This is a genomic window from Thermococcus waiotapuensis (assembly GCF_055384795.1).
Genome location: NZ_AP042429.1, coordinates 1,479,031 through 1,533,928, shown reverse-complemented (window position 1 = coordinate 1,533,928; position 54,898 = coordinate 1,479,031). Strand labels below are relative to the sequence as shown.

At 53.1% G+C, this 54,898-nt stretch carries 60 protein-coding genes and 4 tRNA genes (2 of these 64 running past the window's edge); 35 read left to right on the top strand and 29 right to left on the bottom strand.

Translation table 11 applies throughout. From position 1 onward, the window contains the following. The 7 genes from ACZ47M_RS08455 to ACZ47M_RS08425 form a co-directional block, all read right to left on the bottom strand. Positions 1-271 carry the beginning of an NAD+ synthase gene (locus ACZ47M_RS08455; protein WP_315341910.1) on the bottom strand. It extends 494 nt beyond the left edge of the window, so the window shows 271 of its 765 coding nt (coding positions 1-271); the start codon lies at positions 269-271; the stop codon falls past the left edge of the window. A gap of 1 nt (position 272) precedes the next feature. Beyond that, the gene (locus ACZ47M_RS08450; protein WP_464883395.1) at positions 273-737 is read right to left on the bottom strand and encodes a hypothetical protein; all 465 of its coding nucleotides are present in this window, start codon (positions 735-737) and stop codon (positions 273-275) included. A 27-nt stretch (positions 738-764) separates the two neighbouring features. Then, positions 765-1,772, bottom strand: a complete 1,008-nt coding sequence (locus ACZ47M_RS08445) for an ABC transporter ATP-binding protein (protein WP_315341916.1) — start codon at positions 1,770-1,772, stop codon at positions 765-767. Between the two features lie 10 nt (positions 1,773-1,782). Further along, positions 1,783-2,742 carry an ABC transporter ATP-binding protein gene (locus ACZ47M_RS08440; RefSeq protein WP_315341918.1) on the bottom strand — a complete coding sequence of 320 codons (960 nt, stop codon included), beginning with the start codon at positions 2,740-2,742 and terminating at the stop codon, positions 1,783-1,785. A 10-nt stretch (positions 2,743-2,752) separates the two neighbouring features. Further along, positions 2,753-4,294, bottom strand: a complete 1,542-nt coding sequence (locus tag ACZ47M_RS08435) for an ABC transporter permease (RefSeq protein WP_315341920.1) — start codon at positions 4,292-4,294, stop codon at positions 2,753-2,755. A 10-nt stretch (positions 4,295-4,304) separates the two neighbouring features. Further along, on the bottom strand, positions 4,305-5,384 hold the full coding sequence (locus ACZ47M_RS08430) for an ABC transporter permease (protein ID WP_315341922.1): 1,080 nt from the start codon (positions 5,382-5,384) through the stop codon (positions 4,305-4,307). A gap of 128 nt (positions 5,385-5,512) precedes the next feature. After that, the gene (locus ACZ47M_RS08425; RefSeq protein WP_315341925.1) at positions 5,513-8,083 is read right to left on the bottom strand and encodes a CGP-CTERM sorting domain-containing protein; all 2,571 of its coding nucleotides are present in this window, start codon (positions 8,081-8,083) and stop codon (positions 5,513-5,515) included. A gap of 246 nt (positions 8,084-8,329) precedes the next feature. Between ACZ47M_RS08425 and ACZ47M_RS08420 the strand changes: the two genes are divergently transcribed. The 4 genes from ACZ47M_RS08420 (at position 8,330) to ACZ47M_RS08405 (ending at position 12,209) form a co-directional block, all read left to right on the top strand. Further along, complete coding sequence (locus tag ACZ47M_RS08420) at positions 8,330-9,583, top strand: dihydroorotase (RefSeq protein ID WP_315342282.1); 1,254 nt, start codon at positions 8,330-8,332, stop codon at positions 9,581-9,583. Further along, complete coding sequence (locus ACZ47M_RS08415; RefSeq protein ID WP_315341927.1) at positions 9,540-10,241, top strand: dihydroorotate dehydrogenase electron transfer subunit; 702 nt, start codon at positions 9,540-9,542, stop codon at positions 10,239-10,241. Before ACZ47M_RS08420 ends, ACZ47M_RS08415 begins: the two co-directional genes overlap by 44 nt. Positions 10,242-10,292: 51 nt before the next feature. Continuing rightward, positions 10,293-11,789, top strand: a complete 1,497-nt coding sequence (locus ACZ47M_RS08410; protein ID WP_315341930.1) for a HEAT repeat domain-containing protein — start codon at positions 10,293-10,295, stop codon at positions 11,787-11,789. Positions 11,790-11,861: 72 nt separating this feature from the next. Then, positions 11,862-12,209 (top strand): carboxymuconolactone decarboxylase family protein, encoded by a 348-nt coding sequence (locus ACZ47M_RS08405; RefSeq protein WP_010479947.1) that lies wholly within the window; start codon positions 11,862-11,864, stop codon positions 12,207-12,209. On the opposite strand, the gene ACZ47M_RS08400 is transcribed toward ACZ47M_RS08405, so the two are convergent. The 3 genes from ACZ47M_RS08400 to otg all read right to left on the bottom strand — a co-directional run bounded on the left by ACZ47M_RS08400 (position 12,210) and on the right by otg (position 14,300). Beyond that, positions 12,210-12,545, bottom strand: a complete 336-nt coding sequence (locus ACZ47M_RS08400) for a nascent polypeptide-associated complex protein (protein WP_315342285.1) — start codon at positions 12,543-12,545, stop codon at positions 12,210-12,212. A 214-nt stretch (positions 12,546-12,759) separates the two neighbouring features. Continuing rightward, positions 12,760-13,788, bottom strand: coding sequence for a tetratricopeptide repeat protein (locus ACZ47M_RS08395; RefSeq protein ID WP_315341932.1), 1,029 nt, complete (start codon positions 13,786-13,788; stop codon positions 12,760-12,762). Next, positions 13,761-14,300 carry a methylated-DNA--protein-cysteine methyltransferase gene (otg, locus tag ACZ47M_RS08390; RefSeq protein WP_315341934.1) on the bottom strand — a complete coding sequence of 180 codons (540 nt, stop codon included), beginning with the start codon at positions 14,298-14,300 and terminating at the stop codon, positions 13,761-13,763. The genes ACZ47M_RS08395 and otg overlap by 28 nt, the downstream gene beginning before the upstream one ends. Positions 14,301-14,406: 106 nt before the next feature. On the opposite strand from otg, the gene ACZ47M_RS08385 reads away from it, so the two are divergent. The 9 genes from ACZ47M_RS08385 (at position 14,407) to ACZ47M_RS08345 (ending at position 19,862) form a co-directional block, all read left to right on the top strand. Next, on the top strand, positions 14,407-14,538 hold the full coding sequence (locus ACZ47M_RS08385; protein ID WP_315341937.1) for a hypothetical protein: 132 nt from the start codon (positions 14,407-14,409) through the stop codon (positions 14,536-14,538). A 4-nt stretch (positions 14,539-14,542) separates the two neighbouring features. Further along, complete coding sequence (locus ACZ47M_RS08380; RefSeq protein WP_315341939.1) at positions 14,543-15,442, top strand: 2-dehydropantoate 2-reductase; 900 nt, start codon at positions 14,543-14,545, stop codon at positions 15,440-15,442. Positions 15,443-15,472: 30 nt separating this feature from the next. Then, complete coding sequence (locus ACZ47M_RS08375; RefSeq protein WP_315342288.1) at positions 15,473-16,120, top strand: TIGR00153 family protein; 648 nt, start codon at positions 15,473-15,475, stop codon at positions 16,118-16,120. 2 nt (positions 16,121-16,122) lie between these two features. Continuing rightward, positions 16,123-17,037 carry a hydroxyacid dehydrogenase gene (locus ACZ47M_RS08370; RefSeq protein ID WP_315342291.1) on the top strand — a complete coding sequence of 305 codons (915 nt, stop codon included), beginning with the start codon at positions 16,123-16,125 and terminating at the stop codon, positions 17,035-17,037. A gap of 203 nt (positions 17,038-17,240) precedes the next feature. Continuing rightward, positions 17,241-17,684: an AAA family ATPase gene (locus ACZ47M_RS08365; RefSeq protein WP_315341942.1), complete on the top strand. Its 444-nt coding sequence runs from the start codon at positions 17,241-17,243 to the stop codon at positions 17,682-17,684. A gap of 16 nt (positions 17,685-17,700) precedes the next feature. Continuing rightward, complete coding sequence (locus ACZ47M_RS08360; RefSeq protein WP_315341945.1) at positions 17,701-17,970, top strand: hypothetical protein; 270 nt, start codon at positions 17,701-17,703, stop codon at positions 17,968-17,970. Beyond that, complete coding sequence (locus tag ACZ47M_RS08355; protein WP_315341948.1) at positions 17,967-18,488, top strand: ATP-binding protein; 522 nt, start codon at positions 17,967-17,969, stop codon at positions 18,486-18,488. Before ACZ47M_RS08360 ends, ACZ47M_RS08355 begins: the two co-directional genes overlap by 4 nt. Before the next feature lie 13 nt (positions 18,489-18,501). Next, complete coding sequence (locus ACZ47M_RS08350; RefSeq protein ID WP_315341951.1) at positions 18,502-19,356, top strand: fumarate hydratase; 855 nt, start codon at positions 18,502-18,504, stop codon at positions 19,354-19,356. Then, positions 19,347-19,862: a FumA C-terminus/TtdB family hydratase beta subunit gene (locus ACZ47M_RS08345; protein ID WP_315341953.1), complete on the top strand. Its 516-nt coding sequence runs from the start codon at positions 19,347-19,349 to the stop codon at positions 19,860-19,862. The genes ACZ47M_RS08350 and ACZ47M_RS08345 overlap by 10 nt, the downstream gene beginning before the upstream one ends. On the opposite strand, the gene ACZ47M_RS08340 is transcribed toward ACZ47M_RS08345, so the two are convergent. Next, positions 19,853-21,136, bottom strand: a complete 1,284-nt coding sequence (locus tag ACZ47M_RS08340) for an NAD(P)-dependent malic enzyme (protein WP_315341955.1) — start codon at positions 21,134-21,136, stop codon at positions 19,853-19,855. The two genes, ACZ47M_RS08345 and ACZ47M_RS08340, sit on opposite strands and share 10 nt — an antisense overlap. A 134-nt stretch (positions 21,137-21,270) precedes the next feature. Between ACZ47M_RS08340 and ACZ47M_RS08335 the strand changes: the two genes are divergently transcribed. From ACZ47M_RS08335 to rpl12p, 13 genes are all read left to right on the top strand, one after another. Beyond that, the gene (locus tag ACZ47M_RS08335) at positions 21,271-22,893 is read left to right on the top strand and encodes a metallophosphoesterase family protein (protein WP_315341958.1); all 1,623 of its coding nucleotides are present in this window, start codon (positions 21,271-21,273) and stop codon (positions 22,891-22,893) included. Between the two features lie 89 nt (positions 22,894-22,982). Further along, positions 22,983-23,060 (top strand) — tRNA-Ala (locus ACZ47M_RS08330). A gap of 94 nt (positions 23,061-23,154) precedes the next feature. Next, positions 23,155-23,232 (top strand) — tRNA-Pro (locus tag ACZ47M_RS08325). A 115-nt stretch (positions 23,233-23,347) separates the two neighbouring features. After that, positions 23,348-24,376 (top strand): ABC transporter substrate-binding protein, encoded by a 1,029-nt coding sequence (locus tag ACZ47M_RS08320; RefSeq protein ID WP_315341960.1) that lies wholly within the window; start codon positions 23,348-23,350, stop codon positions 24,374-24,376. A gap of 68 nt (positions 24,377-24,444) precedes the next feature. Further along, on the top strand, positions 24,445-25,359 hold the full coding sequence (locus ACZ47M_RS08315; RefSeq protein ID WP_315341962.1) for a phosphate uptake regulator PhoU: 915 nt from the start codon (positions 24,445-24,447) through the stop codon (positions 25,357-25,359). Positions 25,360-25,419: 60 nt separating this feature from the next. Further along, positions 25,420-26,244 (top strand): D-aminoacyl-tRNA deacylase, encoded by an 825-nt coding sequence (locus tag ACZ47M_RS08310; RefSeq protein ID WP_315341965.1) that lies wholly within the window; start codon positions 25,420-25,422, stop codon positions 26,242-26,244. Between the two features lie 122 nt (positions 26,245-26,366). Further along, positions 26,367-27,500: a cell division protein FtsZ gene (ftsZ, locus tag ACZ47M_RS08305; protein WP_315341968.1), complete on the top strand. Its 1,134-nt coding sequence runs from the start codon at positions 26,367-26,369 to the stop codon at positions 27,498-27,500. A gap of 84 nt (positions 27,501-27,584) precedes the next feature. After that, entirely contained in the window at positions 27,585-27,782 is a 198-nt protein-coding gene (locus ACZ47M_RS08300) for a protein translocase SEC61 complex subunit gamma (RefSeq protein WP_315341971.1), read from the top strand. A gap of 12 nt (positions 27,783-27,794) precedes the next feature. Continuing rightward, a complete protein-coding gene (locus ACZ47M_RS08295; RefSeq protein WP_010479903.1) occupies positions 27,795-28,253 on the top strand; it encodes a transcription elongation factor Spt5 in 459 nt (152 codons plus the stop codon). Between the two features lie 32 nt (positions 28,254-28,285). Continuing rightward, positions 28,286-28,783, top strand: a complete 498-nt coding sequence (locus tag ACZ47M_RS08290) for a 50S ribosomal protein L11 (protein WP_315341973.1) — start codon at positions 28,286-28,288, stop codon at positions 28,781-28,783. Between the two features lie 116 nt (positions 28,784-28,899). Continuing rightward, on the top strand, positions 28,900-29,550 hold the full coding sequence (locus tag ACZ47M_RS08285) for a 50S ribosomal protein L1 (RefSeq protein ID WP_315341976.1): 651 nt from the start codon (positions 28,900-28,902) through the stop codon (positions 29,548-29,550). 5 nt (positions 29,551-29,555) lie between these two features. Continuing rightward, complete coding sequence (locus tag ACZ47M_RS08280) at positions 29,556-30,575, top strand: 50S ribosomal protein L10 (protein WP_315341979.1); 1,020 nt, start codon at positions 29,556-29,558, stop codon at positions 30,573-30,575. 69 nt (positions 30,576-30,644) lie between these two features. Beyond that, a complete protein-coding gene (gene rpl12p / locus ACZ47M_RS08275) occupies positions 30,645-30,968 on the top strand; it encodes a 50S ribosomal protein P1 (RefSeq protein ID WP_315341981.1) in 324 nt (107 codons plus the stop codon). Between the two features lie 8 nt (positions 30,969-30,976). Here the strand turns inward: rpl12p and dcd are convergent, their stop codons facing one another. Beyond that, on the bottom strand, positions 30,977-31,447 hold the full coding sequence (gene dcd, locus ACZ47M_RS08270) for a dCTP deaminase (RefSeq protein ID WP_315342293.1): 471 nt from the start codon (positions 31,445-31,447) through the stop codon (positions 30,977-30,979). Between the two features lie 47 nt (positions 31,448-31,494). Between dcd and ACZ47M_RS08265 the strand changes: the two genes are divergently transcribed. Further along, positions 31,495-31,570: transfer RNA gene (locus ACZ47M_RS08265), tRNA-Arg, on the top strand. A gap of 315 nt (positions 31,571-31,885) precedes the next feature. Here the strand turns inward: ACZ47M_RS08265 and ACZ47M_RS08260 are convergent. The 3 genes from ACZ47M_RS08260 to tpiA form a co-directional block, all read right to left on the bottom strand. Next, positions 31,886-31,962 (bottom strand) — tRNA-Val (locus ACZ47M_RS08260). A 40-nt stretch (positions 31,963-32,002) separates the two neighbouring features. After that, positions 32,003-32,797, bottom strand: a complete 795-nt coding sequence (gene dph5, locus ACZ47M_RS08255) for a diphthine synthase (protein ID WP_315342296.1) — start codon at positions 32,795-32,797, stop codon at positions 32,003-32,005. 67 nt (positions 32,798-32,864) lie between these two features. Continuing rightward, entirely contained in the window at positions 32,865-33,545 is a 681-nt protein-coding gene (gene tpiA / locus ACZ47M_RS08250; protein ID WP_315342299.1) for a triose-phosphate isomerase, read from the bottom strand. Positions 33,546-33,690: 145 nt separating this feature from the next. On the opposite strand from tpiA, the gene ACZ47M_RS08245 reads away from it, so the two are divergent. Further along, the gene (locus ACZ47M_RS08245; RefSeq protein ID WP_315341984.1) at positions 33,691-34,146 is read left to right on the top strand and encodes a hypothetical protein; all 456 of its coding nucleotides are present in this window, start codon (positions 33,691-33,693) and stop codon (positions 34,144-34,146) included. Positions 34,147-34,205: 59 nt separating this feature from the next. On the opposite strand, the gene alaS is transcribed toward ACZ47M_RS08245, so the two are convergent. The 8 genes from alaS to ACZ47M_RS08205 all read right to left on the bottom strand — a co-directional run bounded on the left by alaS (position 34,206) and on the right by ACZ47M_RS08205 (position 42,724). Next, positions 34,206-36,941: an alanine--tRNA ligase gene (gene alaS / locus ACZ47M_RS08240; protein ID WP_315341986.1), complete on the bottom strand. Its 2,736-nt coding sequence runs from the start codon at positions 36,939-36,941 to the stop codon at positions 34,206-34,208. 58 nt (positions 36,942-36,999) lie between these two features. Continuing rightward, positions 37,000-37,278 carry a hypothetical protein gene (locus ACZ47M_RS08235; protein WP_315341988.1) on the bottom strand — a complete coding sequence of 93 codons (279 nt, stop codon included), beginning with the start codon at positions 37,276-37,278 and terminating at the stop codon, positions 37,000-37,002. A 224-nt stretch (positions 37,279-37,502) separates the two neighbouring features. Further along, on the bottom strand, positions 37,503-38,810 hold the full coding sequence (gene hisS, locus ACZ47M_RS08230; protein WP_315341991.1) for a histidine--tRNA ligase: 1,308 nt from the start codon (positions 38,808-38,810) through the stop codon (positions 37,503-37,505). A gap of 29 nt (positions 38,811-38,839) precedes the next feature. Continuing rightward, positions 38,840-39,457 carry a MarC family protein gene (locus tag ACZ47M_RS08225; RefSeq protein WP_315341993.1) on the bottom strand — a complete coding sequence of 206 codons (618 nt, stop codon included), beginning with the start codon at positions 39,455-39,457 and terminating at the stop codon, positions 38,840-38,842. Between the two features lie 157 nt (positions 39,458-39,614). Next, entirely contained in the window at positions 39,615-40,766 is a 1,152-nt protein-coding gene (locus ACZ47M_RS08220) for a cation:proton antiporter (RefSeq protein ID WP_315342303.1), read from the bottom strand. Between the two features lie 31 nt (positions 40,767-40,797). Then, positions 40,798-41,349: a CBS domain-containing protein gene (locus ACZ47M_RS08215; RefSeq protein ID WP_315341995.1), complete on the bottom strand. Its 552-nt coding sequence runs from the start codon at positions 41,347-41,349 to the stop codon at positions 40,798-40,800. A 90-nt stretch (positions 41,350-41,439) separates the two neighbouring features. Further along, on the bottom strand, positions 41,440-41,937 hold the full coding sequence (locus ACZ47M_RS08210; RefSeq protein WP_315341998.1) for a hypothetical protein: 498 nt from the start codon (positions 41,935-41,937) through the stop codon (positions 41,440-41,442). Further along, the gene (locus ACZ47M_RS08205) at positions 41,891-42,724 is read right to left on the bottom strand and encodes a hypothetical protein (protein WP_315342002.1); all 834 of its coding nucleotides are present in this window, start codon (positions 42,722-42,724) and stop codon (positions 41,891-41,893) included. The genes ACZ47M_RS08210 and ACZ47M_RS08205 overlap by 47 nt, the downstream gene beginning before the upstream one ends. 182 nt (positions 42,725-42,906) lie before the next feature. Here ACZ47M_RS08205 and ACZ47M_RS08200 point away from each other — a divergent pair, with 182 nt between their 5' ends. Genes ACZ47M_RS08200 through ACZ47M_RS08180 form a run of 5 tightly spaced genes read left to right on the top strand, consistent with a single transcriptional unit; the run spans position 42,907 to position 48,115 of the window. After that, positions 42,907-44,370, top strand: coding sequence for an NAD(P)/FAD-dependent oxidoreductase (locus ACZ47M_RS08200; protein WP_315342004.1), 1,464 nt, complete (start codon positions 42,907-42,909; stop codon positions 44,368-44,370). A 41-nt stretch (positions 44,371-44,411) separates the two neighbouring features. Beyond that, the gene (locus tag ACZ47M_RS08195; RefSeq protein WP_315342007.1) at positions 44,412-45,338 is read left to right on the top strand and encodes an LEA/WHy family protein; all 927 of its coding nucleotides are present in this window, start codon (positions 44,412-44,414) and stop codon (positions 45,336-45,338) included. A gap of 35 nt (positions 45,339-45,373) precedes the next feature. Further along, entirely contained in the window at positions 45,374-45,895 is a 522-nt protein-coding gene (locus ACZ47M_RS08190) for a DUF3201 domain-containing protein (protein ID WP_315342306.1), read from the top strand. 9 nt (positions 45,896-45,904) lie between these two features. Then, complete coding sequence (locus ACZ47M_RS08185) at positions 45,905-47,056, top strand: RsmB/NOP family class I SAM-dependent RNA methyltransferase (RefSeq protein ID WP_315342010.1); 1,152 nt, start codon at positions 45,905-45,907, stop codon at positions 47,054-47,056. Between the two features lie 3 nt (positions 47,057-47,059). Next, a complete protein-coding gene (locus ACZ47M_RS08180) occupies positions 47,060-48,115 on the top strand; it encodes a lysylphosphatidylglycerol synthase transmembrane domain-containing protein (protein WP_315342012.1) in 1,056 nt (351 codons plus the stop codon). Here the strand turns inward: ACZ47M_RS08180 and ACZ47M_RS08175 are convergent. After that, positions 48,054-48,890: an NAD(+) kinase gene (locus ACZ47M_RS08175; RefSeq protein ID WP_315342015.1), complete on the bottom strand. Its 837-nt coding sequence runs from the start codon at positions 48,888-48,890 to the stop codon at positions 48,054-48,056. The genes ACZ47M_RS08180 and ACZ47M_RS08175 overlap by 62 nt on opposite strands. A 122-nt stretch (positions 48,891-49,012) precedes the next feature. Here ACZ47M_RS08175 and ACZ47M_RS08170 point away from each other — a divergent pair, with 122 nt between their 5' ends. After that, on the top strand, positions 49,013-50,329 hold the full coding sequence (locus tag ACZ47M_RS08170) for an acetate--CoA ligase family protein (RefSeq protein ID WP_315342309.1): 1,317 nt from the start codon (positions 49,013-49,015) through the stop codon (positions 50,327-50,329). Here ACZ47M_RS08170 and ACZ47M_RS08165 read toward each other — a convergent pair. The 3 genes from ACZ47M_RS08165 to ACZ47M_RS08155 are packed head-to-tail and all read right to left on the bottom strand — an operon-like array spanning position 50,318 to position 53,548. After that, on the bottom strand, positions 50,318-51,004 hold the full coding sequence (locus ACZ47M_RS08165; RefSeq protein WP_315342017.1) for a potassium channel family protein: 687 nt from the start codon (positions 51,002-51,004) through the stop codon (positions 50,318-50,320). The two genes, ACZ47M_RS08170 and ACZ47M_RS08165, sit on opposite strands and share 12 nt — an antisense overlap. Before the next feature lie 34 nt (positions 51,005-51,038). Then, positions 51,039-52,613, bottom strand: a complete 1,575-nt coding sequence (locus tag ACZ47M_RS08160; RefSeq protein WP_315342019.1) for an MMPL family transporter — start codon at positions 52,611-52,613, stop codon at positions 51,039-51,041. Continuing rightward, positions 52,613-53,548 carry a protein translocase subunit SecF gene (locus ACZ47M_RS08155; protein WP_315342021.1) on the bottom strand — a complete coding sequence of 312 codons (936 nt, stop codon included), beginning with the start codon at positions 53,546-53,548 and terminating at the stop codon, positions 52,613-52,615. The genes ACZ47M_RS08160 and ACZ47M_RS08155 overlap by 1 nt, the downstream gene beginning before the upstream one ends. A gap of 330 nt (positions 53,549-53,878) precedes the next feature. Here ACZ47M_RS08155 and speD point away from each other — a divergent pair, with 330 nt between their 5' ends. Further along, on the top strand, positions 53,879-54,298 hold the full coding sequence (gene speD / locus ACZ47M_RS08150) for an adenosylmethionine decarboxylase (RefSeq protein ID WP_315342312.1): 420 nt from the start codon (positions 53,879-53,881) through the stop codon (positions 54,296-54,298). Positions 54,299-54,300: 2 nt separating this feature from the next. On the opposite strand, the gene ACZ47M_RS08145 is transcribed toward speD, so the two are convergent. Both ACZ47M_RS08145 and ACZ47M_RS08140 read right to left on the bottom strand, forming a co-directional pair. Continuing rightward, complete coding sequence (locus tag ACZ47M_RS08145) at positions 54,301-54,804, bottom strand: hypothetical protein (protein WP_315342315.1); 504 nt, start codon at positions 54,802-54,804, stop codon at positions 54,301-54,303. A 23-nt stretch (positions 54,805-54,827) separates the two neighbouring features. Continuing rightward, positions 54,828-54,898: the 3' portion of a KaiC domain-containing protein gene (locus ACZ47M_RS08140; RefSeq protein WP_315342024.1), read on the bottom strand. 676 nt of this gene lie beyond the right edge of the window; only the last 71 of its 747 coding nucleotides appear in the window; its start codon lies off the right edge, out of view; its stop codon occupies positions 54,828-54,830.

The following is a 54,898-nucleotide window of genomic DNA, read 5'->3' as shown; positions in this document are numbered from 1 at the left end:
CGGTGGGTTTTATGTTTATCACCCTGCACTCTATTCCAAGGCTCTCACAGACGAGCCTAGCGTCTTCAACGTCGCGGTTCTCATAATAGGGCATTGTCAGGCCAAGAACCCGCTCCTTCCCGAGCGCTCTAACTGAAAGGTAGGCGACGGTGGCGCTGTCGATTCCGCCACTAATGCCGATTACAACCCCTGAAGCATTGGTCTCATTTACGCTTTTTTCAATAAAGTTAACGAGGGTTTGAAGCACCGAGTTGTAGTCAAGCCTCCTCAAGTCAATCCCTCCTCGAGTTAAGACTTGCGTAACCTGCGATTATTAAGGATGTCCCGGCAATCATAAAGATAAACCCGGGAATGGCAAGATTTGAATAGGGATAATTAATCGCCTTGGCCTTATAGGTGTAGTTCAGCTCTCCGTAAACTACCTCAATGGAAGGACGCCCCTGAAGGTTCACCGTAACGGTGGATGTTACGTTTATCTCCTGGGTCGGCACATCGTTTTCAATCACAACTACCGAGGCGTTGTTAGATGAGAGAATGAGGGTACGGTTATAGTAAAGATAGCTGTTCTCAAAGGAGAGATTTCCAAGCGTATATTTTCCTGGTCCGAGAGAATCGGAACAGGTGTACTCAACAACAGAACTATGAAGGCCAATAAGTGACATGATCAGCGCCACGAAAAGAAAAACTAAGCCAATTGTTACCGGCGTGTAAAGGAGTATCTTTTTGGCGCTCTTCATAGCAACCACCAAAATAAATAAAAAAAGTCAGAATTTGCCGACGAGGTGACACTCGACGAAGTGGTTGTGCTCGTACTCTATCAATCTGGGCTGTTCCACATCGCAGAGTCCCGTCTGGGCATAGATGCATCTCGGGTGGAAGCGGCATCCTGGGGGGATATTGACGGCACTCGGAACTTCACCCTTGATGGGGAGCTCTTTGATAACGTTTCTCCTCTCAGGCTTCGGCTCCGGAACGGCTGCCAGGAGTGCCCTGGTGTAGGGGTGGAGCGGGTTGTCGATAACGCGCTTCGCTGAACCCATCTCGACTATCCTTCCGAGGTACATGACCGCCATCCAGTCGGCGAAGTATCTGGCAGTGGACATGTCGTGCGTGATGTAAAGGTATGTGACCCCCATCTTCTCCTTCAGCTCCTTCATGAGCTCGAGGATCTCAGCACGGATTGACACATCAAGCATCGAAACCGGCTCGTCTGCAACGATGAAGGTTGGGTTCAGGATGAGGGCTCTGGCTATGGCGACACGCTGTCTCTGACCACCGGAGAGCATGTGCGGGAATCTGCTGACGTAGTCTTCAGGCGGAGTTATCTTGACCATCTCAAGGGCCTTGTATATGAGCTCCTCACGCTCTGCCCTTGTTTCACCGATGCCGTGTATGAGAAGCGGCTCCTCGAGGATGTCAAATATCCTAAAGCGTGGATTAAGTGAGGCGAAGGGATCCTGGAATATCATCTGAACTTTCCTTCTGTAGGCCAGTATCTCCTCTTTGGTTGCTATTTGAGTAACATCCTGGCCCTCAAGGTATATCTTTCCATCGGTTGGTTCAAGCAACTTGACTACCAATCTTCCGGTTGTGGACTTACCACAACCACTTTCACCCACCAGGGCAAAGACCTGCTGCTTGTAGACCTCAAAGCTCACACCGTCGACTGCGTGGACGAATCTCTGCGGTTCTCCCCTCAGGGTAGACATGAGACCCCTCTTAAGTGGGAAGTACTTCTTAAGGTTCTCAACTTTAAGTATCGGCTCGGCCATCTCCCACACCTCACAGCAGCCAGCATGCAGCGTAGTGGTCTTTATCAATTTCCTTCAGCTCGGGTTCCTGCTGGCGGCAAACGTCCATAGCGTAGGGACACCTCGGGTGGAAGCGGCATCCTTTCGGCGGGTTAATGAGGTTGGGTGGCTGTCCTGGGATGAATTCGAGCTTCTCAACGTCCTCGTGAAGCCTCGGTATGGCCGCGAGGAGCTTCTGGGTATACGGATGAGCCGGCTCATAGTAGATCTTCTCACTGTCCCCTATCTCAATGATCTTACCGGCGTACATTATAGCTAACCTATCACTTACCTCTGCGAGGATGCTGAGGTCGTGGGTGATGAAGATCATCGAGAGGTTGAGCTTCTTTTTGAGGTGCTTCAGGAGGTTAATGATCTGAGCCTGGACAACGACGTCAAGGGCAGTGGTAGGCTCGTCTGCTATGATGACGCTGGGTTCCATAAGCAGGGCCATTGCTATAACAACACGCTGCTTCATACCACCACTCAGTTCGTGGGGGTAACGATAGACTACCTCGGGATCAAGGCCGACCAGTTCAAGATACTTCTGGGCCCTGTTAAGTGCCTCTTCCCTGCTCATATCCGTATGATACATGAGGGGCTCTATCATTTGATAGCCGATGGTATAAACCGGGTTGAGGGCGTTCATTGCACCCTGGAATATCATCGATATCTTCTGCCAGCGGATTTCCTTTCTGAGGACGTCTTCCGGAAGACCTACTATCTCCCTTCCCTCAATTTTTATACTGCCATCAACGATCTTTCCTGGGGGGGTGGGCATACCCAAAAGGGTAAAGCCAAGGGAGGACTTGCCGCAGCCGCTCTCACCGGCAAGTCCCAGCACTTCACCCTTCTTGAGGTCAAAGCTGATGTCGTCAACGGCCTTAACGGTGCCCTTGTTGGTGAAGTAATACATCTTCAGATTCCTAACCTCAAGCACATTGGTTGTCATTTATACCACCTCACGAGCGCTTAAGCTTTGGATTGAGGACCGTATCGAGAGATACACCTATGAGGACGAACACGAGGCCGACGAAGGCTATTGCAAGTCCTGGTGGGATGATCTGCCACCAGTAGCCGTTTATCGTCGCGTTATTATTGTAGGCGGCGTTGAGCATCTGACCCCACGTTATCATGTTCTGACTCGTGAGTCCGAGGAAGCTGAGACCCGCCTCAGAAAGTATGGCACCGGGAACGCTCAGGGCTATGCTTGCGAAGGCATACGGGAGCAGCTGTGGGACGATGTGCCTGAAGATAACTCTACCCGTGCTCGCACCCAAGGCCCTGGCGGCTTCAATGTACGTCTGCTCCTTGATCTGAAGCGCCATGCTTCTGGCGACCTTGGTGGTGCCCATCCATCCAAAGAGCACCAGGATAATGACAAGCTGGGTCAGGTTGAGTCTACCGCCGAGGTAGAGGGAGAGCAGGATAAGCATCGGAAGTAGGGGAAGCGTCATCATGAACTCAGTGAACCTCTGAATTGCCTCATCTGCCCAGCCTCCAAGATAGGCACTGACAACTCCAATGAGGACTCCGATAAGGACTGAAGCTATAGCCACCGCAAGGCCTATGGAAAGGGCAACCCTGGTTCCCCAGAGGAGTCCAATGGCAATTGGCCTGCCATACTGGTCAGTACCCAGTAGTCCGTAGGTTCCTCCGACCACAACCACCTTGAAGTCCGAGAAGTCCACATTAACATCGCTCGGTGCAGTTATCGTAATCTTTATTTCATAATCGCCTTTGAGGGGCTCGGGGTTGTCTACAACGTCCTCAAAGGAGCGGGGGTTGCCTGAGCTGTCCATTATCTTTCCAAAGATTACCTGCATCCTTCTCTCAGCGACCAGCTTGGCTATAAGGCTGGAAATTTGGGGGTCGCTCATGGTAAGGAACTGTATGTTGCTCGGTGAGACCTCCATTCCAAGCGCGGTGACATTTAGGACGCCGTTTTCGTAGAGCCAGTAGAGGAGATAGTTGAGGGTATCCTGAAGACCAGCTATCTGGATCTGGCTCCCCGATGGGAACTGGAAACCATCGAGCAAGAGGAGAGTGTTGTTCAGATTCTTTTCAGGCGGACGGACTATCTCTACCCTTACGACTGGGTTCTCAGTGGGCACTGTAGCGTTTGACTTTAGGTCAGCGAGGACTATATCAACGGGCGGTATGTTAGTCTCCATGCGATAGTGTAATGTTATCGTATAGACGTTGTAGCCGTTTTCGGTGGTTTCACTGACTTTATACTGGCCCGGATCAAATCTGGCTGTTGGAGCCTTACTCTCACCAATGAAGTGGCTCTCCCAAGCAGGGGGGGCGTTCTTAGGATTAACTAGCCACTCAGTTCCTCCGGGCTGCCACTCTTTCGGGATGTTGGGACTGGTTATCACGGGAGCAGCCAGAGCCAGGATTACAAGGATAATGAGGGATATTAAACCAAGCATACCCGACTTCTGGTGCTTATACTCACTCCAAAACCTCTTGACGCTGTCCTTAAAGTCAACCCACCTCATTTGCACCACCTCATGAGCTAGCCGCGGCTCCAATTCTAATCCTCGGATCGAGGTACGCGTAGAGTATGTCAGCCAGAACCATTGAGAGTACTGTCAATACGGCGAACATGTAATTGAGGGCCATCATGGTTTCAATTGCAATTGGCTGCGAAAGGGCCTGCCAGTAAAGACGGCCCATTCCTGGCCAGTTGAATACTATCTCGGTTATAATGGCACCTCCAAGGGATCCAATAAGGCCGAAGATTACCATCGTGATTATTGGGGGAGCAGCCGCTTTTAGAGCGTGCCCATAAATGACCTTTCTCTCCGGAACACCCTTGGCCCTGGCAACCATGATGAAGTCTTCCTGCATGGTTCCGATCATAATGTTTCTGGTCGTCCATGCCCAGCCGCCGAAGAGGTTCAGGACTATCGTGAGTACTGGAAGAGTCATCTTCTCAAGGAGCTCCTTGGTGTTGGCCGTGAACACCTGGGAGTAAAGCGTTATGGGGAGCAACTTTAGATAGACAACGAAGAGCAGGATCATGAGCATCCCAAGCCACCACATTGGAAGGCTTGTAGTAATCATCGCCAGAACCGATATTGTCCTGTCGAGCAGGCTACCTGGTTTTTGGGCGCTTTTAACACCCAGTCCGATACCGATGAGAATTACTAGTATCTCCGCAGTCGTGAACAGGAGTATGGTCCTCAGGAGAGCAATCTTTATCTGTTCAGTAACACTGGTTGTTCCGAAGACTTTTCTGTGTGACTTCCCCCATTTGAACAGAAATGTGTTCAGCGTATAATTCCCGACTCTGGCCCAATAGGGCTTGTCAAGGCCATAATTGTGCATTAGGATTTTCTTCTGGGTTTCTATCTGCTCTTGAGATGGCTCCTGGTTGTGAGCCTTAGTGTACGCCTGAATCCACCCCTGGAGGTTGTCCTCGACTAAAGACTTGTTCTGTTCATCCGCTAGTTTAGTGAAAAGTGCAGACATCAGCAGTACTGCCAGAAACAGGACTATAACAGCGTTCACCAGCCTGTAAGCCACGTACTTCCCAAAGCTCATCCCCATTGGTATCCCTCCAAGTTTCTGTGGGAACGGAGTCAACTTTTACATGAAAGTTAAAGTTTAAATAGTTTTCCCCCTGGGAAGCACAGATGAACACGTAAGAGCATTAAAGTTTCGAAGGCCCGGACTGCACAAATTGGGCCAAGAGAAAGAGAAAAGGGAAAGGCTCACTTCCTCCTCTTGAGGAGGAGTGGGACCACTGCCAGGCCGATTATGGCCGCTGGACCGCAGATTCCTCCACCGCCCTTGCTGGTGGTTGTTGTGGTGGTAGTGGTAGTTGTCGTCGTTGTAGTAGTGGTTGGCTTGCTGGTCGTAGTTGTAGTGGTCGTTTGGGTTGTGGTGGTTGTAGTTGTTGTCATCGTAGTGGTGGTTGTGGTGGTAGTGGTTAGCTGGCTGGTCGTAGTTGTAGTGGTGGTAGGCTGAGTCGTAGTGGTTGTAGTTGTGACTGGGGCAATGGACCTGGTGGCGAGGAAGCTTCCAAGTCCCGTGATTGGGTCAGGCATTGGGACCTTAATCAAGTTCTTGTTGAGGAGGTAGAAGTTCCAGGTCTCGGCAGTGTAAATACGATGTGAGTTGAGGAGGTGGGTTCCGGTGGCCAGCTTGTAGAAGTCCCAGAACTGGTCGGTGGTCTGGATGCTGATAGTGACGTTGTTCGGGCCGGTCCACTCGTTTTTGTACAGTATAGTAGTAAGGTCGTAGCCGGTCCAGTCAAGGAGCGGCTGGAGCTTGTCCGGGGTGTTGTAGTACTTGAGAGCAAGTGCCTGAATGAACTTGTTAAGGTCTCCACCGCTCACTGTGTCAACAAGCTCCCTAACGGTCTTCGGGTTGTGGTAGGCAGCACCCATCTTCGGAGCATAGAAGTAGTCAAATTGCCAGTAGTCCCAGGCAATGCCGGTGATCGTCTGTATACTGCTGACGACCCAGCCCTCAGTGTAAACTTGCCACTGGAGAGTTGTCGGGTCACCACCGTAAACAGCTGGACTGGCCTGCTCCCTCGGCCAGCCAAGGAATTCAACCTTAAAGCCAGCCTGCTCGAGGAGCTTGGCGACGTACTTACCCTCGTCAAACCTCTGGTCTTCAACACGGCCTATAACCTTGATGGTGACGGGTTCACCGTCGAAGTACCAAATGCCGTTCTGCTGGGTAAGGGTGTGGCCCATCTGCTGGAGCTTCTGGGCAGCCTTGCTCATGGCATTGTTGATCAGGCTGAGGGCGTACTGCTGATCACCCTGCCCGGTCATTCCCAAGGCCCTGGCCACGGTGTTAATAGCCGAGGCAGCATCGACCTGACCACTGACCTCGGGGCCGAAGAGGGGAGCACCGCCACCCTGGAGGATGTTGGTCTGGATGTAGTTCCTGCTGATGAGCCAGTTCATGGCGTACCTCACACCCGGAAGGGCCAACGGGTTGAACTTGACGGTTCCGGATGAGTTGACCAGGCCCGTCTCGGGGTCACCAACGAAGTTGAGGTTAAGAGCCCACCAGACACCAATGGTCTTTATCAGGCTGACCGAGCTGCTGTACTGCTGTACAATGCTCTGAAGGTCGCTGTAGGGAGTCTCGTACCAGTAGAAGGCATACTTACCTTGGGCAACGGCCAGGAGTGCGGTCTGCTGGTTATTAGTACCGATCACGTCGATCTCATCCCAGTACGGTTCGAAGGGCATCTCGTTGCCGTTTATCTTGTCGGTGGCAAAGCCAATCCTCTCGTTGTTGGCGCGCTTGAGAACGACCGTGAGACCGCTTGGGTCATACTTTTCAAGGTAGTACGGTCCATCGCTTATGAGGAGGTTCTTGTAGTTGTCAACCCATGTGATGACGGCGTTGTAGCCTTCCTTGGCTAGGTCAACGGTTATTCCCGCCTGCTCCTTGCTGACACCCCACTTCTGGAGGTAAGTGCCGATACCACTTGCATCGCTGAGCCAGAGAGGTATCGGGTTGTTGAGAAGGTTCTGGGCCTCCTCCTTGAAGTATCCAACCTGCTCCGGGTCAATCATGTCAAGCTGATAGTCAACGCCCTGGGTGGTACTCCAGGAGAAAGTCTTGCCGTCAATTCCGTGGGCAACGACCTCACTCACCACATTGTAGGTCTGCCACGGGAAGGCAGGCTTCTCCATGAAGTTTCCAACGGCAGTGCTCCACCTATCGTAAGGCACGTAGAAGTCCTGGTAAATGGTGTACTCAATGTAGCTGTCGGTGACCTCGTTTACCTTAAGACCCCTAACAAGCTCAAGGATACTCTGGTAGTTGTTGGCCCAGGTCTCGTCATAGTACGGGTCGTTGTTACTATCCTGGTAGGCCCACTCCCAGGCCATGGCATAGTCGAAGAGATAGTCAGCCAGAGTTATCTTCTGTCCGCTGACCCATGTTCCAAGACCGCACTTCCAGGTGACGGCACTTTTAACCGTCTGGCCAGCGTATGGAGCAACCCACTTCTTCTGGGTTCCGTTCCAGATTATCGCATCGTCCGGAACCTGGACGTTGGTTTTGATGTCAACGAGCTGGCACCTGTAGTTGTGGTACTGTGCGTCCGGGCCGACAACAGTTGGATAATCGTAGAGGTACCACCAGACGCGGATAGTGTAAACGTCGGTCATTCCGCTCGGCGAGGGGTTGAAGACACCCATGAACAGGGAGTTGCTTGAAGCCAGCTGGACGATTTTAAGAACCTTGGGCTGGTTTTCCGCTGCTGCCACTGGCTTTGACACTGCAAAAACACTAAACACCATCAGACCCATTATAAACAAGCCCAAAACTTTCCTGTTCATATTCCACTTGCCCCCTTTTGTTTTTTGGCACGTCTGCCTTCTACAGGCTATGGCAGCATTAGATTATACATCCGAACCCTTTTAAGTATTACGCTCCACAGTCCGCTATCACCCTCCGGGATATATGCGGGAGCGTTAATCGACGAAAACGGGAACACATCAAGCCGAAAGAGCAAAATTTTAAAGGGGACGGCTACTAACCACGTGCGGGCTCCCATGGAAGACCTCGTTATAGAGGGCAGATTTCTGTTCGAGGGGAAGATTACTCAAGGGCAGGTAGGGATAAGGAACGGACGGATAAGTGACATCAAAAAAACGGGGCTAAAGGGGGAAAAGACCCTCGTTCTTAAGAGTGGTCAGATACTCTTGCCGGGGTTGATAGACGTCCACGTTCATCTCAGAGACTTCGAGCAGAGCAACAAAGAGACCATCGAGAGCGGAACAATGGCGGCACTGCACGGGGGAATAACGGCCGTTTTTGACATGCCGAACACAAAACCCCCCGTCATGGACGTGAAGACCTTCAAAATGAGACTCAGCCTTCTGGAAAAAAAGTCGTATTCAGATTTTGCCGTTGGATTCCTCATATCTGGAAACTGCAACGAAGCAAAAGAGGCTGGAGCAGACTTTTATAAAGCTTTCATGGGGGCCTCAACGGGGGGGATATATTCGGAAGACTTCGCAATGGATTACTCATGTTCACCCGGTGTGCTAAGCGTTCACGCAGAGGATCAGGAAGAGATAAGAAAACACCCGGAAAGGCCCCCCTCAGCTGAGATCGTGGCAGTTAAAAAGGTTATAAGCCTGGCGGAAAGCCTAAAAAAGCCTGTGAACATATGCCACGTCTCAACCAGGGAGGCTATGGAGGAGATACTATCAAAGGAACTCCCCTGGGTAAGCTTTGAGGTTACTCCACATCACCTCTTTTTGACCGAGAAAGACTACAGAAAAAACCCCCTCCTCAAGGTGTATCCCCCTCTGAGGGACGAAGAGCACCGGCGGTACCTCTGGGAAAACTTCTCAAAGATACCAATAATAGCCAGCGACCACGCACCGCACACTCTGGAAGACAAGGCCAATGGAGCGGCCGGTATCCCGGGCCTCGAAACTGAGGTTGCTTTACTCCTTGATGCAATCAACAGAGGGCTTCTCACCCTCCAGGACATCGTGGAAAAGATGAACGAGAATCCAATAAGGATATTTGGAATAAAGGGGAAAGGTTTCAAACCGGGGGCAGACGCAGATTTTATAGTTGTTGACATGAAAAGGGAGTGGATCGTCAGGGCCGACGATCTATACACCAAAGCCGGATGGACTCCCTGGGAGGGCAAGAGGCTCAGGGGAAAGGTAACAACAACCATCCTCAGGGGAAAGGTCGTTATGGAAGAGGACACCATCGTTGAAAAGCCCATGGGGGTGCGGCTTAATGTACGCCGTAACGGAGATAGTGGAGACATGGGAAGTAGCTGAGAACGTTAAGGCCTTCAGATTCAGGGGGGCGTTTGAATTCACACCCGGTCAGTTCGTGATGGTCTGGCTACCTGGAATCGGAGAGAAACCCTTCAGTTTAGCGGACAGGGATCTTATAGTGGTCAAAAAAGTAGGTCCCTTCACGTCAGAGCTTTTCAGGAGGGAAGAGGGGGAAAGACTCTGGATAAGGGGGCCGTACGGGAAAGGCTTCACGCCAGCTGGCAAAAACGTGGCCCTTATAGCCGGGGGAATTGGAATACCTCCAATGTATGCGCTCTCAAAGGTTTGGAGGGAGAAGTTTGAGAGAATCACGCTGATTTACGGGGCAAGGAGAAGTGGAGAGCTTGCCCTTTTGGATGTTGAGAACTACGTAGACGAGCTAATTGTAACGACAGACGACGGTTCAGCCGGAATAAGAGGATTCCCTACGGACGTTTTAAAGGTAAAGAAGGAGAAATTCGACCAGGTCTATGCCTGCGGGCCTGAGCCAATGCTTGAAGAGATTCTGAGGATCATGGACTACCGGAACGTTCAGGTTTCAATGGAAAGGCACATGAAGTGCGGAATCGGAGTCTGCGGCAGCTGCAACCTCGGGAAATACTTAGTGTGCAGGGACGGCCCAGTGTTCAGAGGGGAGACGCTGAGGGGTATCGTGTAAAAACCCCAAAGCTTAAATCGAGGAAGGACGTATCTTATAACTGGGAATAACATGGTCAAAGAGGAGATAATAATCGACAAAGCTGGCATTAGGGAGGATCTCTTGGGATGGCATATCAAAGAAGTCACAGATCTAGCGGCAACTTATGACCAAGCGTTCCAAATTGTGAGGGAGCTCCTCCACGACAAGAACCCCCTTGTGAGGGCCAACGCCCTCCAGGTCATCAAAGAGCTCATAAAGAAGAACTTCCTCGGCCAGGAAAAGGTATCCATGGTTCTCGATGATGTGATAGAACTGGTAAACGATAAGAACGAGAGGGCATCTCTAAAGGCCCTGGAAGTCCTCAACCTCCTTCTCGACGTCGGGGAAATAAGTGAAGAGGCCTACGAGAGGATAACCGATGCTCTGATGGAGATTATAAAACGCGGAGCACCTATACTCAGCGAATACGCCTCGGAGGGCCTCGGAAAGACTGGAGCGAAAGTTTTGAGAATAGCCAGAAAACTCATAGAGTGGCTCTTCTCGCTCATCCGCTCCTCAGAAGACAGACAGGTCCAGAGCGCTGCCATAACCGCCCTCACCGAGATGGCATACCGGACTGACGACAAAAAGGTATTCAACGAGATATTCGAGGGGATGACCGATCTCGTCGATAGTACCGACCCCTACATTCAGGAGAGGGCGCTCCTCTCGATAGAAAGAATGCTGGCCAGGGCAGAAATGCTCACACCCAAAAACAGGATGAAGGCCCTACAAAAGGTTAAGGAAGTGAAGGGTAACGTCTTGCTGGCGTCGAAGGCTAGCACAATACTGGAGAAACTCGAAAAGCTCTCTGGAACGGAAGAAGAACTCACCGAATCCGAGGTTCGGAAAATGCTTGAGATAAGTGAGTACGGGCCAGAGGACGTTGAAAAGCTCTTGAACACGGGAAAGACGGAGATAGTCGCAGAGCTTGCCAAAGTGGACCCGGTGGTTATGTCAATGATAATAGACATGCTGAGCTCAGACGATCCAACAAGGAGAATGGACGCCCTCTGGGTTGTATCCAGGTCCACGAGTAGCTTAACACCCTCTGATGCCTACAGCGTACTCCCAGTTTTAGGGGAGTTCCTCAAAAGCCACAACCCATGGGCGAGGCAGACGGCGGCCGAGACGATGGCTGAGATATACTCCCTTTATCCCGGGACGGCGCAGTTCTTCACGTCACTGCTCGACGTGCTCCTAAAATCTGGCAGAAGGGAAGACATTGAAGGGGCACTGGAGCTGATACATGCCCTCCGAAGACGTATGCCAACTCCCGAGTTCAACAGGGCGATAATGGCAATCCTCATAGAGTTACTGCAGAGAAAAGAAGCGAGGGAAGTAACTTTGAAGTTCCTGGCCAGGGAGGCCCAGGAGCTCATCAACATGGACTACGAAGCCCTTACCGCTCTAAAGGAAGCCCTTAGGGGAGTGTACGGTGACGAAGGGGGAAAATACGACAACCTGATAGCGGCGATACTAGATGTTGTTGAGGACCTGTTAAAGCTCAAATCTCAGGAGAGTTAAACCCACTGTTCTCAACCTTTTGTTCTGGAAACTCCTTTAAGCGGTCTCTCCCAACCTTAAGCGGTGACGGCAATGGAGAACGGAGACGTTGAGGTCAAACTTAAAGAGATTGAGGAGCTCCTCGAAAGACTTGGGAAGGAGCACCCCAAGGAGATATCGGCCTTCTCAAGGTTCCTCCGCGAAACCCTCGACAACAAAGCATTGACAACCAGGGAAAAGGAACTGATAGCCCTCGCCCTTGGAATAGCTGCAGGCTGTGAATGGTGCATCTATCTCCACACCCAGAAGGCCCTCGAAGCTGGAGCGAAGCCGGAGGAGCTGATAGAGGCCGGCCTGGTAGCCGTTCTCATGGCCGGTGGTCCGGCGCTGATGCACCTAATACCGCTCGTGAAGGCCATAGAGAAGTTTAAGAAGGAGTGATCACTCCCCGCTGAGCTTCAGTATTGCCTCAGCTATGTCGCCTTTCGTTTCTTTCAAAACCTTGAGCGCGGTTTCCCTGTCAGCGCCGGTCTGCTCCATGACGAGCTGAACGTCTTCTTCGGGAATCTCAAGGACTTCCCTCACTTCCTCACTTCCCGGGACAATCTGGTAGGTCTTCTCGCCCTGGACGACCATGACTGTGACTGCTGGCTCTTTGAGAACTATTTCCTTCCCTTCAAGCCTCAAAACAACCTCCTTAACGCCCTCAAGCTCCTCCATCCTTATGCCAAGCTGGCGCATGAGCTTCTTCATCTGCCTGGGGTCCATCCCCATCATCCCAACCACCTACCCTGGTTGGTTAACGCTCTTAAAAGGTTGGCGGAACCTTTAAACGGATCGCCCCAGAGATCCCTGTGAATGTTGCGTTTATTCTCATCGGAGCTGAGAAGCGCCCGCGACCTGACTTTGGCAATGCCATCCACCACGCCACGATGAAAGCCCACGGAATATCATCAAACGACGCGATTTGACAAAAGTAAGGAGAAAAGGGTTATTCCCCCTTCCCCTCCGGGAAGTTCGAGGTTTCCTCGTTGGCCTTCATGATTTTCTGCCTGTACTCCTCGTACTTCTTTTTAGCTTCCTCGGCCTTCTCCTTCTCGCCGAGGTATTCGTAGGCCTCAGCCACGTGCTTCCACCACATCGGGTCCTCTTCAGCCTCTCTCAGGCAGTACCCAAGGAACTTCTGGTAGGCCTCCTTGGCGAGCTCCTCCATTCCAAGTTTGCGCGCTATGTTTCCAACGTCCTCCCAGAAGACGCCCTCCTCTTCCGCCTCCTTCCTGTAGTAGTCCAGGGCTTTTTCCCATGCCTCCTTAGCTTTCTCCTTGTTTCCAAGCTCCTCGTAGAGCTTCGCCACGTCCTCCCAGAACCAGGGCTCTTCCTCGGCGTAGCGCTCCAGGGCCTTTGCCGCCCTCTCCATGTTTCCAGCCTTCTTCCAGTACTCGTGGGCCTCCTTGAGGTAGTAGGTGTCCTTCTCCTTCTCGTAAAGCTTTTCGTAGATCTCCGCGGCCTTCTCATACTTTCCTGCCTTCTCATAGGCCCAGGCGGCGCTCTCCATCCAGCCGAGCTTCTCGTACATTTCAGCGGCTTTGAGATAATTTCCAGCCTTCTCGTACTTTCTAGCTGCCTGCTTGTACCTGCCTGCTTTTTCAAGGCTCTCGGCGCTCTTGAAGCGGTCAACGAGGCTTAGGTCAGGCTCGCTTATGTACCAGACTCCGAGGGCAACCACCGCGATGAAGAGAGCGATGATCCCAGCTACTACGCTGAGCTTCTGCCAGGTGGCGCTAAGATAAAGGCCGTAGCCGCTTATGGCCGTGAAGATAGCAAGTACCGCTCCATATTTCCAGCTCTCGGCGTAGAACGTTAGGGCCGTGAAAAAGAGGAGCATTAGAGTGACTCCCAGGAACCCGAGCGTGAGTATCACCTGGAGTAAAAGCCTCCAGCCGCCGTACCAGACTATGCCCACCGCTATGGCTATTACAGCCATCAGAAAACCTACAAGGTAAGCTTTGAGCTTGTCCATCCTTCCACCCCCTCGATTTTTAGCAGGAAGACCTTTTCGTCCAGCCTCGGGGTGTAGTAACCGATTCCGTTTTTGGCTACTACCCTGTGACAGGGGACTACTATCGGATAGGGGTTTCTCCTCATCGCCCCACCGATGGCCCTCGGTGAAGTGCCAAGGGCCTTTGCAAGCGCACCATACGTTATAACGGAACCTCTTTTAACGTTTTTCGTGAGCCATTCGTAAACGCACCCCTCAAAGGGTGTAACCCCCTCGAAGGAGAGCTCGCTCAAAACATCGGTGTTCTCAACCTTTCCGGTGATGATGTCCTTTACGAGGAAAGGGTAATCGGAGCTCTCAGGGGTCAGGTCAACGTTAACACCCCTTTTCCTTAGAAATCCAGAGAGCCTCTCGACGTTCCTCTCGAACTGCTCTCTATCGAGGGCGAAAGTTACTCCCTGGATCTTCTTTCGCCAGAAGACCGCTATCCAGACATTTCTGCCTGCTATCTCAAATGTCCCAGCGCCCAGCATCCCAGCATTCCCCCAGCTCGAGCCGTTTGTCGGTCATTCAGTTCACCGAAAAGTGTCCACGCAAAAGGGATTAAAAGACTTGAGTTAAATGGTTTCCGGTGGAAGAATGGGGAAGAGGCCGGAGCTTATGCTTTTCGCACTGGGAAATTTGGGCAATGTGAATCCCACGTTTTTCATTGGAATCTCAGCCGCTCTCATAATGTACTCCCTCCTCCATCTCAGGAAGCTGTTGAGGTGATGGCATGAAAGTTTACGTCTTAGGGGCCGGTTCGATAGGTTCCCTCTTCGGTGCCCTCCTTGCTAGAGCAGACCATGATGTGACTTTGATAGGCAGGGAAGAGCAGGTCAGAGCTATCAACGAAAGAGGACTGAGGATATCGGGCGTGGAGAGTTTCACCGCTTACCCTGAGGCAACTACCAGGGCACCAGAGGGGCCACCTGAGCTGCTCCTGCTCACCACAAAATCGTACTCCACAAAAACTGCACTGGAATATGCAAGGCACTGCATAGGGGAGGGGACATGGATCTTAAGCGTTCAAAACGGCCTTGGCAACGAGGATCTTGCCCTGGAGTATACCCCTAACGTAATGGGCGGAATAACAACCAACGGGGCAATGCTCGTTGAATGGGGCCATGTTAAATGGACGGGAAAGGGGATAACCGTAATAGGGCGCTATCCGAAGGGGGGAGGCGAGTTCGTTGAGGAGGTTGCCGAGGCTTTCAGGGAAGCGGGACTGGAAACAAGAACCACCGAAAACGCCCTTGGCTGGAAGTGGGCGAAGGCGATAGTCAACTCAGTTATAAACGGCCTGGGAACAGTTCTCGAAGTAAAAAACGGCTTTCTGAAGGACAACCAGAACATAAGGGAGGTATCCATTGCCATAGTGCGCGAAGGTTGCCTCGTCGCCCGGCAACTCGGAGTGGAGTTCGAGGTGCACCCCCTTGAGCTACTCTGGGACACAATCGAGAGGACGCGGGAAAACTACAACTCGACTCTCCAAGACCTAATGCGCGGGAGAAAAACGGAGATAGACTACATAAACGGCAAGATAGCTGAATACGCCTCATCGATTGGCCTTGAAGCCCCGAGGAACGAACTTCTGTGGGCACTCATAAAAGCCAAGGAGGGGCAAAGTAGATAAAGGAAAAACCGAAAATCCTGTGGGATGGAGATGGCGATATTCGGGGGAAAGGAAAACGAAGTCTTCAAGGCCATAGAAAACCACATGGTGGCCATTGAGGAAACCCTGAAGGCTTTTAGGGCTCTGGTTGAGGCCTACATGGCAGGGGACCACCCCCAGGCGAAGGCCTTCGAAAAGGAAGTAATGGAGCTTGAGAGGAAAGCGGACAAGCTCAGGAGGGAAGTGGAGATAATGCTCTACCAGGGGGCGTTCCTTCCGGTCAACAGGGGGGACTACGTCAGGCTGAGCGAGCTCCTTGACCAGGTGGCTGACGTAGCCGAAAGTGCGGCCCATACGATAATACTCGCGAAGCCCCGTGTCCCAGAAGAGCTGAAGGGAGAGTTCCTAGGGCTCGTGGATGCAGGGATCAGAACATATAAAACCCTGATGGAGGCCGTCAGGGCCCTGAACACGAACGTCGATAAAGCGATGGAGCTCGCAAAGGCTGTTGAAGACGCCGAAGAAGAAGCCGACAGAGTAGAGTACGAGCTCAAGAGGAAGGTTTTTGAAAGCGATGAGATAACCACCTACGCAAAGCTTATCTGGAACCAGGTGATAACGAAGATCGGCGACATAGCAGACCGCGCCGAGGATGCCTCGGATGAGGTGTTGCTCCTCTCAGTTAAGAGGAGGGGATGAATATGAAGGTGCTCGTTGCCGCGCCGCTGCACGAAAAGGGCATGGAGATTTTGAAGAAAGCCGGCTTTGAGGTTGTCTTTGAGAAGTACCCCAGTGAAGAAAGGCTCATTGAGCTCGTAAAAGACGTTGATGCCATCATCGTTAGAAGCAAGCCCAAGGTCACGAGAAAGGTCATCGAGGCCGCGCCAAAGCTCAAGGTAATCGGAAGGGCCGGGGTTGGCCTCGACAACGTAGACCTCGAAGCTGCCAAGGAGAGGGGCATTAAGGTCGTCAACAGCCCGGAGTCAAGCACAAGGAGCGTTGCGGAGCTCGCCTTTGGCCTGCTGTTTGCCGTTGCCAGGAAGATAGCCTTCGCCGACAGGAAGATGAGGGAAGGCGTCTGGGTCAAGGAGCAGGCCATGGGCATTGAGCTGGAGGGCAAGACCATCGGTGTCGTCGGCTTCGGAAGGATAGGCTACCAGGTTGCCAGGATAGCCAACGCCTTCGGCATGAACGTCCTCCTCTACGACCCGGCCCCAAACGAAGAAAGGGCCAGAGAAGTTGGCGGGAAGTTCGTCGACCTTGAGACGCTCCTCAGGGAGAGCGACGTCGTTACACTCCACGTGCCGCTGATCGATGCGACCTACCATCTAATAAACGAGGAGAGGCTCAAGCTTATGAAGCCGACGGCGATACTCATCAACGCGGCAAGGGGAGAGGTGGTTGACACAAACGCCCTCGTCAAAGCCCTTAAAGAGGGCTGGATTGCCGGTGCTGGCTTAGACGTCTTTGAGGAGGAGCCGCTCCCGGCCGACCACCCGCTCACGAAGCTCGACAACGTGGTTCTCACCCCGCACATTGGAGCCTCTACCGTGGAGGCCCAGACGAGGGCCGGAATCCAGATTGCAGAACAGGTAGTTAAGGCCCTCAAGGGGTGAGCTTTTCTTTTCCCTTTTTACCTCCCGGGCTTGCAGTAGAGAAACAACTTTCTTGATGTGTTTACCAGTATGCAGGCTAAGGTTGGGGCAAAAGTTTACCAGTATAGTGGAAAACTTAAGGCGGAAAATGTCACAGTATGAGGGTAAACTTCAAAGGTTTTCCCCCAAAATTGAACCATGGAGGTCGAAGACATCAAAAGGTGTTGGCTGACCAGCAGGACGTTCTGAGCGAAAAACTCAAGAGCGAAAGGGTAATAGAGAGGAAACTGCAGGGGAGAATACTGAGGAACTTTAAGCCAACAGCCCATATAATAACCGGGCCGAGACGTTCAGGAAAGTCAGTTCTCTCAGCAAAACTCCCAGGTAAGGCCCTCTATGTTAACTTTAAGGATCCAGCAATGGCCGGTTTTTCCATTAATGACTACAAGAGGCTTCTCCAGGCAGGATACGAGCTTTTGGGGGAGTTCGACTACATCGTCCTCGACGAGATTCAGGAAGTCGAAGGATGGGAGAAAATGGTCTCAGCCCTGAGGGAGGACTACCCTACGGTAGTAACCGGAAGCAATGCGCGCCTGCTCTCGCACGAGTTCTCAATATCTAAGCTACACCCTGCTGCCCTTCTCCTTCGGGGAGTTCTTGGCATATAAAGGAATAAATCCAGAAGTGAAGATCACAAAGGATGAAGCAAGAATAAAGAGGGCTCTGCTTGTGTATATACGGCACAGAGGTTTCCCTGAGGCTCTGCGATTTGGCAGGGAGTATCTCATGAACCTCTACAACGACATCATCACGAAAGATGTTATAGTGCACTACGGAATTAGAAACGTCCACGAGCTGAAAGAGGTTGCCTTCTACCTTTTTTTCAAACTTCACAGGGCGATTCACATACAGCAAAATCAAACACTCTCGGAATCGGGAACGTTGAGACTGTGAAGAACTACGTTGAGTACCTTGGGGCAGCATACCTCGTATTTGAACTCCCAAAGTTCTCCTTCAAGCCAAAAGATGTCCTTAGAGGGGAAAGAAAGGTTTATGCTGTGAATACAGGCATGGTTAACGCCGTTATCCCAAAGGTCTCAGAGAACATTGGCAGGTTAATGAAGAACGCCGTCTTCCTGGAACTGCTGAGGCTCAAGCACTACAGGAAGCCGGGTGTTGAACTCTACCATTACAGGGACGAAAAAGGCGAGGTAGACTTCGTTGTGAGGGGCGGAGAAGAGACGGAACTCATCCAGGTTACCTACGCCTCGGGAATGGATGAAATAGCCAGTAGAGAAGTTAAAAACCTCTTCAGGGCCATGGAGTCCTTCGGCTTGAAAGAGGGGACTCTGGTAACTTGGGACTACTCTAGAGAGGTTGAGCTCAACGGGTTAAGAGTCAACGCGATCCCGCTCTGGAGATGGCTTTTAAACCCTCACGTCAAACTTTTTAATTTCGAGGCAAACTTTTAACAGGTGACTGTCATTGCTCGTCGGGGCACTGGTTGAGGCGATAAGACTTGCAGTCACGAGGATTCCGGAGGATACCGTTGATGCCCTCAGAAAGGCTTACGAAGAAGAAAACAACGGGATAGCACGCTTCAACCTTGAAAACATCCTCAGGGCAATTGAGATTGGGAGAGAACGCTCGATTCCCGTCTGCCAGGACACGGGGACGATGACCTTCTTCATCAGGGCTGGGGTGGAAAGCCCCTTTCTAAAGGAACTCGAGGGGGCCATAATTGAGGCCGTCAGAAGGGCCACCCTCGAAGTCCCGCTCAGGCCGAACGCGGTTGGCATTCTAAGTGGCAAAAACTCCGGCGACAACACCGGGAGAGGAGTTCCTGTAATACACTGGGAACTCGATAAGGGGGATGAAGTCGAGATAGCCGTCTTCCCAAAGGGTGGGGGAAGTGAAAACTGCTCCGCTTTAGCGATGCTCGCCCCGGGAGAAGGGTGGGAGGGGCTCAAGAGGTTCGTGGTCGAGAAGGTTAGAACCTGCGGAGGAAAGCCCTGCCCGCCGGTGATTATAGGGGTTGGGGTTGGTGGGGGTGCCGACTATTCCCTGAAGCTCGCCAAGAGGGCTCTGCTCAGAAAAATCGGCGAGAGAAACCCTAACAAGGAGATCGCAAAAATCGAGGAGGAACTTCTGGAAGAGATAAACGCCCTTGGGATAGGCCCCATGGGGATGGGCGGGAAAACAACGGCCCTGGACGTCAAAATAGAGGTCGCCCACAGGCACCCGGCAAGCTTTCCAGTGGGTCTAGCTGTCCAGTGCTGGGCCAACAGAAGGGCGTTTCTAAGGTTAAAACCGAACGGGAGGGTAGAAATATGGCAGTGAAGCTGAGGACTCCTCTCGGCAGGGAGGATGTGCTCAAACTGAGGGCTGGTGATATAGTTCATCTCTCGGGGGAGATAGTAACCGCCAGGGACTCCGCCCACAGGCGAATCCTGAGTCTTCCGGGGGAAGAACTGCCCTTCAACGGGGAAGGAGCCGTAATCTACCACTGCGGGCCGATAGTGAGGAAAAAACCGGATGGCTGGGAGATAGTTTCAGCTGGCCCGACTACCAGTTCAAGGATGAACCGCTACCTCGACGGGATCCTGAGCCTCGGGGTGAGGGGGATAATAGGAAAAGGCGGGATGAACCCGGAGCCCTTCAGAGGCAGGGCCGTCTATTTTGCCTTCACCGGGGGCGCAGGCTCTCTGGCCGCGGAAAGCGTAGAGAGAGTTAAAGCCGTTCACTGGCTCGACCTCGGCGTTCCGGAAGCTCTATGGGTTCTCGAAGTTAGGGATTTCCCGCTGGTTGTGGCAATAGACGCGCAGGGTGAAAGCCTCTACAGGTAGAGCTTCCTTTTTTCGTTCAGTGGAACAACGTTCTCCTCGTAGAACCTCCTCCATCTCCTCAGCCTCTCCTCGACCTCCTCAGGCTTCACCCTAACCCTTGCAACGCCCTCATTAATTGCCGCCTCCGCCACCGCCCTCGCCACAACCGGATGGACGTCGGGATGGAAGGGGGAGGGGATTATCTCGTCCTCGCTCGGCTCTATCACCGAAGCCATGGCCTTTGAGGCGGCTATTATCATCCCATCGGTTATCGTGCTCGCCCTGACGTCAAGGGCTCCCCTGAATATGGCCGGGAAACCGAGGAGGTTGTTTATCTGGTTTGGATAATCGCTCCTGCCCGTGGCAACAACCTTCGCCCCCGCCCTCTTGGCCTCCTCTGGAAGTATCTCAGGAACCGGGTTGGCCAGCGGAAAGACCGCGGGGTCATCGGCCATTCCCTTTATCCACTCCGGTTTTATTACCCCCGGCCCCGGCCTCGTGAAGGATATGAGGACATCCGCCCCCTTCAGGGCTTCCTCGGGGCCGCCTTCAATCCCTTCGCCGTTTGTCTTTGAGAGAAGCTCTCCCCTGTAGGGGAACAGCTCCTCCAGCGGGAGATCCGGGGTCAAGACCCTGGGTTTCCCTCCAACGAGCTCCACCACGCGGACGTTCTCAGGCTTCACACCTGCCTCAACGAGGAGGCGGAGCGTTGCAAAGCCTGCAGCCCCTGCGCCGAAGAGTGCAATTGTTACCTCACCAAGCCGCTTCCCAACAACTTTGAGGGCGTTGAGCAATCCGGCCAAAACCACGCTCGCCGTCCCCTGCTGATCGTCGTGAAAAACAGGAATCTCAAGCTCTTTTCTAAGCCGCTCGAGGATGTAAAAGCACTTCGGCGAGGCGATGTCCTCGAGGTTTATTCCACCAAATGAGGGTGAAACGGCTTTTACAACCTCCACAAACCTGTCTGGATCCTTCTCAGCGAGGACGAGAGGAAATGCATCAACTCCACCAAATGCCTTGAAGAGCAACGCCTTTCCTTCCATGACCGGGAGCGCTCCGAGGGGGCCTATATCACCAAGGCCGAGAACTCTGCTTCCGTCGCTGACTACGGCTATTGTGTTACCCCTGTTGGTGTAGTCAAAGACTCTCTCTGGCTCCCCCGCTATCTCAACCGAAACCTCGGCCACACCCGGCGTGTAGGCCAAGGGAAGCGTCTTCCCGGTGAGGGGAACCTTCGGGATGACTTCAATTTTCCCGGGCCAAAAGTTGTCCCTGTGAAAGGCCTTAGCGTCCATACCACCACCGCCCTCCCTTGTCGTTCATTAGTTAAAAATCCACCGCTTTCATTAGAAAATAGACTCAAACCCGTCCACAAATGTCCCGCAAAAAGTACTTTAATCCCCAGGAATATCTCGGCAGGGGAACATCAATGAAAAGGGCAGCCGTTGCACTCCTCCTGGTTCTAGTTGTTGTCACCGCCGGTTGCATCGGCGGGGGCAACAAGGGCTCAACAGAATCCGAGTCCCCTTCAGGGAACATAAACTTCGCTTCCTACGGAAAGGGCCAGGTTCTAGAGAACTGGACAAAGCTAGCTGATACTTCAAAGGTCTACGTCAGCGAGGGCTACGAAGATTTAGCCAGACACTACTTTCCGAACGCTCAAATCCTTCCTGCAAGCCAGTATGATAGCGGAATAGCCGTCCTCTCCCCGAAGGACGCAAGAACGGTCCTCAGGGGAAAGCCGATTCTTATAACCGTCAACGACTACTTCGGCTACATTGTCTACAGGCTCGGGCTCAAGCTCGTCGGGCCGGACAAGGGCGTTGTGGCTGTTTTCAACGATAACGGCAAAGCTCACATCGTCTTCACTGGGACGAGCAAAGCGGGAGCCGGAGCAGCCCTTGAGTACGCAATGGGGCTGAAAAAAGGCGAAAAGGTCAAGGTGGACGACGTCGTAAGGAGTGGCGAGTTTGAGGGAGTTGTGCTGAAGGTCATAGGGGACAACGACTGGGACGGGATTCCGGATGACGGCGAGAGCTGGCACCTAACATCTTTCAGTGCCCTGGAGCCCTTCATCTACTACTGGAGGGTTGTGGAGGGGGAGAACGTTACCGTCAGCGGGGGCTTCATAAGGCTCGTAAACGGCTCAACAGTCTACATCCACGCCCTCGGGTTCAACGTGAGCATAAAAGTGGAGAACCCGAAGAACAAAGAGCTCACCTACGTCATCGAGAACATCAACCCCCGCTACGTCGAGGTAACTGGAAAAGCCAGGTCAGTGGAGATGGGTGAAACCGAGATAAAGGTCGTAAGCTCCTCGGATGACGTTAACATAGCCCCCAAAGACGTCACCGACTACAGGATCATCGCCTTCGGCGACCACAGGCCCGATGGAGGAACGAAGCCACCCGCGGTGTTCCTCAAGATACGCGACAAAATCAACAACAACGACGGGGTTTTCATAATTGACGGAGGCGATTTGGTCTACACGGGAAAGGTTGACGAGTGGGCAGAACTTCTCAGGGAATGGAGGTGGAACAAACCCATCTTCGTCGCCCCGGGCAACCACGAGTACCGTGACGAGGGGATAAACGTCTTCCACATGCTCTTTGGCCCAGAAAACTACGCCTTCTCCTTCGGAAAGTACCGCTACATAATCGTCAACAACGTTGAGAACAACTACGACCTCAGCGACGAGACCTTCAAGTGGCTGGAGGAGCAGATGAAGCTGGCAGTTGAGAAGGGAGAGCGGCCTGTCCTGGTTCTCCACGCCCCGCCGGTTGACCCAAGGCCCAACGGGGAGCATACCATGGGGCCCGAAGACGGCAAAAGGCTCCTGGAGATGATGAAAGCCTACAACGCCTTCGGGATATTCAGCCACATCCACCTCTACTGGTACGGAGAGGAGGACGGCGTCCAGATGCTCATAACGGGAGGAGGTGGAGCACCGCTGTACGCACCGCCCGACCAGGGAGGCTTCTACCACTATGTCAGAATGTACATGGCGGCAAACGGCACGATCTCCGTTGAGCCCGTCAAGGTAGAGCCGTGAGGAAACTTCATCCTCCTCTCAATTTTTAGGTGGTGCCGGCAGATACCAAAACTTTTTAAACCTCCACAGGGTTCACTAATACCGGGTGCGGGCCGGTAGCTCAGCCTGGTATGAGCGCCGCCCTCGCAAGGCGGAGGCCGCGGGTTCAAATCCCGCCCGGTCCACCATCCGATTTCTGCAGTTTTAAATCGATAGTTGCCTTCACCGCTCATCATCCACCACAAAATTTATAAGCCCGCCCCGTGAGGGCTATACGGATTTGGGGCCGTGGGGTAGCTTGGCCTATCCTTCCGGCTTCGGGAGCCGGAGACCCGAGTTCAAATCTCGGCGGCCCCACCAGCCTGTTATCCCTTTGATCGAAAGCAATCCAGTGTTTTCTGAAGCTGGAGATTTTGTCCAAAAGCCTTATATACCTTCTACCCACCTTTCTGCTGGACAAATAATCCATCGGGTGATGAGAATGAGAAAGGTGTTTCGTGGTTTAGTAGTGGCCATCCTGGTTATAGCAGTCTTTACGGCGGGTTGCATAGGGGAAACCACCTCAAATTCTGGCAAGACCACTCAAGGCCAGAGCGGGACATCCACAACAACCACGACTACCACGACAGCAATCCAGACGATCTACCCGCTAACAATTAAGGACGATATGAACAGGACCGTCACGATCACGAAAGAACCGCAGAGAATAGTGTCGCTAGCACCGAGCATAACCGAGACGCTGTTCTATATAGGGGCAGGAGGCAAACTCGTTGGAGTGACCCAGTGGGATGACTGGCCCCCGGCCGTGGAGAACATCACACGGATTGGAGGGTACGGAAAGTACGCCAACGTTGAGATCATTGCAAACCTCTCACCTGACCTCATAATAGCGGATGCCTATTCGCTCGACATACTTGGAAACCTTGAGAAGATAGCACCGGTAGTGGTGGTGAACCCGAAAGACGTAAACGGCATCTACAATCAGATTGAGCTTCTTGGAAAAATCACCAACAGGCAGGGGCAGGCTGGGAGGGTAATAGAGGAAATGAAGGCCAACATATCACGCGTCACCGAGAAGGTTAAAAACCTTACAAGGCCAAGGGTTTTCTTCCTTCTAAGCGCTTACAACGGGGAATACTGGACTGCGGGCAAAGACACCTTCATGGACGACGTCATAAGGCTTGCCGGTGGAAGGAATATCTTTGATGACATCAGCGGATGGGGAAAGCCCGGCAGGGAGGAGATACTGGCGAGGGACCCCGAGGTTATAGTGCTACTGCCAACCTCTGGAATAGATGCCACCCAGCTCTGCGACACATTCCTGGCCCAGACCACTGCGGTTAAGGAGGGAAAGGTCTACACCGCAAAGGACGCAAACGTTTATCAGAGGCCGAGTCCGAGGATAGTCAACGCAATAATGGAGATGGCCGAGTTCTTGCATCCAGCGGCGTTCAACCTGGGCTTTAACTCCACAGCCTGCGCTGTTTCAAGTTCCAGCGGCTGATGTAGTTCTCTCTATTTTTCCGAAATCTATTTAACCTCGTGCTGCTTCTATATAGCGGTGGTCGGAATATGGAATTCCGCAGGATACAATTTACTGGCAGGAGTTCGTACATAGTTTCCCTGCCGAAAAAATGGGTTCTGGAAAACAATCTAAAGCAGGGTGATATCGTACCCCTGGTGATAAACCCCGATGGGAGCATCACTATACTTCCCAAGGAGCCTCGAGGCGGAAGTGAGAAAAAGGAGCTCGAGATATCGAAGGAGTACTCCCCGGACATGGCCGTTCGGCTCGTCGTCTCGGCCTACATCCAGGGATACAACACCCTGGAAATCCGGTTTTTGGATGAGATGCCCTCCTACAAGGTTGAGATCAGGAAGATCCTTCAGCTCCTTCCCGGGATTGAGATAATCCTGGATGAGCCCCAGAGGATAATAGCGAAGAGTCTCCTGGACGAAAAGGGGGTCAACCTCGGGGAGATACTGAGCAGGATACGCTCAATTGTTCTCTCCATGATAGAGGACCTCGAACTGCTTGCGAACAACCCCGGAGAATCTGAGATACTGCGGGATCTAAACGACCTCGAAAACGAGCTCGATAGGTTTTACTTCCTCACGATAAGGACCGTCAACAAGCTGCTGTCCCGGGGGATATCCCCTGAGGATAGCGACATCGTTAGAAGGGACTTTGACCTCATAGGCATACTCTTCATCGTCAGAAACATTGAGCGGATCGGTGACCATATAGTCCGCATATCTGAAAAACCCGAAGTCCTGGATTACTCCAGGCTCAGGGAGTTCTTTACCGCTTTCATGGAGAGGATCTACGACAGAGACCTCAAAACGATAGACAGGCTTATGCTTGAGCTCAAGAAGATAATACAAAGCACGGACTCGAAGAAGTCAACTGCAAGGGAGAGCTACCGCAGGATACTTGAGTACCTTGAGAACATTGGGGAGACCGTGATCAACATGGCCCTGAGCTGACTTTCCGTTTTCCCCGATAAACGTTATAAGATCGGCTCCGATCAGGGCCTGGGATGAAAGATGAGGGTTATAATGACCACGAAAGTCGACCTTGCCTCAATGAACATAAAAGACAAGCTCATCCAGCACTTCGGCTTTAAGGAGACGGAGGGCATTTTTGACGGCAACCCTATCTTCAGGAGGGGAGAGGACGTTATCCTGACCACTAACGGCGAGATGATCTACTACGATAACCTCGACAGATCCATCGAGGAGCAACTCGGTGAAAAGCCGGAGCTTATAGTCTTTGCCTCGAGACATTCAAGCCAGACCAAGATGCCGGCTTTGACAACCCACGTTACCGGAAACTGGGGAAAGGCCATGTATGGAGGAAAAGACGAAAGCCTCGCCATTGCTCACCCAGTTGCCATGAAGCTCGCCCTTCTCAAGCTCAACGAGCTGAATGACCTTGGGTGGACGGTGTGCTACGAGGCGACCCATCACGGGCCAAGCGAGCTCCAGGTTCCCGGCCTGTTCGTAGAGATAGGCTCGAGCGAGGAGGAATGGGTAAACGACAGGGCAGGTGAGATACTGGCAGAGACGATAACCTATGTCCTCAACAACTTGGAAAGAGCAGAAAAGAAGTTCAAACTTGCCTTCGGAATAGGGGGAGGTCATTACGCACCCAAACAAACTAAGATGGCCCTTGAAAGCGATCTGGCTTTCGGCCACATACTGCCGAAATACGCTCAGCCTGTAAGCAGAGAAGTTTTAATGAGGGGAATCGAACGAAACTACGGAAAGATTGAGGCTATCTACGTGGACTGGAAAGGAAGTCTCGGAGACGCGAGAGGGATTGCAAAGGAACTTGCCAGGGAGCTGGGGCTCGAGTTCATCAAGGATTAAAGGCCACGACGAAAGGTTTAAAGAGTTCCACATCAATATACCCCAGCTTTGAATATCCGAACATTTATATACTTCCAACTCAAGTTTGAGAAAGGTGTTAAATTGCCCCGGAGGGTCGGAGGATGTTGAAACTGATTGAAAATGCCATGGATAAAGTCGCCTCGGGTCCGGCGGGATCCAAAGTTCCAGAGGCTTCGTTTTCAGGGCAGAGCGATATAGACGAAGAACTCAGAAAGCTTCTTGAGCAGATTCAGGCAAAGATATACGTCATCGGCGTCGGTGGCGCTGGCTGCAACACAATAAACAGAATGATGGAGGTTGGCATCCAGGGGGCAAAGATAATAGCCGCTAACACCGATGCCCAGGACCTTCTCAAGATACGGGCCCACAAGAAAATCCTTCTTGGAAGGGAACTCACCAGGGGCCTCGGCGCAGGAAACAACCCAAAGGTGGGTGAAGAGGCCGCCAAGGAAAGCGAGAGGGACATCAGAGAGGCCCTTGAAGGGGCTGACATGGTGTTTGTCACCTGCGGTCTCGGCGGTGGGACCGGTACCGGTGCTGCCCCTGTTATAGCTGAGATAGCCAAGAAGATGGGCGCCCTCACGGTTTCAGTTGTAACGCTACCGTTCACAGTCGAGGGAATAAGGAGGATAAAGAACGCGGAGTATGGCCTTGAGAGGCTCAGGAAGGCCAGCGACACCGTCATAGTCATCCCGAACGACAAGCTTATGGAAGTTGCCCCGAACCTGCCGATACACATGGCCTTTAGAGTGGCGGACGAAATACTCGTTCAGGCCGTCAAGGGCATCACCGAGCTCATCACCAAGCCAGGTCTCGTTAACCTCGACTTCAACGACGTTAGGGCCGTCATGAAGGACGGCGGTGTTGCTATGATCGGTATCGGAGAGAGTGACAGCGAAAAGAGGGCACTTGAAGCCGCCCAGCAGGCCCTGAACAGCCCGCTCCTCGACGTTGACATCAGCGGTGCCAAGGGTGCCCTAATAAGCATCAGCGGGAGCGACGTCAGGCTTGAGGAGGCGCAGCAGATAATAGAGCTCGTTACCAGCAAGCTCGACCCGGAGGCCCAGGTCATCTGGGGAATCCAGCTGGATGAAGAGCTGGGTAAGATGATAAGGATTTTACTCGTTGTAACCGGGGTCAGCTCACCGTACGCAGTTTCAAAAGAAGAGCCATCCACATCCATCCATGAGGGCGAAGAAAGAAAGGTCATAAAGCTGAGCGTCGATGAGTTCTGACAACCGTTATCTTTTTATTTGCTTTTTGAAGCTTAGGCTAAGTCAGTAAAAAACCGCTGTTTGATCATACGTGGGGTGTTCATTATGGCCGAAGGGTACATTGAGAGGATTAAGAACTTCCTGACCGAGTCAAGGAGGGTTCTCCTGGTCACAAGAAAGCCAAGCTGGAAGGAGTACAAGATGGCGGCAAAGATAACCGGAGTCGGGATGATCCTTATAGGAATCATCGGGCTGATAATAACCATAATCGGCTACCTAATCCTTGGCGGACAAGGCCTCTGATCGGTGGTAGGGATGAGTGATGGAAAGATCTACACAGTGCGTATCACCGTGGGCCAGGAGGAAACCACTGCAAAGCTCATATACAGCAAGGTAAAAACGCACAACCTGCCCATCTACGCCATCCTGGTACCATCAAAGGTTAAGGGGTATATATTCATCGAGGCGCCAAACAAGAGCGCCGTTGACGAGGCCATAAAGGGAATAAGACACGCAAAAGGAACCCTTCCCGGGGAGGTCAAGTTCAGCGAGATAGAGCACTTCCTTGAAGAGAAGCCAGCAGTCAGTGGCTTTGAGCCAGGGGACATCGTCGAGCTCATCTCCGGCCCGTTCAAGGGTGAGAAAGCCAAGGTTGTCAGAGTTGACGAAACCAAAGACGAAATTGTAGTTGAGCTCATAGGTGCCATAGTCCCCATACCGGTCACGGTGAGGGGCGAATACGTTAGACTTATAAGCAAACACCAAAAGGATTGAAGGACATGATAACCAAGTAAGAGGTGAGAAAAATGCCACAGGTCGTTGAAGTGCTCGTTGAGGGTGGGAAAGCATCCCCTGGACCGCCACTTGGTCCCGCTATCGGTCCGCTCGGACTCAACGTTAAGCAGGTCGTTGATGAGATCAACAAGGCAACCAAGGAATTCGAGGGGATGCAGGTTCCTGTAAAGATCATCGTTGAAGATCCGCAGAAGAAGACCTTCAGAATTGAAGTCGGTGTCCCACCGACCAGCCAGCTCATAAAGAAGGAACTGGGAATTCCAAAGGGTTCAGGCGAGCCCGTTCGCAGTCCAGTCGGAAACCTCACAATGGAGCAGGTCATCAAGATAGCCAAGGCCAAGAGGGGACAGATGCTGGCAGCAAGCCTCAAAGCCGCGGCCAAGGAAGTCATAGGCACCGCCCTGAGCATGGGCGTTACCGTTGAGGGCAAGGACCCAAGGGAAGTCCAGAAGGAAATCGATGAAGGGGTTTACGATGAGCTCTTTGCCAAGGCTGAGGAGGCCAGGTGAGGCCTCTTTTTCAACATAATTTCGGGGAAAACTTTAAAAATACATGGCTCAAGCCATTTTTGGTTCTTCGTTTAACGGCTTAAATCGAGAACGAAAAGAAACGGGAGGGCTGTAAAGTGGCCTTCGACAGGCAGAAACTCGTGGAAGCGGTGAAGGAGGCGAAGGCCCGGGCTAAGCCGCGCAACTTCACACAGACCGTCGAGATGGCAGTCAACCTCAAGGATATAGACCTGAAGAAGCCTGAGAACAGGTTCAAGCTTGAGGTTGTGCTGCCCCACGGTCGTGGGAAGGAGCAAAAAATCGCGGTCATCGCTGATGGTGCCGTTGCCGAGGCGGCTAAAAAGCTCGGGCTTGATGTGTTTAGTGGGGAGCAACTTGAGGAGCTCGCCAATAGCCCAAGGAAGGCCAGAAAGATTGCAAAGGAGTACGACTTCTTCATAGCGACGGCTCCCTTGATGCCGAAGATCGGTAAACTCCTCGGTAAGTACCTCGGTCCAAGGAACAAGATGCCACAGGTCGTTCCACCAACGATGACAAACCTCGAGCCCATAGTGGAGAAACTCAAGAAGACCGTCAGGATACAGCTCAAAGACAACCCGGTTGTGCATGCCCCGATAGGAACCGAGGAAATGGAAGAGGAGAAGCTGGCTGAAAACGCCGAAGCGGTTCTCAACGCAATCATCAACAAGCTGCAGCGCGGGGAGAGCCAGATAAAGTCAGTGTACGTCAAGACGACAATGGGCCCGGCCGTGAAAGTGGAGAGGTGAGTGAAATGGCCCACGTAGCCGAGTGGAAGAGGAAGGAAGTTGAAGAGCTCACCAGGGTCATCAAGAGCTACCCAGTGATAGCGCTCGTTGACGTGGCCGGCGTCCCAGCTTACCCGCTCAGCAAGATGCGTGACAAGTTCCGCGGAAAAGCGATCATCCGCGTGAGCAGGAACACCCTCATCGAGATCGCCATAAAGAGGGCCGCCCAGGAGCTCGGAAAGCCGGAGCTTGCAAAACTCGCCGACTACATACAGGGCGGTGCCGCAATACTCGCCACCGACATAAATCCATTCAAGCTTTACAAGCTCCTTGAGGAGAGCAAAACCCCTGCACCCGCCAAGCCAGGGGCCGTCGTTACAAAAGACGTTGTCATCCCTGGAGGGCCCACTCCAATCGCACCTGGTCCTCTCGTTGGTGAGATGCAGGCCCTCGGGATTCCGGCGAGAATCGAAAAGGGTAAGGTCACCATACAGAATGACTACACCGTCCTTAAGGCGGGTGGAGTCATAACCGAACAGCTCGCAAGGATCCTCAACGCCCTCGGTATCGAGCCGCTTGAGGTCGGTCTCAACCTCCTCGCGGTATACGAAGACGGCATAGTCTACACGCCGGGAGTCCTCGCAATAGACCCGAGCGAATACATCAACATGCTCCAGCAGGCTTACGTACATGCCTTCAACCTGTCCGTCAACACGGCTTACCCGACCAAGCAGACAATCGAGGCAATCATCCAGAAGGCATTCCTCGGAGCGAAGAACGTTGCAGTCGAGGCTGGATACGTTACCAAGGAGACGGTGGAGGACATATTTGGCAGGGCCCTCCGTGCAGTCCTGCTCATAGCACAGAACCTGCCAGGGGAGTTGCTTGACGAGAAGACCAAAGAGCTTTTAAACGCTCAGGCACAAGTGGCCGTTGCAGCTCCTCAGCCAGCAGAGGAGAAAGTTGAGAAGGCTGAGGAGAAAGAGGAAAAGGAGGAAGCTTCCGAGGAGGAGGCGCTCGCTGGACTGGGCGCGCTCTTCGGCTGATTTCCTTTCCCCGTATCCATAACCGTATGAGATAAAAGAAAAGGATGAAGATGATTGGAGGTGCGAAAAATGGAGTATGTGTATGCCGCTCTGCTGCTCCACGCCGCTGGTAAGGAGATAAACGAGGAGAACCTCAGGAAAGTCCTTGAGGCCGCCGGTGTTACCCCGGACGAGGCAAGAATAAAGGCCCTCGTGGCAGCTCTCGAGGGAGTTAACATCGACGAGGTCATCCAGAAGGCCGCCATGCCGGTCGCTGCCCCGGTTGCCGTTGCCGCTGCCGCTCCGGCTGCTGCCTCGGGTGGCGCCGCTGAGGCCGCCAAGGAAGAGGAAGAAAAGAAAGAGGAGGTCAACGAAGAGGAGGCCCTCGCCGGTCTCGGCGCCCTCTTCGGCTGAACTCCTTTTTACTTTTGTCTTCTTTTGGAAAGCGTTATCCCCCTGCTGCCCTGGTAGTTCCCCCGGTATGGATTTCTTGGAGGCTTTTCAAGTCTGATAAAGGCTATCTGAACGAATCTTTCCCCGTATCTGAGCTCAACCGGTTCGTCAGAGGCATTGAACAGCATGAGGGTCAGGTTCCCATCCCATCCCGGGTCGACCCAGGCAAAAGAACCCAGGATTCCCTCCCTCGCCAGACTGCTCCTGATCTTCATGTCTCCCATGATATCGTCCGGGAGCTTCACTCTCTCCAGGGTTAGAACGAGGGCATGGGTTTTTGGAGGTATTACGATTCTGCCCTCCCGCTCGACGTCGATGAACCTGCCGTTTATATAGGCTTCCCTTCCTACCCTCAGGTCATAACCCGCGGGCTGTAGCGAATCCTCCGAGAAGGGCTCAATTAGGATTTCCTTCCTGATTTCCCAGTCTGGGAGCATCATGAAAACCACCGCAAGCTTTATTTTGCTGATCCTTAAAACACTTCCGAGGGCCCGTGGCCTAGGGGATATGGCGCCGGCCTTCGGAGCCGGTACCCGCGGGTTCGAATCCCGCCGGGCCCGCCAGAGGATTTCATCGAGAGCCCCAAAACAGGAAGCTCTGGAAAAGCCTGCCCAGGGAGCACGTTTTAGGGGTTTAACTCCAGACTAACCTTTTCAGACCAGTTTCAACTTCATCAACGACCGAAGGCACCTGGGGAGTGGCACACCCATAAGGGGCAGGATAGTAAAAGCCCTCTTTGAAAGTTATAAAACAGGCACCTCGTTTCCGCCAGCGCTTTGCAAAAAAGGCTTATTTGGGGGTTGTGGGGGCGTTAGCCCCACTCAGGGGGTTTGAGAGTACAGAGAGATAAGGGGGCGGAGCCCCCTTGTCTTTCGTTGTGGTGGGCCCGCAGGGATTCGAACCCCGGACCTCCACCTTGTAAGGGTGGCGTCATGACCGTCTAGACCACGGGCCCGCCCGAATTGAAAAACCGGGAGGCGAATATAAAGCTTTCGCTAAACTTCCTCGAGGATTTCCTCGGGGGCTCCCGCGAACTCGACCAGATACTCTGCCTCCACTATGTGGAGCCTGCCCGGAACGATCAAAACGTGCGGCTGTCCGCCAAAATCCTCGTTGATGAGCTCCCCAACGTAGCCTGCCCTGAGCGTTGGGTTCAAGGAGCCGGCCCTTGCGAGAACAACCACGAGGGTCTCCGGAGTAAAAACTCCCCCTTTCTTCATCTCTTCCACCCTGAGGAGAATCTCCATTGCCTCGTTGGCCGTCATGTAGCGGCCCTGGTCGGCTTTTATGTCCAGGAACAGAAGCGTGTGGAGGTTTCTCTCCCTGTTTTCCCTTATCACATCGTAGTGGCTCGTCGGGAACCAGTTCTTCTCCGGATAGGCAACGGTTGCGCTTTTACCGAACTTATAAATGTGCAACCCCGTTATTGCCACCGCCGAGTATATGCTCGGGGCGTGGACAACGTAGCTCTCCACCCCAGCTTTCTTCGCCCTTATTCTGAGGTCAGAGTGCGTCGTTGCGACCATCGGGTCGCCGGCGGTCAGGAAGGCCACATCCCTCTCCTTCGCCGAGGGGAGGACTATCCTCTCGAAGTTCAGCTCAACGTCTTCCCTGCTGAGCCTCCTTATCGGCTTCCCTATGAGCCCTTCTATCTTCTCTATCGTTGCTCCAGCGAGAAGGGAAGTGTAGAACTCGGCAAAGACCTCGTCGCATCTTCTAGCTATTTCCAGCCCCTTGAGGGTGATGTCCTTCTCATCGTAGAGGCCAAGGCCTATGAAGTAGAGCGCCATCTCGACCACCCTAACCGTTTGGGCAACGCCTTAAAAAAGCTCTCTGGAAAATCAAAGGAGAGAAGAATCAGACTATAAGGGAGACGAGGTCCCCTATGGCCTTCTCGGGGTCTTTGGCCTTCGTAACGCCGCTCGCGAGGAGAACACCAGCGCTTCCAAGCTCCAGGGCCCTCTTGACGTCCTCGCCAGTTGAGATGCCGGCCCCCGTGAGGACTTTAACCTCCGGGTTCACTCTCCTGACGAGTTCCACGGTGCTGGTTATCACCTCTGGCCTGGCCTTGCTGACAGGAATTCCGGTCCCTATAAGTTCGGGAGGCTCAACCGCCACGTAATCCGGGCCGAGGGCCGCCACAGCGGCTGAAACGGCCGGGTTGTTGGAGCAGACCATCGTCATGAGACCGACTTCCTCTGCCCTTCTAATGCTGGCCTCGAGGTCAGCTAAAATCATTCTCCTCTCGGAATGGTTGAGGAGCGTGCCAACGGCGCCGGCTTCTTTAACGGCTTCAGGCAGAACATGCCCGGTGTGGCTTCCCGGCTTTATCGGGTCGATGTGCTGTGCAAAGACAGGTATCTCGACGCTCTCCGCTATCATCCTGAGGTCTGCCAGCTGAGGCGCCACCACTATGGTTATCCCCGTCTCCTTCCAGACCTCCTCGGCGGCCTTCGCTATTCCCAGGGCCCCCTTCCCTGTGGCTTCTATGTAGGCCTTGAAGTTTATCGCTATAATCGGCTCCTTGAGCTTTCCCATGGGTATCACCGGAGGTGTTATGCTTTCTTCCCTTAAACCCCTTTTGGTTATTGCGGTGAGGGATGGCCCCCGTCATTTTCGGAAGAGGCTTTGTAATCACCTACACAAAAGAGTTAAGTATCAGCCGACCGTTATGAACAGGGGGATGGGCATGAACAAGGCTCTGCTCATAATGGCTATCATAACGCTGGCACTGTTCGGCTATGCCATGAAAACGGCCCACATACCGCCAGCAAGCGTTGACTACCGCGAGGTCTTTTATCTCGACAACCGGAGCGTCGTGTTCGTTGAAAAGGACGGCTGGGGCCTCTTTGAGATGGACATAAACCCGAAGGTTAAGGGATTCGAGATACAGATCACCTTCCCCGAGGGGACGGAGTACCTAGTCGAGTACAACGGGGAACAGTGGAAGGGAAGCGACGAGTTCAAAACAACAGTAAGCAAGGGAGGAACCATGTACGTCCACTTCAAGGTCCCCGGCAGTTTAGTTAACTCCCTCTACTACGAGAAGGGCACGGCCGAGATAAGGATATCCCTCGAAAAGCTCCCCTTCTGGAGGGACGACTACACGCTAACCTTGGCCCCGAGGAAGTCCAGCTGATTCAGCTTGCCATCCTTCCAGTTTCTCCTAACCACGCCAGAAAAGGGAGTAAAGGAGGCTCAGCCGAGCCTCTTCTTGACTTCTTCAATGGCTTCCTCGGCCTTGAGGGGGTTCTTTATCCTTCCTTGCGCAAGCTCTTTCCTTCCGCCACCGCCACCGCCTGCTACGCCCGTTATTACCTTCGCCAGCTCTCCAGCGTTGATGTCTAAGGAATCTCCCACGGCAACGACGAAGTGCCCCTCACCGGTGATGAGGATTACCACGCGCTTGTCCTTCCTGAGCTTGTTAGCAGCTTCACGGAGGTCGTCTATCGTCCCTTCGACTACCCTGCCGATGAACTCGATTTCTCCGACCTTCTCTACCCCGCTTTCAAGCTCGTAGACGAGAAGCTTCGCCAGCTCTTTCCTGAGCTTCTCGACCTCTTTCCTTGCTTCCTTCCACTCGTTGAAGAACCTTTCAGCAGTCTCTGGCACCTTCTCGGGCGGCACGCGGAATATCTCCGCTGTCTTCTTGATTATTCCCTCGGTCTCCTGCATCCAGTTTATAGCCGCTTCTCCGGCCGCGAAGATTATCCTCTCCACGCCGTCCTGTATGCGCTCCGTCCTCAGGATTTTTATTGGGCCTATCAGACCAGTGTTAGGCAAATGCGTCCCACCGCATGCTTGCACGTCCCAGTCCTCTATTTTCAGCACGCGGATAACCCTTCCGGGGACGACTCCACCCTGGTAGAGCCTGAAGCCATACTTTTGCTCCGCCTCCGTCCTTGGTAACCACTCCCAGGTGACCTTCCTGTTCTCCATCACGACCCTGTTGGCGAGGCGCTCGATTTCCCTAAGCTCCTCCTCGCTTATGCGCTTGTAGTGGGATATGTCCAGGCGGGCCCAGTCCGTGCTGAGCTGTGAACCGGCTTGCCAGACGTGCTTTCCTAAAACGCGGACAAGCGCGCCCATGAGGACGTGCGTTCCGGTGTGGTGGCGCATGTGCTGTATCCTTCTCTCCCAGTCGATCCTTCCGTGGACTCTGGCCCCTTCCCTGAAGAGCTCCGGCCTCTCGACCCTGTGGAGGATCACCTTTCCGACCTTCTGGACGCTGGTTACCTTAACTTCCTCACCGTCAACAGCTAAAACACCAGTGTCGTAGGGCTGGCCGCCGCCTTCGGGATAGAAGGAGGTAGCGTTGAGAACCACCCAGTCGTCGATTACCTTAAGAACCTCGGCGTCGAACTCCCTCATGAACGGGTCTTCGTAATAGAGCGTCCTCGTATCAGGTAAATCTTTGACCAGCTCGAAGTCCACGACGTATTCCACTGCCTCCGCCTTCCCGGCCTTCTCTGCCTGCTTTGCAACCAGAGTGTAGAAGTTGTCTGGTATCTCGACCCTGACGCCCTCCTTTTCCGCTACCTCTTTGACTATCTCGGGCGTTAGGCCGTGGCTCTCGTAGAAGAGGATGAGCTTCTCGAGCGGTATTTCACCCTTTCCTGCATTCTTGATCTTGGCTATCTCGCGCTTCACGAGGTCGCTTCCCCTCTCCAGGGTCTCCTGGTAGCGCTTTTCTTCAACGTTGATTACATCAAGGATAACATCCTCCATCTCCCTGAACTCCGGGAAGGTTGGCGAGAGCTCCTTTATGTGCATGGCGACGATTTCAGCGAGCGGTATCTCAAGGCCGAGCTCGCGGAGGTGCCTTATGCTCTTCCTGATAAGCAGGCGCGCGAGATAGCCTGCCTTGACGTTGGAGGGGATTACTCCGTCGGCTATCATGAATGTCAGGGCTTTGGTGTGGTCTGCTATGGCGTAGATGAGCTCGTAGGGCCTCACGGCCTTCTCGAGCTCTTCGGCACTTATACCGACGCGCTTTGCCACCTGCTCCCTCAGATAGCGAAGGTCACCCCTGTCCTCTATGTCGAACATCCCGGCGAGGCGGGAGTTCTCCATGAGGATGCGCTCGTCTATCCTCTCTATCCCGGCGAGCTTCTTGAGCGGCTCTATGACGTAGCCCAAGACGGCGTCGTAAGCCGTTGGCGTCCCCTGGCTCATCCAGACGAGCCTCTCAAGGCCGTAGCCGGTGTCAACGACCTTCGTCTCCATCGGCACGTAGAAGTCGCCCTTTATCTCGACCACCTGGCTCGGGTCAGCGTTCTCGGGGGCCTTCTTGTACTGCATGAAAACTAAGGTGGCAACCTCCAGACCGCGGTAGAGAACTTCAAAGGCCGGCCCAGCGTTCCCGCCGCCCGCCCAGGGGTTCTCCTTGAAGGTTATGTCCTCAGCCTTCATGCCCAGCTCTTTGGTGAAGAACTCGAAGGCCAGCTCAACCGTCTCGTCCATCCAGTAGACCGGCTTACCGGGGTAGTTGAAGGCATGGTGGGCCATCATCTCGAATATCGTGAAGTGCCTGCCGGTTATTCCGACGTTGTCTATGTCGGTGAACCTTATTGAAGGCTGGCTTATCGTGAGAGGGTTGGCCGGGGGCTCTGCCTCTCCGCTTATTACCCACGGCTGGAAGTCCATTATGCTTGCCCCAACGAGGAGCACATCATCCCTCCAGCGCGGGAGGACTGGGTAGCGCTTAATCCTCCCATGCCCGCGCTTTTCGAAGAAGCTCAGGAACTTCTCGCGCATCTCGTCGAGGGTGTACCTCTTTGGAATTCCCGGCTTTCCTATGAACTGGTATTCGTCGCACGGCGGATCGCCGCAGGTCTCCCTGTCTGGATCCAGCGTCCAGAAAGGCTTTCCACAGACCTTACAGGTTTTTCTTATCCATCCCTCTTCCTTGAACATCCTCGTTGTCATGTCCATGAGAACCACCCCTCCTTGGGCTACACCAAGAAGAACCACACATTAATTAAGGTTTCCCTCAGTCTTCGACGTTTATGTCCTCGAACTCGTCCTCGTCCACCAGTACTAAGGGCACCTTCAGCTTTTTGAGGAGCTCCAGAATCTGCCTCTCCCTGCGCTCCATCAGTTCCACCTTGTGCCTTAAGCTGGTGTTCTCTATGCTCAGGCTCGTTACCTCTTCGGTCTTCTTCCTGAGCTGCATCCTGAGCTCGATTATCTCCTCCTCAAGCTCCCTGACCGAGAGCTGGAGCCTCTCTATCTCCTCGATATACTCCCTGCAGAGGCGCTCCTTTATCATTTCGGTCAGCCCCGCGAAACCTCCTCACCGCTCAGGGGGCTCCAGACTCATCATCCCTGCGACACAAAAGGTTTTAACCGTTGCCACTTATAAAGGCTGGGGGTCGTTATGGGCGGATTCCTTCAGAAGGTGTTCCAGAGGTGGCGCTCCAAATGCCCCTTCGTGAGGCGCTTTGAGGAGTGGAGGATGAGAAGAAAGGCGAGGGAGTTCAGAGTGAAAAAGGGCTAAACTGAGGCACCTAAAAGCTTCAGGATTTCCTCCACAACCTTTTCCTTCTCAACGACCCTCTGCTCGCCGCTTTCCATGTCCCTTATGGTTACCCTGCCCTCGGCTAAATCTTTGCTTCCAATCAGGATAACGTAGGGGACGCCCAGCTTTCCAGCGTGGTCGAGGGCCTTCCTGAGCTGTCTCCCGGTTAGCTCGATGTCTGCCCTGACTCTGGCTCTCCTAAGGGCGGAAGCAACTTCAACCGCGGCCTTCTTCACTTCCTCTCCAATCGGAACCACGTGGACGTCCGGCCTCAGCTTTGGCTCCGGTATAAGACCTTTCCACTCCAGGATTGGGATTAGGCGTTCGATTCCTATGGCAAAGCCTGTAGCCGGCGTCGGTTTTCCCCCGAAGACCTCTATTAAGTTATCGTATCTCCCTCCACCGCCGACGGAGCCTATTCCGAGGTCGTTCGGTGCTATCGCCTCGAAGACGACGCTCGTGTAGTAGTCAAAACCGCGGGCAATTCCGAGGTCTATCCTTATCCACTTGGAGACGCCGTAGGCGTCAAGCAAATCAACGAGCTCGTAGAGCCGGGTAATTTCGGCCCTGGCATTCTCGCCCGTGAAGAGCTCCTCTGCCTTGGGCAGAACCTCCCCTGGAAGGCCCTTGATTTCGATCAGCGACAGAACCTTCTCAACCCCCTCCCCGCTCAAACCGAACTCTCTAAGAGCTCCGATGAAATCTTCCCTGCTCATCTTGTCCTTCTTGTCTATGAGCCTCATAAGGCCAACATCATCCTTAACGCTGAGCATCTTCGCGAACTCGTCGAGTAAAACCCTGTCGCCGATGTTGACGGTGAAGTCTTCCAGGCCAGTTGCTAAGTAACTCTCAACGAAGAGCGCTATTACCTCCGCATCGGCCTCAACCCTATCGCTCCCTATGAGCTCAACGCCGGCCTGCCAGAACTCCCTGTATCTACCGCTCTGGGGTTCCTCATAGCGGAACATGTTGGCCATGTAGTACCACTTTATGGGTTTTGGGGCCGTCTGGAAGGAGTTCACAAAGAGCCTCGCGACGCTCGAGGTCATGTCCGGTCTGAGCGAGATATCCCTCCCGCCCTTGTCTGGGAAGGCGTAGAGCTGTTTAACGACCTCCTCACCGCTCCTCAGCCTGAAAAGCTCCGTGTACTCAAAGGTCGGCGTGAGAACCTCGTGAAAGTTGTAGCGCTCGAAGACCTCACGGATCCTCTCGAAGACCCACCTTCTCTTCGCCATTTCCTCGGGCAAAAAGTCCCTCGTCCCCTTAACGCGCTCAATCTTCATCCCTTCCACCCCCTGAGAGGAGAGGAAAGTTAGCCGGATACATTCAACAGCCTCTCCGATATCCCGATGACCCCTTCCACCATCATCTGGGCGCCAATCGCCATTATGAAGAGACCCATTATCCTTATGGTCACGCCCAGGAATGTCTTGTTCACCGATTTCATTACGTACAACGCTATGAACATCGAGAGGGCCACTATTACCATCGCTATAGCTGTGGCGGAGAGGGATACCTTATAGCCGTACTCCGCTGTTAGAGTTATGACGGCTGTTATGGCCGCCGGGCCCGCTATGAGCGGCATCGCAACCGGGACTGCAGCCAATGCCAGTATGTCCTTCTCCCTCTTGAGTGTGAACATCCCACCGCTTTCAAGTGCTTCGAGACCTATCTTAAACAGGACGAAGCCGCCGGCTACCTTCAGGGCGTTTATGTCGATGTGAAATATCTCCTGCAGGATTATCTGGCCGGCAACTGCAAAGCTCAGCAGAAGGATGAACCCTATCAGGTTCGCCCTGAGTATGAGGGCTTTTATGTCCTCTATGTCAAAGTCTTCGCGCAGGAGGGCAACCAGGAGTATCTTGTCGCTCGGGTCAATCATGATGAGCATGAGCAGTGCCGAACTGAGTATCGTGGAGAGCTCGCTCATGGCTAAACCTTCAGAAACCCCTTTAAAAAGCTATGCCAACTTTCGAAGGCGATGACGAGACCGGCACTGGCTGAAGCGTGATGAGCACTCGGTTGGCGGAGCTGCTGTGATGGTCGTCGTGAAGCAGGCACGAAAACGCCGATGTCGGGGCAATAAGCTATCCCCCATAATCCTTTGAGAACGCCCACTTCAGCAGGAAGGGCGTTACTATGCTTGTTATCAACACCATGGTCACGGCTATGGCGAAAGTCCCCCTGTCAAAGACGCCCTCGTCCAGGGCGATGTTGGCCATTATCAGACCAACCTCCATGCGGGGTATCATGCCGACACCGATCTGGAGGGCTTCCTTGGGCTTGAAGCGGGAGACGAGCGCCCCCAGGCCACATCCGAGTATCTTACCAAGGATTGCTAAGGTCGAGTAGACGAGTGCAAAGGTTCCAGCGTAGGTCAGAACATGGATGTCGCTCTCTATCCCGATGCTGACGAGGAATATCGGAATGAAGAGGGAGTAGCTTATCGTCGTTGTCTTGGTGTTTATCTCCCTCGCCTCCTCCGTACTGGCAACCAGGATTCCAGCGAGATATGCCCCGGTTATGCCCGCTATCTGGAACTGCTCCGCGAGATAGGCAAATATGAGCATTATAGCTATTGCGAAGGCAGTGACAGTTTCGGGAAGGGTTATTTTTTCCGAGGCTTTGAGGGCCCCTTTAACGGCAGGATGCCCCACCAGGAGGCCCAAGGCAAAGTAAACCACGACCTCGCCGAGTATGATCATCAGGTCCTTTGCATAGATGCTTCCGCGGGTGTTTATGCCAACCAGTATCGTGAGCACGATTATACCGAGCACGTCGTCCACTACCGCAGCTGCTAAAATCGTCGTTCCTACCTTCGTGCGGAGCTTCTTCATCTCCATGAGTACGCTGGTGGTAAGACCGACGCTGGTGGCAGTTAGAACGCCGCCCAGGAACATGGCCTGGACACTTGAGTAGCCCCAAGCAATGGCACCGAGGTAACCGAAGATAAAGGGCACGAGGACGCCGAAGGAGGCTATTATAAACGCGGGAACGCCAACGTGCTTGAACTCCTCAACGTCAGTCTCAAGGCCCGCCAAAAACAGGAGCATGACGACTCCCAGCTCCGCCAGGAGTTTTACTCCCTCGTCGTAGCCCACCAGCCCGAGGACTGAGGGCCCTATGAGGATTCCACCGATGATCTGGCCGAGGGCCGCTGGAAAGCCGAGGCGAATGCTCAGGTAGCCAAACAGCTCGGCAACTATGAGTATCAGCGCGAGCTCAAGGAACACGTCCATGATTATCATCCCTGTGCGCTTATTCTGAGGACTACGTTGAAACTATGCGTATCAGACGGATTATGTCCTTAACCTCCAGGAGGCCGCGAACGCGGTTCTCATCGTCAACAACGGGAAGGTGGTGCTTCCCGGTTTCAAGCATCAGCTTTACGGCCCTCCCGAGGTCATCGTCAACGTGAATGGTAATTGGTTTCTTAACCATTATGTCCCCCACGCACGAAGCCCGGCTCAGGGAGTACTTTTTCAGCAGGTTAATCCCGACTATGGAGTACTTCCCGGGGGGTTCAAAGAGGTGGAGGAGGTCCTTCATGGTTATAAAGCCGAGGAGCCTTCCATCGTCGTCAACGACAACGGCCGAGCTCTCCTCCCCCTCAAGGTTCTGTACGAGCTTTGAGAGCGAATCATCGGGGCGGAGTGTGAGGAATTCCCTGTCCATCACCAGCTTCACGGGCACCTTTGAGATGTAACGGATGTTGTGGCTGAGCTCCTCCTTCCTCTTCATCTGAATGAGCCGCCTCTTGCTGTGGATTATGTGTATCTTTTTGGCCTTTGCCGAGGAGGCCCTGGAAGTTTTCTCGGCCATGTTCCCCCACTGAGAAAATACCAGCGCCGGGGCGTTTAAAGGTTTCGGGGCCCAAAAGATAAGGGACAGGGAGGTTAAAAATAGAAGAAATCACTGCCTCCTGAAGAGCAGGAGGGCACCAAGGGCAAGAGCCACACCCACCGCGACGTTGCTGAAGAACGGGACCTGGTTGGTCTCGCTGACCTCCGTGAAGTCCGGGAGGTACTCGCTTCCCATGACAACCCTATTTGTAGTGTCACTCCAGGCGATTATGTAAGCCCCGGGCGAGCGGGCGGGCTTCGCTGCCACTGCCGGATATCTGAAGTTCTTTCCGCTCTCCGCCATAACATAGTCCCCATCGTAGTTCCCCGTAAGCGGGTTCCCATCCCTGTCGAGGAGCTGGACAACGATCTCGTAGTTTCCACCGCTGCTCTCCAGGTTCTCATAGACAAAGACTATGTAGCCCCCCGTACTGTTTTCAACGAAGTCCATTGCTCCCCCACCGTAGGCCCTGTAACCCCTGGAGAACGGATTGCTCTCCGAGCCCACGTTTATGCCGTCTTCACCGATTGTAACCTTTCCTTGTGTACCACTTGTAATCAGGCTCATACCCTATCACGAAACCGTCACCGGGTGACGCTATGGCCGCCCCGTAAATCGTTTTACTGTTAAGGACTGTCGCCACGCGGATACTTGTCTTATTAAGTGTCCCATTCTCGTTAAGCATGAAGGCGAGGAAAGAGGCGCCGTGGATGGTTGTAGTACCAATTTTAGTACTGTTCCGGAGGAAAACCCCGAAGTAACCAGTTGCCGGGTCGTAAGCTATACTGGTGTAGTGAATGGCACCAGAGAAGTTGTACAGAAGACCGCTGTCCTTCACCTTTCCAGTCTTGTCGAAGACCGTGTAGTAGAGGTTCTGGTAGATGCCAGTGCCATACCCCTCATAAACCGCTACGAAGTAGCCGTTCCCGTATGCCGCTGCGATCCAGTCGGTCTTGTTTTGGGTGTTTAGTTGTATAACGTCCGTTATGAATGAACCATCGTATCTCAGCAGCCTGGCGTAGGGATAGTTGTCTCCTCCCTTCCAGACGACGAGGTAAACGTTATCCTCCGCCTGACTGTTGTCTATCTTTGAGGACGCCACCGCAGTGTTATTGGCACCGCTATTATATATCTGAATCACATCTCCTGCGGGGGTGTTGGTCCTCACGTAATAGAGCCTACCAAAGACGCCACTGGAGTTGCTCCACACCACAAGGTAATAGCCATTATCGTAGCCGTCGGTGGCAACGGAGACGAAGCTTCCATTCCCGTGGGTGTATATCGCAAGGGCTGGACTGGCCATTAGAACTATTAAAAACAGCGGTAGCAACTTTCTCCAGGACATTGAGACCACCACAAGCTATAGGAAAATATTTATTTAAATCTTATCCCTCCCGCCGGGAAATAGATCCCCAGGTGTCAAGCCCGGGCAATCAACGTTCACCCGCAAACATGCCAGAAGGTGGGCCCGTTGTTACACATGTCCAAGTCAAAAAACCTTTTTAAGGCAACAGCAATAAACACGAAAAGGGAAATATGGTTTCTGACAACGGAAGCGGAAAGGTCTACGACGTTGTGATTATCGGAGCCGGCCCGGCAGGGCTTTTCGCGGCCTATGAACTAACAGAAAGGAGCGATTTCAGGATTTTAGTCATCGACGAGGGGGGAGACGTCGACCAGAGGAAGTGCCCGATGTACGAGCTCGGCCACTGCATAGGTTGCCAGCCCTGCCACATAATGAGCGGCGTCGGAGGAGCTGGCGGGCTGAGCGACGGGACAATAAACCTCCGCCCCGACATCGGGGGCGATTTGAGGGAGTTCACCAACGACGAAAACTACGCCTGGCAACTCGTCTGGGAAGTTGACCAGATTTTTCTGAAGCATAAATCACCAAGGAACCTCTTCAAGGGAGACCCCGAGCAGGTTCGCTACTGGGAGCGGAGAGCGGCGCAGGCTGGAGTGAAGTTCATTCCCATAATCCAGCGCCACATCGGCTCGGACAGGACGCCTGAAGTCATAGGCGACATAAAGAGGCACCTCGAGGGCAAAGGTGTGGAGTTCCTCCTCTGGACCAAGGCTTTGGAGTTCGGTCAGGGATGGGTCAAAGTCAAGCGCGGAAAGGACATCTTTGAGATAAAGGCTCGTTACATAATCGTCGCACCCGGAAGGGGTGGGGCGGAGTGGTTCCACGACGTCGCCCAGAAGATAGGCATGAAAGCCAGACACGGGCCCATCGACGTCGGCGTCCGCGTCGAGGTTCCAGCAATAGTGATGGAGCCCATAACGAGCATAAACCACGACCCCAAGTTCCACATATACACCGACACCTACGACGACTTCGTAAGAACCTTCTGCACAAACCCGTACGGTTTCGTTGTTGAGGAGCGCTACGACGGCTACGTTGGGGTAAATGGCCACTCCATGCACGGGAAGAAGAGCAACAACACCAACTTTGCCTTCCTGAGCAGGATAGAGCTGACGGAGCCGGTTGAAGATACTACCTCCTACGGGAGAAGCATAGCCCAGCTGGCAACGACCATAGGCGGGGGGAGGCCGATACTTCAGAGACTCGGCGACCTGAGAAGAGGAAGGAGGAGCACTTGGGCAAGGATAAAGAGGAGCGACGTCGAGCCAACCCTGAAGCACGTGACACCGGGTGATATAGCGATGGCCCTGCCCCACAGGGTTGTCACCAACATCATAGAGGGCCTCGAGAAGCTTGAAAGGGTCCTTCCTGGGGTTGCGAGTGACCACACACTTCTGTATGCGCCAGAAATAAAGTACTACGCGATGAAGGTTGAGGTAGATGAGAACCTCGAGACGAGCATTGAGGGCATCTTTGCGGCCGGGGATGGCGCCGGGCTTAGCAGGGACATAGTTAACGCCGCCGCGACCGGCCTCCTGGCTGCGAGGGGAATACTCAAGAAGGAAGGCCTGTACACCGAGAAGGACTTCAGGAAGCCCGGGAACTGGAGGGAAGCCATTGAAAACCTCAGTTAATTTTTTAACCCCTTTTGCCAATATTTTTTGAGTGACTCAGCATGGGAAAAATCGCCAAGCTTTTTGGGATTGTGTTTTTGTTATTTGTTCTCTGGCTGGGGTATGTGGGCTACTCCGTTAGCCAGGGCATTTCGGACTTACATGCTCAGTGGGGCCCCGTCAGCGAGGAGAGAACTTCTATAGAGATAAACGGCTCTTTTAAAAGACCGCTCTACGCTCCCGTATCACTGAAAGATGCAGAAGTAATTTTCATGAACGAGACTGTGGCAAAGCTAAGCAGAATGGGATACTCACCCACCTCACCCGAATTCAGCGGCGAAATAACGATATTCAACGGGAAAATGGTGGACGCGATTCTCAAATACCTGGAAAACAACGAAAGCGGGGAGATGGTGGTAAAGATAGTCCCGGCCCTCTTTGGGATCCTTTCAACCAAAATTGAAGTTCCAGTCCCGGTTGAGGAAAAGATACTGGAGAGCATCCACCTGACTGCGGAGAGTTACGAGATCGCTGGCATTCCAGGGGCTAAAACGCCAGAGCTCAGGGATACCGTGGTAAGGTACGACGGGAGAGAAGAAGACAAAGCGGTCTTCAGCACGGTTCTGATACTGTATAACCCAAACCCTTACCCGCTTTTACTGGCAGAAACCTCTTACAGGGTGTGGATCAACGACATAGAAGTTGCCCTCGGTGAAGGCGAGGGGAACGTTGTTATTCCAGCGGGGGGAACCGTTGAAGTGCCGGTTAAGACGTACGTAAATGTCTCTTCACTACCAAGGGTATGGGCCCTGCACGTCGAAAATGGAGAAGAGAGCACCATAAAGGCCAAACTCTATCTCAGAATCCGGCTGGATATACCCCTGGTCGGAGCGAGAACCGAAGACGTTGAGCTAACCACCATTGAAAAGACCGTCAAAACCGACATCATGGGTCAGATAAACTCTAATCTTCCCGGGCCCAACACTTAAAAGCGCATCCCCTTTTCCATATTTTGGTGGGGCACATGAAAATGGTTAGAGAGATCCATTCGCTTCTCAACAGGATCTGGGAAGATATTTTCACCCTCAACGAGGAACTCAAGGCCGAGCTCCCGGGCAAGGGTTTCAAGGTGGAGGACGTCGAGGAGGTATTCGGGGCTTACATCTTTCTGGACGGCGAGTGGGAGGAGATGAAATACCCCCACCCGGCCTTCGAGATAAAGCCCCAGATTGAAGTCGGTGCCACACCGGAAAGTTACTACTTCGTCGTTGCAGTTCCGAAGGAAAAGGTGAGCGAGAACTTCGTTGAGCTGTTCACCGAAACCTTCCGCAGGAGCTTCATATATGGTGCGGAGGACTTCCTGAACGACGTCTACAACTGGAGGCGCGACGAGGGAGTCTCGCCGGGTGAAATACTTGAGAAGATATCCGATAGCGACGAGAGGGTCTTCCAGTTCGAGGCCAACTTTGAAAGCGCCGAAGAGCTAAAGGAGGGCATTTACAAACTCATAGACTTAGGCAAGCGCTTTGGGATTTTCAGCCTCTGAGGTGTCGCTATGGGCTACGAGGAAGCCTTTCCAGGTGAGCTGAGGGAATACTATCGGGGCCTCTTCGGAAGCGAAGCGGATGAGATAATGGCCTCCCTCAGAACTCCGGTGGAGAAGTACTACATAAGGGTGAACACACTCAAAACGAGCCGTTCGAAGCTCATGGAGGTACTGAAAAAGGAGGGCCTGAAACCGAAGAGGAGCCCCTACCTCAAGGAGGGTATATACTTCGAGAGGGAAGGGCCCAACTTCGATGACGATTACAACCCGGGCCTTAAAAAAGTCGTCGCCAATAAGTTTGCGGCGGAGAGCGTTTACCAGGGGGCCATGCTCTACGCACCGGGGGTTCTGAAGGCGGATGGAGACATAAAACCCGGTGACGAAGTGGAGATAAGGGATCCAAGGGGCCTTTTGGTCGGAGTTGGGATAGCGAGGATGAGCGCGAAGGAAATGGCTACCTCAACGAGGGGATTGGCGGTCGAGGTGACCCTCCCCAAGTTCAAACTTCCAAGTCTGAGCGAGCTGGAGTCCTTTAGGGAGGGCCTGTTCTACGCCCAAAGCCTGCCTTCGATGGTAACCGCGAGGGTTCTTGAGCCGGGCGAGGAAGATCTGGTCATAGATATGGCCGCCGCCCCCGGCGGAAAGACCGGTCACCTAGCTCAGCTCATGGAGAACAGGGGAGAAATAATCGCCATAGACAAATCCAGGAACCGGCTCAAAAAGATGGAGGAAGAGCTGAACAGGCTGGGCGTTAAGAACGTTAAGCTGCTCCACATGGACTCCAGAAAGCTTCCCGAGCTGGGGATAAAGGCCGATAAGATCCTCCTCGATGCACCGTGCACGGCCCTGGGAATAAGGCCAAAGCTCTGGGAGAGCAGAACGCCGAAGGACATAGAGGCCACGGCCAGGTATCAAAGGGCCTTCATCTGGGCGGCCATAAAGTCCCTCAAGAGGGATGGCGTCCTCGTTTACTCCACCTGCACGATAAGCTACGAGGAGAACGAAGCAAACGTGAAGTTCATGCTCGAAAAAGGCCTAAAGCTCGAGGAGCAACCGCTATTCATAGCCTCCCCGGGGATTGGAATCGAAGGAGTCCAGAGGTTCTACCCCAACAGGCATATGACGCAGGGCTTCTTCATAGCCAAGCTAAGGAAGGTGTAAGGAATGGAGTGGAAAAAAGCGCTACCCTTCCTCGCGGGCCTTGCGGTAATATTGGCCCTCGTCTGGTGGGCTGGAACCGAGGAGGTGCTCACAATACTCAGCGGAGCCAGCTCAACATGGCTGGGGGCGGCTCTGCTTGCCTATCTGGGGGGTGTAATAACCTGGGCCCTTAGGTGGCATGTTCTGCTCGAGGGAGTCGGGGTTAAAGCAAGGTTCAGGGACACTCTTGCGGCACTGTTTGTGGGAATACTCTTCAACAACATAACTCCAGGCGCCAGAGGCGGAGGGGAAGCCATCAGGGCCTACTACCTTGCAAAAAGGATAGAGCCATCATACGGAAGAATACTCGCGAGTATCACAGCGGACAGAATCCTGGATCTAATCCCGGTCATGGTTATGATGCTCTTCTCAATGTTCTATGCCTACTGGAAAGGGGTCTACTCCCTCTTCACCCTGCTCCTTCTCCTCAATGTTATCATCATTTCCCTCACAGGGCTTGCAACCGTCATAATGGCCAGCGAGAGCAGAATGAGAAAGATTTTGTTCGGGCTTTTCAGGTTACTGGCAAGGGTAATGCCCTCGAGGGTGTTAAAGTATGAGGAAAAATTCGGCCAGCTCGTTGAAACGAACATACCTCACTTCACAAACGGCCTGAGAACAATATCACGGGACAGAAAAACGTTCACAGTGGCCCTGGGATACTCGTTCCTCACGTGGTTCTTTGTACTCCTCAGGAGCTACTTCATCTTCATAAGCCTGAGCCACCGGGTGAGTTTCACCGATGTGATGGTAGTCCAGATGATAGGGACTGCGGTCGGACTAATAAGCATTATTCCAGGAGGCGCTGGGTTGATAGAGGCGGTCACCGCGGGATCCTTTGTCCTGCTGGGGATAACAAGGGGGATGGCGGTAACTGCGAGCATTCTGGACAGAATAATCTCGTTCTGGCTTCCATTGGTAGCGGGAATTATCTTCGTTGCAAAGTTTGGTTTAAAGCCTAAAACCGCCTCTTTAGGCGGAGAGGATACCTCGGATAAATCTCGTGGGAAAAACGGATGAACTTCGTCTTTCTGGGGGATTTCCTTATTTTTATCTCTGCTTCCGGCTCAAGCCTCGTGTAGAACTGTCCGTCCACCGCGAGAATAAGCTCCCTCTCAGGAGGGAGAGAAATTACCTCAATTTCGCTCGTGGAGGGGACGACAATTGGCCTGGAACCCAGGGCTATCGGGTTCAGAGGGGCTATCACAAAAAGCTCCAGCCGGGGATCAACGAAGGGCCCACCGGCGGAGAGGGAATAACCCGTTGATCCAGTGGGGGTCGCTATTATGATCCCATCCGCCCTGAACTCATCCGCTAGACCACCATCAACATAGTATTTTAAGTGCACTATCTTGCCCGGAATTCCCGTGAGTATGGCGTTCTCGTTGAGAGCATCCGGGATAACGTTTTCCCCGTTTATGTAAGTCCTCAGCTTCATCCTCTCATCGATGTAGTATTCTCCCTCGAGAAACCTGCTGAGGGCAAAAAAGGTCTCGTGGGGCTCAACCTCCGTAAGAAAACCCAGGGTACCCATGTTGATGCTTAGTATCGGAAAATCCCTCTTTGTCTTGTGCTCCACTCTGAGTATCGTACCGTCTCCACCTATCACGATTATTACATCCACGTCGAACTCCTCGAGCGGAAGAACCCTCCCCGGGTCAAACTGGGGAAGGTTCTGGTACGTTTCTGAATCAACTACTACATCGTAACCGCTAATCCTGAGGAAGTCGTACACCCTGTAGGCAAGTTTTAGGGCCTCCTCTTTGTCCCTGCGGGCGACTATCCCGAACTTCATGGAACTCCCTTAGAGGAAGTTGTCCCAAACATCTTTAAGGCTTTTGGAAGCAGTTAGAACGAAAATTCAAACAAACCATCGAGAAATACCCATCCCAAAAAGGAGGTGAAAGTATGGCCGGACTGTCTTTCTTCTTCTATCCAAAAAGCGTTGCCGTTTTTGGATCATTTAAAAGAGGTGCCATAGCCTACGAGATCCTCAGGAATATCGTGGAGGGCGGCTTTGAGGGGAGAATCATTCCGGTCAGCCTGAAGGGTGAAACCGTTGAAGTCGCTGGAAAGACCTTCAAAATCCGGGAAAGGCTTGATGAGCCAGTTGATGTTGCAATAATAGCTGTCCCAGCTAACATCGTTCCCGCTCTGATAGACGAGATTGGCCCGCTCATCAGGGGTGCCGTCGTTATAAGCGCGGGCTTTTCTGAGGTTGGAAACATTGAGCTGGAGCGCGAGCTGGTTGAAAATGCGAAAAAGCACGGCGTCAGAATAATAGGCCCCAACTGCGCCGGAATCTTCGGCGTCCACGGGAAGTTCTTTGGCTCCTTTGAGGTCCGCGTAAAGCCAGGCGGTTTGGCCCTGATCAGCCAGAGCGGGGCCTTTGGAGGAGCCGCTTTGGCGATGGGAAACGAGGGGGGAGTGGGCTTCTCGGCTTTCGTAAGCTATGGAAACGCAGCTGACCTCAACGAGAGCGACTTTCTCGAATACTTCGCCGACGATGAGAACACAAAGGCGATAGCCCTCTACATAGAGGGGGTTAAGGACGGGAAGCGCTTCATGAAAGCGCTCAGCTACGCGGCAAGCAAAAAGCCGGTCATAGTACTCAAGGCCGGAAAGAGCGCGAGCGGCGCCAAAGCTGCGGCTTCCCATACCGGTTCCCTCGCGGGAAGCTATGAGATTTACCGCGCAGTATTCAGACAGGCCGGCGCCATAGAGGTCGAGGAGATGGAGGAGCTCTTTGACGCTGCCAAGGCCTTTGAGATGTATCCAAAAACGGGGAAGAGGGTGGCAGTGATAACCAACTCCGGCGGGCCGGGCGTTTTAGCAACGGACAAGCTGGAAAAGCTCGGCCTTGAGATGGCTAAGCTTAGAGAGGAAACCGTGCAAAAGCTCCGCTCCTTCCTCCCTCCCCAGTGCTCCGTCAAGAACCCCATTGATCTGATAGCCGATGCAGACTACGAAAGGTACAGGAGAACCATTGAGACTGTTTGCAGGGATGAAAACGTTGACTCTCTCCTCGTGATATGCGTGCCGCCGATATTCATCCCGAGCGAGGAGATAGCTAAGGCAGTAATCGACGCTGAGTGTAACAAGCCTTTGATAGTGAACTTCATGGCTGGAGAGCTCGTCAGGAATGGGGTTAAGCTGCTTGAGGAAAAAGGGATAAAGAACTTCCCAACGCCAGAAAGGGCGGCAAAGGCTCTGAAATGGCTCTCACTCCGATGATTTTTTCCTTTCGAATATCTCTTTGATGCTGTCAAGGACCCCTGTCTTGGCGAAGATTATGAGCGAACCCCTGTCCGGGAGCCTGGTGTCACCGGAGGGGATTATCAGGGTACCCTTTTTGTCGTATATGGCGACTATCAGAGAGTCCTTCGGAAGGTTTAGTTCCTTAACGGACTTTCCAGCGACCCAGCTCTCCGGAGTTACCTCAAACCTGACTATCTCGGCCCCCTCCTTCGGGAAGAGCACCCTGTCAAAGCCGGGGCTTGTTATGCTCCTGGATATGTACTCAGCCGCTATCTCTTCCGGGGAGATTATAAAGTTGAAGTACTTCTTCAGATCCTGAAGCTGCTCGAATATCTTCTTGTTCTTCGGGTTGCTAATCCTGAGCGCGGTGTATATCTCAGGGTTCAGGTTCTTTGCCAAGATGCAGGCCAGAAGGTTTGCATCGTCCTTTCCAGTCAAGGCCGCGAAGGCATCCGCCTGCTTTATGTTCGCATCTTCAAGGATTTTTGGGTCTGTGGCGTCTCCTTCAATGACGAGGCCGTTTATAAGGAGGGAAAGCTCCTGAGCCCTCTCGCTGTTCTGCTCTATCACGGTAACATCGTGTCCCTCACTCTCCAGTAGCCTGGCAACCAGGTATCCAACCCTACCGGCGCCCATTATGACCACGAACATCCCTACCACCTATCGAGTAGTAGAAAAAGAAAAATCACTCGAGCGAGAGCAGGTACTTGGCTATCTCAGCATATGCTGGCCTTGTTATGAGAACACCTATTAGGACTCCCAGTATCGTAGTAACGGCGAATCCCTTCAGGGTTCCGACGAAGTAAAACAGGAGAAAGCTCATTGCAACTATTGTGGTTGTCGCCGAGGCCAGTATTACAAAAAAGGCCCTGGCCATTCTCCTCAGGAGGCCCATTCTCCTGCTTACCCCTTCAGCGCTCGACCTGCCGAGGAGTTCATCCGTTATGACTATCTGCTGATCGACACCGGTACCTATTGCCGCTATGATGCCCGCTATACTTGGAAGATCCAGGTTCCAGCGGATAAGGGACGCCATGCCAAGGATTATGATGACCTCAAAGAGGCTCGTGCTGGCAACTGGAATAGCTAGCTTCCATCTCCTGTAGTGGAAGTATATCGCCAGGAGAACCGCTATTAAAGCCCCAAGTCCCGCGATGAGGGCCTGCTTCTTAAAGCTGGATCCAAGGGTGGGTGATATGTACTCCTCGCTTATAACCCCGAGCTTGGTCGGAAGCGAACCGCTCCTCAGGACGCTGTATATTCTCTTAGCTTCCTGGAGGGCCTCCTCCTTGGTTGCGGCGCTTCCGGTGAGCTGGAAGCTGTTGCTGTCCCCCTCCACTACCTCAGCACTCAGGACGTATGGTCCGTACAAGTGTAATATCCTGGCGACAAAGCTCTTCGGGTCTTCACCCTGCTGTGGGGAGTAATACGAAACACGCACTCCCAGGTTGGACTGGAGAAGTTCGTTCTTAACCTTGGTGTATAACTCCTCCGGGAGATCCACCACGATTATCGTATCCTTGCCCAAGGACGTGGCGTTTTTTACAAGCTCCCCAGCGCTCTGATTTTCGTATTTGACTACGGTAATGTTGAAGGCCTCGCCGATTCTCTGAATAAGGGGCTTGGGGGTTCCTGATACCGGTTCGCCTAAAAAGTCCTGCATCGTGCTGTAAACCCTGTCGGAAACAACGATCAGAGAGTTGACGGGAGGATCCAGGAAAATATCAACAGGCCAGCCGGCCTTTCCCTTCTTCAGCTCGTTGAACTTTTTCAGGGAGTCCCCGGATAGGGTGAAGCCAACGTACCAGCAGGTCGGACATCTCTGCAGATCGAGACCATAGTTGCTTGAGTAAACTGTAACGTCGCTCCCCCTTGCAAAAACAACACCGTCCAGCTCCATATAAAGGACACCCTGGCTTTCTATGAGACTCTTTATCTGCTTGGCCTCGTCAAGGGTGACGTTGGCTACCTTAACAACGAAGAGAGTTTCTCCAGTCTCCGGATCGTGCTGGGTCTCAACGGAGATGTCCTTTAGGCCAAAGGTGTTAAGCCTGTTCTGGAGAGATGAAGCTATCCCATCGACTTCCTCCCCGCTGAGAGGTCTATCAGGTTTGGCAATTAGGGCAACGCCGCCTCCAATGTCTATTCCATATGTGAGACCGTTCACGGCTATTGCCGCTATCGAGCCGATCAGGAAGATTATGAGCAAAAGAACCCTCCAGTTGAGCAGGAGGGCTTTGATACCCTTTTTTCTGGCCATCAGCTACCCCTCCTGAGCTTTATCGAGAACCTGTAAGGACTCACTATGTACCACCTCAGCACGCCGGCGTTGAGTATCCACGTGTTCATGAAGTCCGCGAGAAGGCCGAATATGAGGACTATCGTTATGCTGTCTATAACGTCCGAAGTGGAAACCAACCAAAGCACTATGAGGGCACCGAGGGTTGTCGTGCTCATCGTGAAGCCTGTGGAAACGGCCGAGAGATAAGCGTCTTCAACCGTGTCCTCTTTTCTCCTCAGGAGTCTGGTCGTTAGAAGAATGTTGCTGTCAACGGTGTAACCTATGAGCATGAGCAGTGCCGCTATCGTTGCCGTCGTCAGCTTTATCCCGAGGAGTCCCATGATAGCGAGTGCTATTATCATATCGGAGAACGCCGAAAAGATTATCGTTCCCGAGGGTATGGGATCCCTGAAGAACAGGAAGACCACGATGGCCATGCCAATAAAAGCATATGCCACCGCCTTTATACCCTGCTTCTGCGCAATCTTACCGAAGGTTGGATCAACCACCCTTGGAGTAATGTCCGCATTGGGATATTTGGCCTTGATTAAATCCGAGATAAGATCCGGATTTGCATCGGCCGGTGCGTATATCCTTATCCCGGTTATTCCGTTTATTGAGTCGTGGAACCTTTCAGCGTGGAGGTCAATTCCCATCTTACCGGCCAGATAGGAGGCGAGCTCATCGGGTGAAGCGTCAACATTGTAAACCGTTACGACGACTCCTCCCCTGAGGTCTATGCCCCTCTCAGGAGGGTGTACTGCCAAAAGGAGAAGCGCAAGAACGAACACCACAAGGGGATAGAGGATCATTTTCTTTGGCTCCATATTGACCAGGAATGAAAGTCTTTTCTGCTTCTGATTCATGACCTCCCCATCGGAGGAAGCTTTCCCCTTTGGTTTTTTAGCTGCCATAACCACACCCCGCGGATTTTGTTTCACTACCTCTGGCTTTGGATAGCCCACTATCGCAATAATAAACGAAACGGTTTTAAAATTAGTGGTCGGGAAGAAGCCAAAAACATGGGCCCTGAGCCGGATAAAAGAACGAAAATCAACCCTAAAGGGAGTTTATCAGTAAAGCTTTCCAAATTCGGAAAACGGCCAGTAATTTCACGTTTGTTGGATTTTAAGTCCGTTCGGAGCTTTTCAAACCAGAAACGGCCAGTTAGTTTCTCTTCGATTGAGGCTTAAATTTAAAAAGGGAAGCCCACAGTAAGAAGATGGGTGAGGGCCATGAGCGAGATAGAGACGATCGGGTTCCACTACGTTGTTGAGGCGGCCGGTTGCGATCCCGAGGTTATCGGTAACGCTGACAGGGTAAGACAGATATTCCTCGAGGCGGCGAAGGTAAGCAACATGGAGGTAAAATCGAGCTATTTCTTCAAGTTCTCGCCGACCGGAGTGAGTGGAGTTGTGATCGTCGCCGAAAGCCACATCTCAGTCCACACCTGGCCGGAAAGAGGTTACGCCGCTCTGGACGTTTACACCTGCGGCACGAAGGCCAATCCGGAGAAGGCCGTCGACTACATCCTTGAGCAGTTCAGGGCCAAGTACGCCCACGTCTCAGAGATAAAGCGTGGAATCGCGGAAGAGGACGGGACCTTCACCCACATGATAATGACCTGGGAAGAGGCCCTGAGAAAGAACGGAAACGGGCACTGAATTCAAAGCAGCTTTTCTATCTCCTTTACCCTCTCGAGCGTGTCACTGAGGATTTTTCTGACGTTCTCGACCTTGACCCTCAGCTCGCGGTTCTCCTCCTCAAGCTCCCTGACCCTCTCCTCGAGCTTCCTGTACTCCTCCTCGGGAACAAGTTTTCCGCCTCCAGCTAATACCTCGATGCTCCTGACAAGCTCGTCAAGCCTGCCCTGCTTTATGAGCTCGTAAGTTTCTCTGACGAGCTGGCCAGCTTTCGTCTCGCCCTTGAGGTGCTTCCTGATGGTCGCTTCAGTCCTGCCGAGCTCCTCCGCTATTTCGCCTTTGGTCATGCCAGCTTTCTCCCTGGCTATCGCTCCAGCGGCAACAGCTAAGCTGTCAACCCAGGTGAGCCTCTCCGCGGGATCCTTTATCAGCTCTATCACTTCAGGCCTGAAGAGCGTCGCGAAGAGGAGTATGCTCTCAAGCCTGTGGATCTCCTCCCTCCCGACCGGGTTCAGCGGAATCTCCATCCCCATCACCTCCTTTCAGTTTTTCATTCGGTTTCGAAAATTCCCCCTCTCTTCAGAACCTTATCGTGGTGGACGATTATCCCGCCGTCGGTTA

What these genes read in the sequence shown, in the direction of transcription:
- ACZ47M_RS08370 (WP_315342291.1), top strand. Translation starts at nt 16,123, where the DNA reads ATGAAGGTGCTCGTTGCCGCGCCGCTGCACGAAAAGGGCATGGAGATT.
- dph5 (WP_315342296.1), bottom strand. Translation starts at nt 32,797, where the DNA reads ATGGCGCTCTACTTCATAGGCCTTGGCCTCTACGATGAGAAGGACATC.
- ACZ47M_RS08320 (WP_315341960.1), top strand. Translation starts at nt 23,348, where the DNA reads ATGAGAATGAGAAAGGTGTTTCGTGGTTTAGTAGTGGCCATCCTGGTT.
- ACZ47M_RS08425 (WP_315341925.1), bottom strand. Translation starts at nt 8,083, where the DNA reads ATGGGTCTGATGGTGTTTAGTGTTTTTGCAGTGTCAAAGCCAGTGGCA.
- ACZ47M_RS08165 (WP_315342017.1), bottom strand. Translation starts at nt 51,004, where the DNA reads ATGTTCGTGGTCATAATGGGCGCCGGTAGGGTTGGATACCTGGTTGCC.
- ACZ47M_RS08400 (WP_315342285.1), bottom strand. Translation starts at nt 12,545, where the DNA reads ATGATGGGGATGGACCCCAGGCAGATGAAGAAGCTCATGCGCCAGCTT.
- ACZ47M_RS08290 (WP_315341973.1), top strand. Translation starts at nt 28,286, where the DNA reads ATGCCACAGGTCGTTGAAGTGCTCGTTGAGGGTGGGAAAGCATCCCCT.
- ACZ47M_RS08405 (WP_010479947.1), top strand. Translation starts at nt 11,862, where the DNA reads ATGGAGAACGGAGACGTTGAGGTCAAACTTAAAGAGATTGAGGAGCTC.
- ACZ47M_RS08345 (WP_315341953.1), top strand. Translation starts at nt 19,347, where the DNA reads ATGGCAGTGAAGCTGAGGACTCCTCTCGGCAGGGAGGATGTGCTCAAA.
- ACZ47M_RS08180 (WP_315342012.1), top strand. Translation starts at nt 47,060, where the DNA reads ATGGAGTGGAAAAAAGCGCTACCCTTCCTCGCGGGCCTTGCGGTAATA.
- ACZ47M_RS08340 (WP_315341955.1), bottom strand. Translation starts at nt 21,136, where the DNA reads ATGGACGCTAAGGCCTTTCACAGGGACAACTTTTGGCCCGGGAAAATT.
- otg (WP_315341934.1), bottom strand. Translation starts at nt 14,300, where the DNA reads ATGCTGGGCGCTGGGACATTTGAGATAGCAGGCAGAAATGTCTGGATA.
- alaS (WP_315341986.1), bottom strand. Translation starts at nt 36,941, where the DNA reads ATGGACATGACAACGAGGATGTTCAAGGAAGAGGGATGGATAAGAAAA.
- ACZ47M_RS08420 (WP_315342282.1), top strand. Translation starts at nt 8,330, where the DNA reads ATGGAAGACCTCGTTATAGAGGGCAGATTTCTGTTCGAGGGGAAGATT.
- tpiA (WP_315342299.1), bottom strand. Translation starts at nt 33,545, where the DNA reads ATGGGAAAGCTCAAGGAGCCGATTATAGCGATAAACTTCAAGGCCTAC.
- ACZ47M_RS08310 (WP_315341965.1), top strand. Translation starts at nt 25,420, where the DNA reads ATGAGGGTTATAATGACCACGAAAGTCGACCTTGCCTCAATGAACATA.
- ACZ47M_RS08280 (WP_315341979.1), top strand. Translation starts at nt 29,556, where the DNA reads ATGGCCCACGTAGCCGAGTGGAAGAGGAAGGAAGTTGAAGAGCTCACC.
- ACZ47M_RS08220 (WP_315342303.1), bottom strand. Translation starts at nt 40,766, where the DNA reads ATGGACGTGTTCCTTGAGCTCGCGCTGATACTCATAGTTGCCGAGCTG.
- ACZ47M_RS08225 (WP_315341993.1), bottom strand. Translation starts at nt 39,457, where the DNA reads ATGAGCGAGCTCTCCACGATACTCAGTTCGGCACTGCTCATGCTCATC.
- ACZ47M_RS08385 (WP_315341937.1), top strand. Translation starts at nt 14,407, where the DNA reads ATGGGGAAGAGGCCGGAGCTTATGCTTTTCGCACTGGGAAATTTGGGC.
- ACZ47M_RS08295 (WP_010479903.1), top strand. Translation starts at nt 27,795, where the DNA reads ATGAGTGATGGAAAGATCTACACAGTGCGTATCACCGTGGGCCAGGAG.
- ftsZ (WP_315341968.1), top strand. Translation starts at nt 26,367, where the DNA reads ATGTTGAAACTGATTGAAAATGCCATGGATAAAGTCGCCTCGGGTCCG.
- ACZ47M_RS08300 (WP_315341971.1), top strand. Translation starts at nt 27,585, where the DNA reads ATGGCCGAAGGGTACATTGAGAGGATTAAGAACTTCCTGACCGAGTCA.
- rpl12p (WP_315341981.1), top strand. Translation starts at nt 30,645, where the DNA reads ATGGAGTATGTGTATGCCGCTCTGCTGCTCCACGCCGCTGGTAAGGAG.
- dcd (WP_315342293.1), bottom strand. Translation starts at nt 31,447, where the DNA reads ATGATGCTCCCAGACTGGGAAATCAGGAAGGAAATCCTAATTGAGCCC.
- ACZ47M_RS08335 (WP_315341958.1), top strand. Translation starts at nt 21,271, where the DNA reads ATGAAAAGGGCAGCCGTTGCACTCCTCCTGGTTCTAGTTGTTGTCACC.
- ACZ47M_RS08435 (WP_315341920.1), bottom strand. Translation starts at nt 4,294, where the DNA reads ATGAGGTGGGTTGACTTTAAGGACAGCGTCAAGAGGTTTTGGAGTGAG.
- ACZ47M_RS08445 (WP_315341916.1), bottom strand. Translation starts at nt 1,772, where the DNA reads ATGGCCGAGCCGATACTTAAAGTTGAGAACCTTAAGAAGTACTTCCCA.
- ACZ47M_RS08395 (WP_315341932.1), bottom strand. Translation starts at nt 13,788, where the DNA reads ATGGACAAGCTCAAAGCTTACCTTGTAGGTTTTCTGATGGCTGTAATA.
- ACZ47M_RS08200 (WP_315342004.1), top strand. Translation starts at nt 42,907, where the DNA reads ATGGTTTCTGACAACGGAAGCGGAAAGGTCTACGACGTTGTGATTATC.
- ACZ47M_RS08410 (WP_315341930.1), top strand. Translation starts at nt 10,293, where the DNA reads ATGGTCAAAGAGGAGATAATAATCGACAAAGCTGGCATTAGGGAGGAT.
- ACZ47M_RS08215 (WP_315341995.1), bottom strand. Translation starts at nt 41,349, where the DNA reads ATGGCCGAGAAAACTTCCAGGGCCTCCTCGGCAAAGGCCAAAAAGATA.
- ACZ47M_RS08160 (WP_315342019.1), bottom strand. Translation starts at nt 52,613, where the DNA reads ATGGCCAGAAAAAAGGGTATCAAAGCCCTCCTGCTCAACTGGAGGGTT.
- hisS (WP_315341991.1), bottom strand. Translation starts at nt 38,810, where the DNA reads ATGAAGATTGAGCGCGTTAAGGGGACGAGGGACTTTTTGCCCGAGGAA.
- ACZ47M_RS08145 (WP_315342315.1), bottom strand. Translation starts at nt 54,804, where the DNA reads ATGGAGATTCCGCTGAACCCGGTCGGGAGGGAGGAGATCCACAGGCTT.
- ACZ47M_RS08450 (WP_464883395.1), bottom strand. Translation starts at nt 737, where the DNA reads ATGAAGAGCGCCAAAAAGATACTCCTTTACACGCCGGTAACAATTGGC.
- ACZ47M_RS08190 (WP_315342306.1), top strand. Translation starts at nt 45,374, where the DNA reads ATGAAAATGGTTAGAGAGATCCATTCGCTTCTCAACAGGATCTGGGAA.
- ACZ47M_RS08185 (WP_315342010.1), top strand. Translation starts at nt 45,905, where the DNA reads ATGGGCTACGAGGAAGCCTTTCCAGGTGAGCTGAGGGAATACTATCGG.
- ACZ47M_RS08155 (WP_315342021.1), bottom strand. Translation starts at nt 53,548, where the DNA reads ATGGCAGCTAAAAAACCAAAGGGGAAAGCTTCCTCCGATGGGGAGGTC.
- ACZ47M_RS08415 (WP_315341927.1), top strand. Translation starts at nt 9,540, where the DNA reads ATGTACGCCGTAACGGAGATAGTGGAGACATGGGAAGTAGCTGAGAAC.
- ACZ47M_RS08195 (WP_315342007.1), top strand. Translation starts at nt 44,412, where the DNA reads ATGGGAAAAATCGCCAAGCTTTTTGGGATTGTGTTTTTGTTATTTGTT.
- ACZ47M_RS08440 (WP_315341918.1), bottom strand. Translation starts at nt 2,742, where the DNA reads ATGACAACCAATGTGCTTGAGGTTAGGAATCTGAAGATGTATTACTTC.
- ACZ47M_RS08315 (WP_315341962.1), top strand. Translation starts at nt 24,445, where the DNA reads ATGGAATTCCGCAGGATACAATTTACTGGCAGGAGTTCGTACATAGTT.
- ACZ47M_RS08210 (WP_315341998.1), bottom strand. Translation starts at nt 41,937, where the DNA reads ATGAGCCTGATTACAAGTGGTACACAAGGAAAGGTTACAATCGGTGAA.
- ACZ47M_RS08245 (WP_315341984.1), top strand. Translation starts at nt 33,691, where the DNA reads ATGGGCATGAACAAGGCTCTGCTCATAATGGCTATCATAACGCTGGCA.
- ACZ47M_RS08235 (WP_315341988.1), bottom strand. Translation starts at nt 37,278, where the DNA reads ATGATAAAGGAGCGCCTCTGCAGGGAGTATATCGAGGAGATAGAGAGG.
- ACZ47M_RS08375 (WP_315342288.1), top strand. Translation starts at nt 15,473, where the DNA reads ATGGCGATATTCGGGGGAAAGGAAAACGAAGTCTTCAAGGCCATAGAA.
- ACZ47M_RS08380 (WP_315341939.1), top strand. Translation starts at nt 14,543, where the DNA reads ATGAAAGTTTACGTCTTAGGGGCCGGTTCGATAGGTTCCCTCTTCGGT.
- ACZ47M_RS08175 (WP_315342015.1), bottom strand. Translation starts at nt 48,890, where the DNA reads ATGAAGTTCGGGATAGTCGCCCGCAGGGACAAAGAGGAGGCCCTAAAA.